We start from the raw sequence: 54,135 nt of genomic DNA on the forward strand, positions 1-54,135 counted from the left end.
CCGCTTCGCTCTGCCTCCGGCAGCCGAATGCGAGCTGCGCTCGCTTCGCGCGTCCCCGCGCGAATTGCCCGCCTCCGGCGGGGCGTTATGGAATTGGCCTCCGGCCATTTCCATAACGTGCGTGCCTCCGGCACGCTGTGGCCTCCGGCTAAACCTCATAGCAGCGCGCTCCCGCGCGCTCGTTTCCGGAACTCCGTTCCGGAAATATTCTGGTATTGCGGCCAACTCCGTTGGCCGGGACTTGACTTCAATTCGAATTGAAGTCGATCGGAATTTACTCCGTAAATTCCTTGGCTAGTTGTTGAAGTAGCGACTTCAACAACCTTTTTTTCTTTGAGAGTTGACCCTCAAACAGGGGGCCAGCCCGTCTTTCCTCTCGCCATTGCCGGCCCACCGTCTCGCACCCCAAACAGCCACACACCTAACCGGTTAAGACCTATACCCGCAGCCGGAACACCCCCGTGTTCCCGGACCAGTTGAGGTAGGTCCGGGCGCGCCTCGTGCGATGTGCGTATGTGTCGAAATCCTCGGAAGTCACCGTCCAGTAGAGACACTGGGATGTATCGAGGGGTACTGGTGCTTACTGGTGGGGGGCGGGCCAAGTCGCCACAAGGGCTCGCGAATCTGGGAAGCGGGGGCCGGAGACCATCTCCTGGGTTGTCTCGCCGTTGAGCCAGCACACTTGCTCAGGGCCGCCATCGCCGGTGTCGAACAAACAGCACACTCCGCCGCTGGCGGCGGCGAGGCTGGTGAACACCTCCCTGACGCGGGCCGACCGCGCGAACAAGCGGCTCATGCCCGACGTCGCTGCCCAGAACTCCATTGCCGCGTAACGAGGGTGCAGGAACGACTCGAACCGGATCGTCAGGTAGACGTACCCGATCTGGATTCGCCCGTCCTCACCGATCTCAGGGCCGTATGCCTCCGCGTACTCGCGCAGCACATCATCGGCGCCGAACATGATGGACGTGTCGAGGTCGAGCGTCCTGCTTGTGGAGCAGTCGACCGGCTCGCTCTTGAAGTGCGACGTGAACGGGAGGATGAGCCGGTCGCCCCCGGGCAGTGTGAGCTCAAGCGGCGGCCGCAACGCGGCTTCGGCCGGTGGCGCCAGTTCGGCCAGCTTGGCCAGCGCCCTGGCGACGTTTTGCGGAGGCAGGTAGATGTGCTGTCTCATGAACCGCCCCAGGAAGCCTGCCGGTTTCCGAGGGGCGCTACCCCGGTGCCGTCCACCCCCTCCCTACCAGACGGTACAGCGGTTGACGCCGAGCCTCTGATCTCCGACAAGTTCAGCGGAAGTCGTCGGCGTGGTCGACGGCCCATTGGGCGTATGTGTGCGCCGGCGTGCCGGTGATCTTTTCGGCGATGACGGAGGTCGGGGCCTGGACGCCGTCGGCAGCGGCCCACTGGCTCACGATTGCCTCGGCCACGACCGGGTGCATTGTTCTGCCCACGTCCGCGCGAGCCTGCTCGTCGAAGACGTGTTCGACCCGGATGCGGCGGCCGAGGGCCTCGCTGATGTACTCGACCTGCCGTTGCAGGGTCAGGGACTCGGCTCCGTAGACGGTGTAGGCCTGGTGCGAGTGACCTGGTTCGGTCAGGGCGGTCACCGCAAGCGCCGCGATGTCCTTCTCGTGCACCGGTGCCGACTGTGCGAGCGGATAGGGAAGACGGACGACGTTGTCCGTGCGGATCGATTCGGCCCACCAGGTGCGGGTGTTGACCGCGAATGTCCCTGGCCTGACGAACGTCCAGTCCATGCCGGACTGTTGGACGGCCTGCTCGATCGTGCGGTTCAGGCGGGGTACCGGGTGGTCGGCGTCGTGGTTCACGACCGACACGGATGAGAGCAGGACCATCTGCCGGATCCCTGCGGCTGTGGCCGCCGCAGCGACCTTCTCGATGTCGTAGGGCCTGTGGGGGTCGAGCATTCCGTACAGGAACATCTTGTCGGCGCCGTCGAGCGCTGCGGGCAGCGTTTCGGGACGGTCCAGGTCGGCGGTGACGGCTTCCCACCCGGGCGTCGAGCCCGAGGCCGGGGTCCTGCTGACTGCTCTGACCTGCTCACCGGCGGCCAGCAGGCCATCGGCCACGTGACGAGCGACGTTACCGCGAGCGCCGAAGACAACTGCCACCATGATGGGGGCCTCCTGTTGTGGACATGTGGGTTGTGGACGTGAACGGCCGCACAGCGGCTATGCCGAGTGGGCGAGGGCGAGGGTTCGCCGTTGCCGGCGCGAGTGCCGTAAGCGGGCCCTTTGGTCGCCTTTCAGGGCTGGATGTTCTCCAGGTCCTCCAGGAGGCTGAGATGCTTCGGCTCCCAGCCGAGGGTCTGCCGGGTGCGGGCGCTGGAGGAGGGCTGGTCGCTGGCGAAGATCGCGCCGAGAGGACCGTACGTCTGCGGCGGCACCGGCTCGGCCGGCAGGCCCAGCCGCCGGCCGATGACCGCGGCGATGTCACGCACCTGGTCTCCCTCGTCGGCCACGGCGTGCCAGGAGGTGCCGGCTTGTGCCTGTTCCAGCGCGAGCCGGAACAGGACTGCCGCGTCGAGCGCGTGCACGGCCGGCCAGCGCTGTGTGCCCTCGCCCGGGTAGCCGGACACTCCGGTCCGGCGTGCGATGCCGGTCAGCAAGCCGGCGAACCCGCCCGTGCCCTGGTTGTGGACCGTGCGCGGCAGGCGTACGGCCGTGCTCCGGACTCCGCGCGAGGCCAGGCCCAAGACCGCCGTGACGGCGCGGCCACGGCCACCGACCGGCCCGTCGGCCGGCAGCGGGTCGGCCTCGGTGGAGGCGCGGCCCGGCACCTGGGGCGTGCCTGAGCAGGTGACCAAGGGCCGGTCGCTGCCGAGGAGTTCGGCGCCGAGGGCCGCGAGGGCGGCGCTCTCCTCGGCGACCGCCCTGGCGACGGCGTCGGGGCTGCTGAAGTCGTTGGCGAATGCCAGGTGGATCACCCCGTCGGCCTGAGCGGCGCCGGAGCGGAGGACGTCCAGATCGGCGAGAGCTCCGCGGAGAGGCTGGGCGCCGGCCGTCTCGGCGGCCAGCGCGGAGGCGTCGGAACGGGCGAGCGCGAGGACGCTGTGGCCGTTGCTGAGCAGTTCGGCGATGACGGCGGAACCGATCAGGCCGGTGCCACCCGTGACAAAGACGTGCATGGAGCTCTCCCCCGGAGTGATGGGACTCTTGTCCCGTCACTCTAGCAAGGTGATGGGACAAGAGTCCCATCACGTATGATGGGGCCATGGCACGATGGGAACCAGGCGCACGCGAACGCCTTGTCGTGGCCGCAGTCGACCTGTTCACCGAGCAGGGGTACGACGCCACAACGGTCACGCAGATCGCCGAGCGCGCCGGGGTCACCAAAAGCACCTTCTTCCGGCACTTCCCTGACAAGCGAGAGCTGCTGGTGGCCGGACAGGAGACGCTGAGCCGGCTGCTGACCGACGGGATCACCGAGGCACCCGACGACGCCAGTCCGCTCGAGGCGGTCGCTGCCGGACTTGAGCGCGCGTCGAGCACGATGGGTCCCGTGAACCGCGAGCTCGCCCCGCGCCTGAAGGCTGCCGTCGCCGCCAGTGCCGAGCTCCAGGAGCGTGACGCCCTCAAGACCGTCAGCCTCGCGGCCGCGATGACGGCCGCCCTGGTCGCCCGCGGCCTGTCCGACCCGGCCGCGGCCCTCGCGAGCGAGCTGGGCGTCCTCGCCTTCAAGCGCGGGTTCGCCGAATGGTCCGAGGACAGCCGTGACGGCAAGGACGAGCTCGCCGGGTACGTCCTGGCGGCCCTGGACGAGTTGCGTACGGTGAGTGCATCGCTGGGCTGAGCGGACAGACCGTCCCGCTCAGCGGCTGGTCGCGCATCGGCCTCTCGCTCGTCAGGCCCGCAGACGCACACGGCTCCCTCTCGGCGCAGCCGCTCGGCCCTTCCGGCGATGATGCCCTCTCAGCCACGGACGGCAGAGAGCTGGAAGCCACACCCGCGCCCCCTGGGTGAGCCGACCCTACGCGTGGCCCGCTCATCCCGATCAACAGCGCAGGCAGGACTGATCACTTGGTTCTGCCGTTGCCCGGTGCGGCCTCGAACCCGGGCGGCGAAGCGTGTCCTCGGCGCCCGGAAGCCGAGCAGGCGCACGCCTACACTGAGTGGACGCGCAGTTGACGGCTGCGCAGCGGGCGGACGGGAGAGAGCTGTGACGGGGAACGTCGGTGGCTTCGAGGATCCGTCCGCGGAGGTTCTCGCCGAGGCAGCCGCCATGTTCGGGCTGCTCGCCTCCTCGGCCCGGCTCCACCTGATGTGGGCGCTGTCGCAAGGCGAGAGTGACGTCACGCATCTCGCCGACCTCCTGGGCGGCACGCTGCCCGCGGTCAGCCAGCACCTGGCCAAGCTGAAGGTCGCCGGACTCGTGCGTTCCCGCCGCGAGGGCCGGCGGCAGATCTATTACGTCGACGACCCCGACACCGTCATGGTCGTACGGCTGATGGTCGGACAGCTGACCGTACGTTCGCGGCGCACCCTCGCGCCGGTGCACGGGCTGAGCGGCGCCGGCGGCTGAGGCCACCGCAGCCCCGTCGCAAGGCACGAAGGAACCTCCTTGGCCGGCCCCTGCCCGAGCCCGGCGAGAGCGATCGTCCTGCCACGCGTTGCCGGCCGAAGGCCGGGTGCGAGGGAGGGGTGGCACGTCTCAGGTGGCGTCGGGGTCGAACGCGGGGCGGCCGGCCGGGTCGGGCTGTTCCGTCTTCGCCACGCTCACGCGCCCCGCTTGCGCGCTGCCGGTCCGGGCCTTGCCGGCCGATTCGCGCACCGCGTCGGCGGCCTGCGCGAACTCCTCCCCCGGGTCGAGAGCGTTGCGGATCTCATCGAGCCCGAGACCGTCGGCGTCGAGCATGTGCTTGCGTACAAGCGTCTTCGGGTGCAGGTCCTCGAACTCGAAATCTTTGAATTCCGGGCCCAGTTCGGAGCGGATGTCCTGTTTGGCGCTCTCGGAGACGGCGCGCACCTTGCGGAGGAACCCCCATACGTCCTGGATGATTTGGGGCACCTTGTCCGGGCCGAAGACGAGTGCGGCCAAGACCACCAGCGTGATGAGCTTCAACGGGCCCATATCGAAGAACACCCGGGACTCCTCGCTCCGCCGTCCACCCCGTCCGTACCCCGGACATCCCGGCTATCATAGTTTAGAGATTGCGCAAGTATAGGAATCGGGGGGGCTTCTTGTCCACGTGCGGCGAGCGACGGCGGGCGGGCGGTACCAGGACCGTGCCGTGCTGCTGCAGAGTCGCAGCCGTCCGCCTGCCCCCCGCGTGCGGTTGCGGCCCGGGTCCGGTGACAGATTGCACAGTTGCGCAGTAGTTAAAGTGTTTGCATTGCCGCCTTGGAACACCAGGAGGTTCCTTTGCTCTCCTCTTCCGCACGGACTTGCCGACTGGTCCGGCTGCCGGCCGCGCTGGCCGTGACAGCGACGGTGACGCTCACCCTGCCGGTCGCCAGTGCATCGGCCGCCGGAACCGGACCCGCCGCCGTGGCGGACGCGTTCCGCAAAGGCCCGGTGTACGTCGACCCCCGGGCCGAGGGCGAGTTGCCGCGGGCGCAGGCCGACCAGCTCGCCGAGAAGATCAAGAAGGCGGACAAGCCGGTCTTCGTCGCCGTACTGCCCGAGGCGTCCGAGTACCCGAAGGCCACGGTGCTGCGTGACCTGCGCTCCCTGACGGGTGTCACAGGTGTGTACGCGGTCCGGCTCGGCACGGGGTTCAACGCGGGCGCCGACCGGCAGGTGATGTCCAAGGACGCGGTCGACAACCTCAAGGGCGCGGTGAGGCGTTCCTACTCCTTCGACGCCTCCGCCGAGGTGAACGCCTTCGTGGACCAGGCGCTCCAGCAGGCCAAGGGCCACGCGCCCGACTCCTGGGACGATTCCGGGGACGGAAGTCCGGCCACCGGCATGCTGGTCGGCGGACTGGCCGTGGCCGGTGCGGCCGGGGGCGGCTATGCGCTGTACCGGCGGGCACGCAAGAAGCGGGAAGAGCGCGAACGGGCCGAACTGGAAGCACTGCGCGTGGTGGTGGACGAGGACATCACCGCCTTCGGCGAGGAACTGGACCGCCTCGACTTCTCACCGTCCGAGCCGGGCGCCACGGACGCGATGCGCGAGGACTACACCCGCGCCCTGGACGCCTACGACCGCGCCAAGCAGCAGATGGCTGCGGCAACACACCCACAGGACGTGCAGCCGGTCACCGGGACACTTGCCGAGGGCCGTTTCGCGCTGGCCTCTCTCGCCGCCCGGCGCACCGGTGCGCCGCTGCCCGAGCGGCGTCTCCCGTGCTTCTTCGACCCCCGCCACGGCCCGTCGGCCAGCGATGTGAACTGGTGCCCGCCGGGCGGAGCGCCGCGCATGGTGCCGGCCTGCGCCGAGGACGCGCTGGCGGTCAGTCAGGGCGGACAGCCACTGATGCGCATGGTCCCCACCGACCAGGGCGCCCAGCCGTACTGGAACGCGGGCCCGGCCTACGCCCCCTGGGCGGGCGGCTACTTCGGCGGCGCAGGCGGCGTGATCGGCGGCCTGCTCGCCGGCACCCTGCTCGGCAGCCTGCTCAGCGCGCCATCGGCCTTCGCCGACGACGGCGGCGGCTTCCCGGGGGCCGCCGACCTGCCGGAGGGCGGCGAGTTCTCCGGTGCGGACTTCAACGCCCCGGACTTCGGGGGCAGCTTCGGGGACTCCGGCTCCGGCGCAGGGGGCGACTTCGGCGGCGACTGGTGACCCGACGCCGGCCGACGGGCCTTCTGTGACCGCAGAAGCCAGGGCGCCGGCAGTCGAGGGGCGGATCCGGCTCATCCCGCCGCACGCCGGCCGACTGCGGGCGGCACCGCGGGCGGACCGTCCTGCCGACGGCCAGAACACCGATCGTACGACGCGGACGCCACCGGCGACCGGTGACGCCCCGACACCGAGCGCCGACGGCCCGTCCGTCCGCGGACACGGAGCCGCCGTGCGCGTCCACAACGGCACACCGGCCGCCGGCCTCACCTCCCGGACAGCCCGGACCCTGAACGGACACGGCATCACGGTCACCGGGATCGGCAGCGTAGACAGGGACACCGGGATCGGCACCGCGGGCATGGACCACACCGTGACACTCATCCTCCACGGCCCGGGCCGCACCACCGAGGCCGAGACGGTCGCCCGCCTCTCCCCCGGCGCCCGGATCCAGGCCCGCCTACCGGCCCGGACATCACTGTGGTCCCCGGCCCGGCGAACACCGCACCAGTCACACGGCCGGTGGTGGCCGCACCCGCTCCCACCACCGGCAACACCCGCTTCGCCGACGACTCCCCCGGCTCCGGCCACTTCTGCGGCCGACCCCCCGCAAGCGCAGCGTCGTCACAGGCAGCGCACAGAACAAACCCTGAACGAAACAGCATCAGTTGCGCAATAATGAAATCATTGCAGACCGCGCCGAGGGGAGGGCCTGACCATGCGAGGCGAGTCCGCGGCGATACGCCTGCTGGAAGAACTGGCGACGGGATGCCCCTCGCCCGACCCGGACGACCGGATCCAGCACGCCTACCGGCCCGTTGCCGTGTCCCACCACGCCGGATGGCCGTGGCCGGGCACCGTCACCGCCTGGTGGACCGGCCCCAGCGGCACCACCCTGTGCCGCCTGCGCCTGTCCGGCACCCCGGCGCCGCGCTGGGTGGTCCATGACCCCGACCGGATCGCCCTGCTGGTCCAGGAGGGCATCTAGCGCTCTGACCGGCGAGAGAGCTGCCGTAGCACGGCAGTCGAAGTCAGCCTGGGGCAGCACGCCCCGGAGAGGGAAAGCACCCATGCCGCACGGCGACGTTCAACGACGCGACGCGAATCTCCGGCTGGGAGCCGCCGTGGCCGAGATCGAAGGGCTCTACACAGCCCTGCTGCGGACCAGGTCCCCCGAACGGCACGAACGACTGCGGGCCGATCTGGCGCGCGCCGGTGAACGCCTTGCCGCGCTCGCGGTCGTTCCGGGCCAGGGGCAGAGCACTTCGCACGTGCCGCGGAGACGGTCCCGCCGGGAACGGCGCAGCGCACTGGCCGAACGGGGCGCAGCGTGGATCATCGGGCGCTACGACCACAATGCACACTGACGTCTGAAGCGACCACACGGCCCGCCCTCACCCGAAGCTACCGACCGGCAGACTCGGTGCCGGGGCCCGTGCCCACGCCGCCGCGCGGGAACCGCGGCCCGTGCAGCAACGCACCCGGTACGCTGCACCCGCCCCGGCGGCGCGCGGTCCGCAGGGGCCGGGCTCCGGACCACGTCGCGGTCCGGCTGCCGGGGGGCACCGCGAAGAACTCCGGGCATGCCGAGCGGGGCCTCGCAACGCGCTCCAAACGCACCCTCACCTCCTAGACGTCCCACAGCCCGTCACCTGCCTGGCCGACGGGCAGCACCCTGGCTCTTCTCCCCACGCTGCGCACCTCACATCTGTACGGCACAAGAGTCATCGTCATTCACCCACACCAGCGTCCGGGCCCGCAGTACGTCCCAAGGACTTGGTCCGACCGGCATGCCCGACGTTCACGAAGGGGTCGCACCCGACAACGGCATTTCAGGCGGCGGGACTTCGTAGCAGACACTCACAGGCCCCGCAGAACACCGCTGGGCCGAATCCGGGCATTCAGCGGGCGCCGGTCTCCTCCAACGCCTCGGCCAGGGCGGAGACGGACCGCTGCTCGACGGGGCACTTCGAGAGGCAGAACCTGTCCTCGGCGCACACCGGCCCGCAGACCGGGGCGACACCGAGGCCCTCACGGCCGCGCCCCACCGTCGAAGCTCTTCTGCGGCCTTCTTCACCGCGAGGCCTGAACGAGGGGGGTACCCCTTCGAAGGTGTTGAGCCGCCCGCCGACCCACTGAGTCCGGTTCGGCGGGGCGCCGTGCGGCCGGTTCCCGGCGCAGCACGAGCAGGTCACCACCGGCGCCCTGCCAGCCACGGCGCCGGAGATGACCACCAACCCGCAGACCGCGGCCGACGCCTAGCACCCCAACTGCGGCACTTGCCTCGGCGAGCTGTTGTGTCTGGGGCCGGCCACGGTGCCGGACGGGCGTCTTGGAGTGTCACTTGTTCGGCAGATCGTGGGTCGCCTCGTGCGGAGGGCCTTCCTACGTTCGAAAGGACAGGCACGGCCTCGATGGATACGCGCCCGGCCACGCCGGAAGGGAGTACTCCATGTGTTCGGTCCGCTCTTCAGCTGTCGCACTGGCGGCGAGTGCTCTGCTGGGTCTCGTGGAGCCCGCTGCCCTCGCCGACGACGGCGCCGGTGGGCTTGTCGCCACGGTGAGCCCGAAGGTCGTCCACCTGGGTCAGACGGTCACCCTGACCTTGCGCAACTGCGGGAACCCGGGCGGGGGCGGACGGGCCGAAGGATCTCTCGTCGGCGGCCGGATGACCGCTCGAACCCCTGTCGAGATCACCGGACTCAGGCCCACCGCCGCAGGCGCGCTGGTCGGCAGGACCACTGTCGTCAACACCCGGCCCGGCACCACGGCCGCGGTCTACTTCGCCTGCAACTCGGATGTGGACACAGTGGTGTCGGCGGACGTCATGGTCCGGTGAGCCGCCCTCGCGGGGCCTGCGCCCTGCTGACGAGCTCGTGCCTGGTTGGCTGTGGTGTGTCGAGTCCTTGATCGTCGGTCATGGTCTGTGTGGTGGGGAACCGTGCGCGCGCAGCGATCATTCGCAGTCGGCGGATCACCGGGCCGGGGCCTGAGGCGATCGTCGAACTCGTCGCAGAGACCGGTCCGTTGTGCGCACCGCCGCCGACCATGCACGACCTCGTCAGGCTCTCTGCCTGTTCTCCTCCCGAGGGGCTCCAGGGCGCCACTCCGCCTGGTTCTCCTCACATCGCGCCCAGGGCCGCTTGCTTGTCATCGTTGCCTGCCAGGAAGCCGGTGATCAGGCGGTTCGTCTGCGCAGGCGCGGCGGTGGGCATAGCGAAGTGGGTGAGATCGGCGAGGATTTCGATCCTGGCATCCGGTACGGCCTTACGGGCGCGGACTGCGACTTTCGCCGCGTCGTGGGCGTCGCTGCGGGCGGCGAGAAGGACCAGGAGCGGGACACTCAGCGCCGTGGGGTCCGGGCGGCGGCCGACGACCAGTTTCCGGTCCGCGAAGCCCGAGACAGCCAAGGCATAGAGATGCTTCCAGCCCAGGTCGGTGTCCGTGCCCGCCGTCTCACGGTCCAGGTATGCGCGTGCGCGGGCTTGCGTCGGCCGGAGCAGTACCGGCAGCGAGCGCAACAGGAAACCCGGGCGGTGGCTGGCGAAGCACTGGGTCGGGTCGAGCAGCACCAGCCGGTCGACCCGCCGTGCGGCATGCAGGGCGTAGTTCAGGGCCATCCAGGCGCCGTAGGAATGACCCAGCAGGTGCACGCGGGACACGTCGAGGCCGTCGAGCAGCGCGTCCAGCCAGGCCATCAGGTCTGTGGTCGCACGCAGCGGGCGCCCGCCGGGGATGCTGTGTCCGGCGTCGCCGAGGATGTCGACGGCCAGCACGCGGTGGTCTGTGCCCAGTGCCGGGGCGTTGGCGAACCAGACCGCGCCGGTGGAACCGCCGCCGTGCAGAAGGAGAACGGGGGCGGCTTCAGTTCGGCCGTAGGCGTGGACGCGGGTGGTGCCGTACGGAGTGGGAACATCGATCTCGGTGGTACCGGCAGGCCAGCGGGCGAGCAGTGCGTCGTAGGCGGCGAAGAACTCTTGGGATGAGGACACTGCGAACCCTCCAGGGATTCATCTCGTTGACCTAGTATCTCGCTCAGCGAGATACTAGACCAGTGAATGATGACAACAACCCCGCGATGCGGCTGGTCCATCTACTGCGCGCAGTGACCGTCGAATTCGATCTGCGCGGCGCCGAGTTCGCCGCGCGAAACGGCCTGCACCCCACCGATCTGCGGGCCCTCATCCACCTGCTCGACGCAGACCGGACGGGCACCGGCGTCACCCCGGGACACCTCGGTTCGGCGCTGCGGATCAACTCGGCGGGCACCACTGCCCTGCTCGACCGGCTGGAGCGCCTGGGGCTCGTCCGCCGCGAGCGCGATGAACACGACCGGCGACGCGTCATGCTGACGGTGGAGCAGAAGGCCGTGGAACTGGGCTGGTCCTTCTTCGGCCCGCTCATCACCGGCCTCGTCGATGCGGCCGAGGACTTCACCCCTGGCGAACTGGACACCGTTCACCGCTACCTGACCTCCGCCCTTCGCGCAGCCGCTCCCGCCTGTGACGCGCAGACGCCCGCAGCCGCTCCGTAGCGCGTGAGCCGTCAGGCGCTGCGCGGCTCGAGTGTGCTGCGCGGCTCGAGTGTGCTGCCCTGGCCGCGCAGCCCGCAGGAGGAAGCGGTCCCGGCCCCGGTGTGACCCCACCGTCCGGCAGCCGTCGCTTCCTCCCGGGCCTGTCCGGGATCACTCGGCCCGGAAAGGGCTGTGGCGCCCCAGGGGACAAGCCCCCAGGGCGCCACCGGAGCGGTCAGACGCCGAACGCTGCGGGGTACTGGATGGTGCCCGCCGGGACCGGGCGAGTGCCGTCCAGAGCCATGGCCATCATGGCCTCGTCAGGTACGTCGAAGAGGGCTCGGATGCCGAAGCGGGAGGCCGGCGTGAAGCCGAACCGAGGGTAGTAGCCGGCGTGTCCGAGAACGACAACGAGGTTCTCTCCCATGGCCCTGGCGGCGGCCAAAGCGGCGCGGATGGCCGCGGAGCCGGCACCGGCGCGCTGGGCTGAGGGCAGTACCGCGCACGGGGCCAGGGCGAGGGCAGGCTGACCGCCGACGTGGCAGCGGGTGAGCAGCGCATACCCGGCCGGGGTGCTGCCGGGGGCCGCGGCGACCATCGACAGGCCGTCGATCCACGCCTTCGGGTCGGCGCGCAGGGCGTCGACGATGCCGGCCTCGGCGGCGGTGGGGAAGGCCGCGAGGAGGATGTCCCGGACGGCGGGGATGTCGGCGGCGGTTTCGGGGCGGGCGGTCCAGGTGGTCATGGTTCCGTTCTCGGCGGTGTCGTGGGGGCGGAGGAGACAGACGACGTAGTTGTAGTCGATGTAAGTCGCTGCCGTGTTCGCACCGCATGAAGAACGCCTCCGTCACCAGGTCGGCGCCAGGAGCATGGCCGGGTGTGCCGGTGTTGTTCACAACCGGCGCTCCCGGAACTGGCAGGTGGCACGCAGATGCCGCGGTGATGCCCTTTGGGCGGCCTCGCGGTCGGTGCGCAGCCGAGCGTCGGTGCGGGAGGCCGCGCAGGCGTTCTCCCTCGGCAGTTGGCGGTAACTGTCCAGACGGCGCTGGGGAATCTCGCCCGCCTCGACGGCGGCCGGCACCGCACCGCCGGGTTCGCTCGCATGTGCGTGGTCCGTGAACCGGCAGTCCCGGACAAGGTGTTCGATCTCGGCGAAGGTCTGCTCCAGCCCGTTCCGGGCACCGAGCACGCCGATCACGCGCAGACCGGAGGTGTCCAGCAAGACCCCGCCACCGGGCAGCGAAGTCAACTCCCGCCACGCGGTGGCGCGCCGCCCCTCGCCGTCCACATCGCGCACGACGACGGTCGCCAGCCGGTCCTCGCCCAGCAGCTGGTTACCCGGAGTGGACTTACCTGCACCAGAAGGGCCCAGCAACACGATGATGCCGTTCAGAACGGCCGTCAAGGCGTCCCGGCCCAACCCGGCCACGGCACTGGTGACCAGTACATCTGTGCCCGGTGCCACCTCGGACAGCCCGGCTACGGCCAGCTGCACGGCAGCACACCGATCGGTCTCGGCGAACACCACGACCGGCCGGACGCCGCACTCCCAGGCCAGCGCGAGCACGCGCTCGGCCCTACCCTGCTCCAGCACGGCACCCAGCGACACCGTCACCACGACCGTGCCGACGCCGGCGGCCAGGACCTGGCCACGGGAGGTACGCGAAGCAGTGGATCGCACCAGAGTGATGCGCCGCTCCAGTACCGCGTGCGGCACTGGTCCGTGACTGGTGGTGGCAGGACGCAGGGCAGCCCAGTCACCCGTGCACGGCGGCGACAGCGGATTCTTCTGACCCGCGGCACCCGGAATCCCCGATTCCCTTAAAACCGAGGGGAATTGAATTGTATTCCGTGAGGAAAAATAAATCGCGGAATGCGAAGGAAGGGTAAGAGGGGCCCCTCCGGGGCCCAATCGCCCGTTCAGGTGGGGGGTTGGGCTGCCTCCGGCAGAACAGCCCGGGCCCGTCTCCCTAAAGGTGGGGTAGAGGAGAGAGACGGACAGAGAGGGCAGGGCAGGGAGCTGGAGGGGGAAAGGACGGGAGAGGAGCCCTCCGGGCCCCCGCTCCCCCCTCCCCCACCCCCTGCCCGTCCACCGGGCCCGCAGCACGGCGCGGCGGCGCCAGCCGACGCGCAACCAACACAAGGCCGCCCCCAATCCCCGAAGCCCGCCACCCCACCCACCCCCGCACCCATACCTCACTCATCCTTCAACCGGCGCGGGAAAAGTGGCAGCAGAGGGGATGTCAGACTCCCAACCACGCGCGGAACCCTTGGTTGACCTGCGGATACGTCGCCCTCCCCAGAGAGGCTCGCGCAAGAGATGTCGCAAGAGAAGGCGCAGGGGTAGCCGCAAGAAATGTTGCAAGAGATGTCGCAAGGTTCGGCGATTCGGGTACTTCCCGCAGACCAGAGAGTGTATTATTGATTTTGAGTCAGGCGGCAACCTGACTCAGTCTCAATCACCAACACAAGGAGCCCCCTTGAACACGGAAGCGAAAACTGTTGACGCGGTAAGCCGACTCACGATCCACCTTGCTGGAGAACACGAGGCCGACGCATCCATCGGTCTGACGCTCATTCCCCTTCTGAAGATCCCCACGGCAATCATCGAATTCCGGCACCCTACCGGCGCGCGCGTTTGGTGGGAAGGCTGGTGCGAGGCCGCCGCAATGCTCGACAGGATCTTTTCCGAGCAGGTCGACGCGGGAGAATTGCGCGAGCCCGAATTGACCATTAATTCGTTTGTGATCCTGGACGACGCGCCCCGTCGCGCCAAAGTCCGGGCGCGCAGCGCGGCTGTAAGCCCCGACGGAATTGGCGCATTGTCCGTCACCGTCGGAGGTCTGACGATCGCGTGCGCGTCCCGCGCGGCAGTCGAGTGCCAGGTGCGCGGGTGGCGCGAGGCGTATGACATGTTCGCCAGCGACGGAGGGTTCGGACTGCCGTCCGCCGACGACGTGGCCGCGCGCGTACGGGCCGACCACGCCCGCCACGGAGTCAACGAGCTGTTGACGGCCGCCGAGGAGCAGCGGGCAGCCCGGACGCAGTGACCCGCCCAGGGTGGAGCAGCCACCGGTCGCCCCACCCTCCCGGAGCCACAGCCGCCAGAGAGGGGACAGCATGACCACCACAGGACCGATCAGCCGGGGGCAGCGGGTACGCATCGAGCGCAACCCCACCCAGAGTCTGGCCGCCCACGCCCGCCCGAGGACCGCGAACCGGCCCGCCCCGTGGCCCGAGGTCTGGGAAGGCACCGTGTTGCAAGTGACGTACGACGAAGGGGAGTTGACTGACGTCGAGGTCTACGGCAAGCGGGAGAGCACCGGCGAGACCAAGCGCGTCACGTTCAGCCTCACCGCGAACCGGTTCTTCCGTACGACTGTGACGCCGGTCGAGTCGCCGCAACTGCGCACGTCCGGGGGGTAATTGAGGGTTGACGATCACCGCCGAGAGTGTATTATTGATTCTGTTGGTGAGCGGCAACTCACCCACCACCAACTCGACAACCCAAGGCAGGGGAACGATGAGCGAGTACCAAGACCACGTACGGCAAAGCCTCGAAGGGCAGAACGTTGACCCGGGCGAGGATCTCGGCATTGACGCGATGAGGTGGACGCCCGACCCCGTCATCGGGGACGGGACGGACGAGGCGACGCGCACCGCCGCCGACACAGCGCACGCGTTGCTCGATCGCTCCGCCGACGCGTACCTGTTGCTCCTGAGCGCCGTTCTTGGCGACGGGACGCACCACATGGTGGCCAGCGCCAGCACGCCGCACGGTGACCTCACCGAAGGCCAGGAGCTCACGGTGATCGGTGATGCCCTGATCATCAACGAGGCCGCATCCATGCGCGTCTGCGCAGTGATCGCGGCAGCCATGGTTGGCTGCGGCACCGGTGGACTGGTTGTGCGCACCTTCGGCCCCGACGGGTCGGAGTTCGTACGCGGCTGGAGGGTCCGGAACTTCTGGCTTCGGCCGCTTACCGCTCAGGAGATCCAGGAGGCGTACACCGTCGACACCGAGACCGGTGCGCCGGTGGCCCCGGAACCGGGCGTTGAGTACCGGCAGGCCGAGCGGGTGCCCCGCCCGGACCAGGCCCCGACGCACGGCGAGAGCGCCAGCCACACGGCGCCGAGGGACAACCGGCCCCCGAACCGCCGCAACTGAGCACCGCCCCGCCGGGGCCGGTCGCCCGACCGGCCCCGGCGGGAACGCCCCTGCCTCCCCCTTGCCCTGCCTCCCGGTGTGAGCGGCAACTCACCCGGCACCAACCCGATCAGGAGTGACCCGACATGACCGCGACCACGCGCCCCGTCAGCAGCTCGCGCACCCGAGCCCAGGAGCTGGCCCCGAGCCCCGCCGAAGCGCCGACACCCACCGCCCCGGCCGCCGACCGCCCCCGCAACCTGGCCCGCCTCACCGCCCAGGCGGAAGCGGCCGGATGGACCGCCACGGTCCAGACGCAAGCCGGACACTGCGCCCTGGTGCTCACCGCCCGCCAGGAGGCCGGTGAAACCGTCCTGCGGTGCGTGTGGCGGCTCACCGCCCGGGGCTACCGCTGGGACGGCGCCACCCTGACCCGCTACGGCCAGCAGGCCGCCGAGGGCATCGCATGGCGCGCCGTCGGCGACCTGGTGGCCGCCGAGGCCCCCATCGCCCGCCAGCCGACCCGCCCGAACCGGTCCATGCCGGTCTCTGACAAGCCGGGCCCCCAGCCCGTGCCCGCGGACGCTCCGGCCCCCGTTCCGGCCGAGACCACGGCGGAGACTTCAGCCACCCGGAAGCGTGCACGGAAGGCGCCGTCCATGGCGGAAATCGAGCGTGCGCGCAGGGCGGCGGCGGAGTGGCCGGAAGCAATGCAAGCGCGGTCGCTGGGCGACCGCTACGAGGGTGAGTTCCGGCGCTCCGACCTGCTCTCGGAACTGTCCGTGTGCGGTGAGCGGTTCCGGTTCCGCTTCCATTTCCAGTCGGGCGGCGGCCACACCGTGACTCTTCCAACAGGGGACGTGCGCGGTACGTGGGGTGAGGTCACGGGGGCCGCTATCGCGTACGTGATCGCCGAGCGTCCCGCGTCGGTGCTGCGGGCGACGGCCGAGACGGCGCGCGTGTACGACATCCATGCGGAGCGGGCGGCGGAGAGGGCGGAGGAAAACGCGCAAACGGCCGTGTCGGTCGGCATGGCGCGCACTGCCCTGGACACGGTCCGTGCGTTCGCTCAGCGCATCGATTGGGACAGGCTGACGGATGAACAGTACGACAGCGCCCGGGGTGCGGTCCGTGAGGTCGAAGAGTGCGCAGAGGGCGCAGAGTCCGCGTACGGGCGGGGCGACGTCGACACGGCCCGTTGGGAAGCGCGTGACTCTCTCGCCGTCGTGCGCTGGTTCGGGCTTGACGTGCCGTCGGCCCAGGCGTGCGCGGAGCGTGCGCCGGAACCGCGCACGGTTGCTGGGCGGGTGCGGCCGGAAGCGTCGGCGTTCCTGCTGCGGATCACCCGCCCGGGATGGGAGCGACCGGCGGAGGAGGCCGAGGTTCCAGCCGGTGACGCCGCCCCCGCGGCTGACCAGGGGGTTGAGGAACATCGGAACGGAAACCGGCGCTAAGGGCTCGTCGCTCCTGGTGGGCGGCTGACGGGGCGTCGGCGGCGGGGCGGTCGTGAGGTCTTCCTACAGATAACGCCCTATTATCTGCGGCATCGCCGATCATGACCTGCGGCGACGTCGCCGGGGCCGTGCGCGAAGCGACCCTGTTATCTGTGGCAAGGGAGAACCGGTGCCGACCGTCGTCCAACTTCCGGCCGGGAAGGCGCTGACCGTCCGGGCCGCGGCCGACGTCTTCCTCGGCTCGCTCGGCAACCCGAACACCGCGCGGAACTACGGCATCGCCGTCGGGAAGACGACCGGCCGCCTCGGCGAGGACCGCCCGCTGGCCGCCGTGACGGACGACGAAGTCGGCGAGGCCCTGGAGGTGCTGTGGGGCACGGCGGCGGCGAACACCTGGAACGCGCGCCGCGGCGCGGTGCTGTCGTGGACGAGCTGGTGCACCGAGCGCGGCTACGACGGGCCGACGGTGCCGGCCTGGACGAAGCGGATGCCACCGCCGGACTCCGACACCCCGGCCCGCTCCAAGCTGGCGATCGACCGGCTCATCGCCCGCCGCGACGTCCACCTACGGGAGAAGACCCTGTGGCGGATGCTCTACGAGACCTGAGCCCGCTCCGAGGAGATCCTGGACGTCAACATTGAGGAGCTGGACCTGGCCGGGCGCCGGGCCCCGGTGAAGACGAAGGGCGCCCCCGCGCGGCGTCGAGGCGGCCGCGCCCGCGAGGACTTCGCGCTGGAGACCGTGTACTGGGACGCGGGCACCGCCCGGCTGCTGCCCCGGCTGATCAAGGGCCGCAGCCGCGGGCCGGTGTTCGTTACCCACCGCCGCCCCGGCCCCGGCAAGGTTCTCAGCGCCCGCGACGTCTGCCCGGACACCGGGCTGGCCCGGCTGTCGTACGGGCAGGCCCGCGCACTGCTGGACGATCACACCGCCGTGCACGGCCCGGGAACGGGCTGGGACCTGCACGAATACCGGCACTCCGGCCTCTCCCACCTCGGGGAACAGGGCGCCTCGTTGCTGATGCTGATGGCCAAGTCCCGGCACAAGAAACCCGAGAACGTCCGCCGCTACTTCAAGCCAACTCCGGAGGCAATCTCCGAGCTCACCGGCCTCCTCGCCCTAGGCGACAGCCGCCGCTGAGCATCGGTACGGAGGGGGAGAATTGGGCTTCCGTCTGTGCCACTGCGAGAGGCGATCATGAGCGAGCTTTCCGGCTATGGACCCACCCCTTTCGATGCTCTGCGGAGGGGGCGGAGAGCGGTGGACCGCCTGATGGCGAGCATGGTGGATAACGGCGGGATGTGGCGTGAGGTGGCTGCGACTCAGGTTCTGCTGTCTGAGGCCAGCCCGCCCATCTACTTCCAGGAGTTCACGTCGGCAGAGGAGGCGGCGGCCGGGGCGGACTGGATGTGGTGGTGGGTGGACCGGGACGGTGTCTGTTTCGGCCTCCTTGCCCAGGCGAAAATCCTCAAGGTGAATGGCCGTCAGTGGACCATCGACTTCGGGTACAGGACCAAGGGTGACCCTCGATCCCAGATCACCAAGCTGATCAAGGCAGCCGAGCCCTACCAGGTGCCGGCGGCCTACATCCTGTACTGCGGCGACCGGAAGTACCGGGCGACTCTGGAGTGCGACCGTACCCACGGCAGCGTCCTCTGCCGCGACCGTGAGCGGGTGGGTGTGTCGGTGGTATGCGCCCTTGTGGCGCAGAGGCATGTGTCCTTCTACGGGAAAGGTGCTGGCTTGGAGGCGTTCCACGACGCCGTACCGGTGGAGGACATCGCGAGCCCTGCCGGGGTTGACAATCCAGTCCACTCCTTGGTGCGGGAGCTGGACGAGGAGCTGGCACAGTTCCTCGTCCAACCGCAGAGCGGAGCCCGGCGCGTGGCCAAAGAGCTGCTCCGCCCGCTGGAGCGGATCTGGCGCGGCCAGTTCTCCCGTGCGGGCACCCTGGAGCGGGCGGCGCCGGTGGCCGATGCCCTCTTCCGGGACGTTCCCACTGACCGTGGTCACTTCTCGGTGCCCTACCTCGCCCACGTGCTGCGCGGTCTGCGCACTTGGGTTCCCGACTATGTGCGCGACGTCATGGAAGGACGCACTCCTCCGGCGTGGGTGACCGACAGGTTCGGGGGGATTGTGGTGATCCCCGAAGCGGACACATTCGGGTAGCGGGCGACGATCGGCCTTACTCGTCGGCGGCAGCGTTCTTGTCGCGGAGGGGCCGCAGACCGCCGGGCAGGTCGGGGAGCTGAAAGGAGTACCGGCCGAGCATGTTGACGTGGTGGCGGACGAACGGGGAGAGGCGGGCGACGTCCTCGTCGCGGACCTCGAAGCCGTCCGCGCGCAGCTGCGTGACGGCGGCATCCATGTACCTCGTGTTGAAAGTGGACGCCCCCGACACGGACGGCGACCCGACCGAGGAGCTGCCGCAGGCGGCGGGTGCGGCCAAGCCGTCGGAGCCGTTGCGCAAGTACGTCAAGGAGGGCAACAAGGCCTACCGCGCCGCCGAGAAGGCCCGGCAGGCGTGGCTGAAGGACCTCATCGGTCGCAAGACCGCACCGAAGCCGCTCGCCGCGTTCATCACCGAGCAGCTCCTTTCCTGCCCCAAGCCGGTGGCTCAGTGGGTGGGCGACACGGGCCGCAGAAACCTGGTCAAGGAACTGACCGGCCACGACCAGCCCGCCGAGCGCGCCAAGTCGGCGACCCCCGCCAAGCTCACCCTTCTCAACTTCGCGGTGCTGGCCGCGACGTTCGAGAAGCGCATGGGTGAGGCCCGCACCTGGCGCACCGACAGCACCGCCCGTTCTGCCGTCTACGAGCTGCGGGAGATCCGCGGGGACGCCCGCACGTGGCTGTCCTTCCTCGCCGAGATCGGCTACCCGCTCTCCAGCGTCGAACAGGCCATCGTCGACGACGAGCCTTACCAGGAGGGCAAGCCAGGCACGGCCGACACCGACGGCCAGGCCGACGAGGACACCCCGACGACCCGGACCCCGTGAGCGCCGAGAACTCCGAGAACGCGTCCTGACGTGCTGCCCGAGCCGGACCCGACAGGTCTGGCCCGGGCCCCCTCCCCCTTCCCTCTCTGCGCGCCGCCCGCCCGGAAGGCCTCGCCATGCTCCGCTCCGAACTCCGCCTCAACACCTCTCTGTTCGTCACCCAGGCCGCCGTCAGCAACCACACAGGCCTGATCGCCCGGGTCGGTCTCGCCATGCCGGCCGCGCCGTTCGGCTCCCCCGCCTGGCAGCTGCCCGCCCTGGTCTCCTACCTTCACCGCCTCCACCAGGACGAGGAGGACCCCTCCCCCGAGCTGTGGCGCGCGCACACCGAACGCCAGACCGGCCCCGTGCCCCGGCCGCATATCCGCTACCACGGTGACGGCCTGCACGATGCGGACGCGGTGTGCGTTCTCGACATCCAGCTCGGCCCGCGCGACGAGGACACCGGCTGGCCCGCCGCCGACCTCGCCGTCATCGAGCAGGAGGAAGGCACCTGCCCGTTCGGACGCGTCACGCGCCGCCACGGGGTCGGGGCGATCGCCGCGTACACCGCCGAGGAGCTGACCGCCGAGCACGCCCGGCTGATGGACCGCGCCCGCCAGCACCAGGACGCCTCCCTCGTACGCCTCGCTGGCCTGGCCCAGCGTGCCGCCGCCTGGGCCGACAAAGTCCGTGCCGCTGCGCACGCCGATGCCGCGCCTGTCCAAGCTGCCCTCGCCCAGGCCTGAATCGCCCGCCGACCGCCCCGCTCACCGCCTCACTGAGTGCTGCCTGTGGAGGCCTGCGCCATGTACGAGTTCGAGCCCGCCCCTCCGTCTACACGATCTCCGACACCATCGTCGAACACCACCTGCAGGGCTGGAACCACACCCGCACCGACCTGCCCGGCGGCTACCGGCTGACCCTGCGCACCCGCGAACTGCACGGCCCCCTTGAAGCCGCCCTGGCCGCGCCGTCGCCCACCGGCCCCGCCCGGATCTACACCGCCCCCATCGGCGCGCACACCCCGACGCCTGTCACCTCGCGCATTCTCGACACGGTCACCCGCTACGCCCCGGCCCTGCCCAACGCCCACGACGCCCGCCCACCCTTGGAGGCCGTTGCCCGCCTGATTCCCACCGGCGCCCCTTACCAACGGCCCGGCGAGCCGGGGCTGTTCGTCCGGTACGGGCATGCGGAAGCCTGGCTGGAGGGCAGGCGGCTCAGCGTCACCCTGGGCAGCTCTGGCAGCGGACTCAGCCTGGTCCTGGGCGGCCCGTGGGACGCGCCGTCCTGCGCGAGCTGACCGAGGCCGCACAGCTCGCTGGCCAGGTCGCCTCGCTGCTGCAGCCCGGACCGTGGCAGGTCCTGTCCGACCACTGGCACCCGGACGCCGTTCTCGTCCTGCCCGCAACCCGCCGCCCCGACCCGGAAGACCCGCTCGGACGCCGCGCCTCCTGGGCGCTGCGCGAGGTCCAGGGCGCCTTCTCCAAACTCGACAACCACAGCGGCTGGGCGATCGGCCCGCACGCCTACGTCCGCGAGTTGCACCAGTTCCGCGACGGGATCGGCCGCCTGGTCTGGGCCAGTCCGCAGGACTGGATGTGCGCCGCCGTTGTGCGGTCTTTCAACCTGTTCCAGCGCGGGAGTGTCTCAAGGCGTCACCCCCGCCTGGCCGCGTGACGAGGAGTCGTGGCCAGGCAGTAGCGGGCGGCTGGTCAGGGGCGGGTGGCGATGATGGCTTCGGTTCGTACGACTTCGTCGAAGACGCCGTCGGGGTTGAACTCGCTGAGCGCCTGGCGCAGATCGCGTTCGAAGGCGTCCCTGTGGTCACCGAGTTGGGCGGGGCTGGAGTAACTGTAGGAGAACTGCAGGCCGATGACTTCGTCGAGGGTGCGGGCGACGGTGCGGTCCCAGCGGGCGGTTTCGACGTTGGAGAACGGGGAGCGGGCAAGCACGTCCTGGTGGCGTTCCTTGGGGTGGGAATAGGTGCCCGACCCGGCTCGGCGCTCAGGCCCGAGGTAGCGGGTGCGGACATCGACGATGACCTGGAGCCAGGGGGCGGGCTCAAGGTCGCCGGGGGCACCGCCGGAGGCGAGGACGACGGCCCCGTTCGGTGTGATGAGCTGGTCGAGGTCGCGCAGAGTCTGATCGCGATCCATCCAGTGGAAGGCCGCGCCCATCACAGTCAGCAGCACCGGTTCGAGGCCCATGCTGAGCAGGGCGGTGGAGTCGCCTTGGCGCCAGTCGATGTTGGTGATGTCCTGCTCGGCGGCGAGCTTGCGGCCCTCGTCGAGCATGCCGGGCTCGGGGTCGACGGCGGTGACGTGGCCGACGAGCCTGGCAAGGGGGAGCGCGAGCACGCCGGTGCCGGTGCCCAGGTCCAGAACGCGCTGAGTGCCGTCCAGGCCGAAGCGCGCGGCCAGCATGTCGTAGAAGGCTTGGTCGTAGCCGGGCCGGAAACGGGCGTAGTAGGGGGCGGTGGAGGTGAACAGTTCGTCAGGCGTGTAGGAGGTCATCTCGTCAGTCTTTCGCGTCCAGTTGGCCGAGTGCGGTGTCATCCCGAAGAACGAGTCGGGTCCGGATTGAGGTGCTGCCACCAGGTGCGCAGGGGCGCGGCTCCGGCGCCTTCGTGTGCGACGGAGCCGTCCGAGTGTCGGTCCGGCCGACCGAGCAGCTGCCTCTCGATGTCAGTCAGGTCCCCGCGGTCCAGCAGGTGGGGGGCGGGGTCGTCGACCGCGGCAAGCCAGCGGTAGCCGTACTGCATCATCACTGCGAGGCGGGGGTGGCCGGAGGTGTTCAGGCCGCCCGCGTGCCAGGTGCGGTTCTCGAACAGCAGCGCGTCGCAAGGGCCGACGTCGGGGGTGATCGCGCCGGGCGGGTCGATGGCTCCGGCCGGGACAGCGACGGGCCCGGTGTCGGTGTGGCTGCCGGGGAGGATCATGGTGACGCCCGCGTCGGGGGTGAGGTCGCTGAGGAAGTAGGCGGCCTTGATCGACAGGCGCGGGACAACCTCGGTGCCGAGGTCGCGGTTGGTGGAACTCATGTCGCGGTGCCAGCCGTGCCGCTCGGGGACGCGGATGGTGCGCGTGCCTCCGGGCGGGATGGACGGCATGTGGATCAGGTTGCTGGACATCAGGTGAAGGTTCGAGCTCAGCAGCGCGACGAGGGTGGGCAGCACCTTCGGGTTGATAACCAGCGGCAGGAAGGTGTCGTCCATGGCGACGATGCCGCGGAAGCCGTCCTTGCCGTCGACGCTGCGGTCCCTCCCAAGTGCGCGGCCGCTGGCGAGCAGCCGCATCGCAGAGGCCGCGGCCTGATCGCGCCACTCGGGCGTGATCACGTCGCGCAGGACGACGAAGCCTTCGCGTTCGAAGGAGCTCAGGACCTTCGGGTCCGGCGGGCATGCCATATCGAGGGTCGTCATCCGCTGTGCTCCTTGATCATGAGGGCGGCTCGGGCGGAGAGGGCGGCGGCCGAGAGGCCGCAGTGCTCCAGCAGACCCTCGGGGGTGGTGGGGCGGCTGGGCTCCCGGTAGCCGACGACGTGGAACCGGCTGGTCTCGCCGCGGGCGGCCAGCAACGCGCGGACGGGAGCGGGATGAGTGGGGACGGCCATCAGGACGGGGATGTCGGTGCCGAACAGGCGAGTGAAGGTCCTCTCATCAAAAGCGTAGGGCCAGTGCGGGGCCGGACCGAGGACCGCGAGGTCGTTGACGTGCAGATAGCGGATCTTGATCTCGGGATGCGACCGACGTAGCAGCGTGGCGGCGGCGGTCAGCTCGCGGGCCGGGATGTCCCCGGCAGAGGCGAGGACAAGGTCTGGGCGGCCGTGGTGGCTCAGGTGGGGCCAGATTGCGGCGCCGTCGGTGAGCTCGTCGCGGAAGGGGTCTGACGGGAAGGCGGGGCCGGGGTGTTTGTCGGCGATCAGGAAGTTGACGCGGTCGTGCCCGGCGAGCATCACCGCAAGGACCGCGGCGGCCCGCGTAGCGTCCGCGGGGGTGTAGACGTGTACGAAGCCGTCCTCGGTCTCCAGCATCGAGGAGACCAGGCCGGGGTTCTGGTGGGTGTAGGTGTTGCGCCAGCCCAGCGAGGTGATCAGGTAGTTGACCGACGGCAGTCCGCCCTGCCCGGTGAGGTAACGCAGCCGCCGGTGCTTGAGATGCTGGACCAACAGGCTGGTGTTGACCGGGGCAAAGGCTTCGTAGGTGGCCAGCAGCGCGTCCCGGCCGGTCTCGGTGTAGCCCTGCAGCCAGCCGTGACAGATCTCCTCATTCAGGATCTCGGTCGCCCAGGGCGGCAGCGCATCGTCCGTCGTCACAGCCAGGCGGTTGGAGGCGATCTCGTCCGGGCTGAACAGGCGAAACGCCCCGATCGCCGCTCGTTCGCGGACGACCGCGGACACATCGGGCCAGGGCTGGAGCCGCCGGGAGGCGAGCGGGGCCGACGGCCGTGTCATCCGCGGTTCGGCGGTGGGACCGCGCAGGGCCTGGCGGACCAGGTCGGTCGGCCGCCCTTGGGTGGTGAACAGCTCGGCGGGCCGGTAGGAGGCGAGCCAGGCCGCCAGCGCGGCGAACTCCGCGTCGTTGTGGCGGGGACTTTTCAGCGGGGTCTTGTGGACGGCCGGGGTGCCCGCGATCTGCCGGTCGGCCACCCGTTCGGGCCCAGTGTGGCCCTTGGGCATGGTCAGCACGATCATCGGCTGCCGGGCGGGCTCGCCGAGCGGCCGCTGTCGAGTGAGGGCGTCGGCCAGCATCTGGCGGAAGCCGGGCAGGTCGGCGCCGTCGTGGATCAGCGGCTCGTAACCGAGGCCGGTGAAATACGCGCGTACCTCGTCCTGGTTCATGCCGGCCAGCAGGGAGGGGCCGCCCATCTTCAGCCCGTTGGCCAGCACCACCGGCAACACCGCCCCGTGCTCTCCGCTGCCGCGCAGGGCTCGGCGGGCGAGCCAGGCCGCCGCGGTCGCCCCGGTCTCCAGCTCGCCGTCCCCGATCAGCGGGACGACCAGACGGTGCGGGGCGTCCAGCACCATGCCCTGGGCGATGGCGAGGGCGGGGCCGAGCTGTCCGCCGGTGTGCCGGACGCCGGGGATGAGCGGGGTGATCTCCCCGCCGAACCGCTCTGGGTGCGGGAAGCCGGTGAGCAGGGCCCGCAGTTCGGGCATCGAACAGCCCGGCCCGTTCCCGGTCAGGTGCAGGCTGCCATTGAGGTAGGCGTGGGCGAGCGCCGAGGGTCCAGCGTGCCCGGCGCCGTGCAGCACCAACAGTTCGGACCCGGCGGGCCGCCAGGCGGTCAGCGGCCCGAGGTGGGCGAGCATGTAGTTGACCGGCGGGCAGACGCCCCAGTGCCCGCGAGGAGTCTCCTTGACATCCGCGGGCCGCAGCGGACGAGCGAGGCGAGCGTTGTCGGTGAGGTAGAGCTGGGCGGCGGACAGGTGGTTCAACGCCCGCCAGCAGGCGTCGATGGCCTGGTCAGGCACGACCTCGGCAGCCTGCCGTGCCGCGTAGCTCCAATCGGGGAAGCCAGGCGGGGCCGGGTCTGCGACGCGTTTGGTGGTCAGGGCCATAGGTCAGCTCCGGGTGCGGGGGGCGACCGCGTCGATGACGGCGGTGATGCGGGCGGTGCGGATGTCGGCGGTGGCGGATTCGGTGATCAGGTGGAGCATCTGGGCCTGCTCGTGGGCAGGCAGTACCGACCAGTCCAGTCGTTCCTTCTCCAGGACGGCTGCCAAGTCGTCGGGGACGCCACGGGTGGACTTCTCGCGGACGGGCTGAAGCGTGAGCGGGACGCCCGGCCCTTCGATTGCGTCGGTCGCGGCGGTTTCGTGGGGGACGGCGGCCTGGCCATGCACGGAGACGGCGACCGCGGTGCGGGCCGCGCCGTCGGGGAAGGTCACCCGCAGCCGTTTGCCGCGCAGCCCGGCCGGTCCGGCGCAGGGCAGAAGCAGCATGCCGCGTGTCCTGGTGCCGGCCGGGCGGGCGAGCACGTGCAGCGTCTCGGTCCCGGTGGGCAGCGGCAGCAGGGTGCGATCATCCCGGGCGGTGTGGGCGGTCAGCGGGGGCTGGGTGATGGCGACGATGCCGCCTTCGCCGCCGGTGGCTCGGCGAGTGGCCTTGTGCGTGAACAGGCAGCGGTCCACCACGGCAAGCAACTGGTCGGTGAAGTGGTGCTTCCAGCCAGCGCCGCGGTCGGCCGGGAGGTGCTCGGCGGAGGCGAAGGCCAGTGCGAACGAGACACGCACCGGCAGCTTGTCGGCGAGCCGGTCCCGTAGTTGGGTGACGGCCCGGTGGAAGGCGTTCGCGTCGTCCAGGGCGGCGGCGATGATGACCTCATCTCCGCCGAAGGTGGCCGCGCATCCGAACTCCCAGGGCTGGGTGTGGAACCAGGTGCGGGTGACCGCGCCGAGGCGGGCCATCACCTTGTTTCCGGCCAGGTGCCCGTAGCAGCCGGGGTCGGTGGCATTGGCCTGCTCAACGTGGCCCTTGAGCCCGTCGACGTCGCCGATCGCCAGTCCCACCAGTCCCCCACTGGTCAGGGCGGACGCCAGCGCGCGGGGGATGTGGCTGTGGAAGTCGGGGAAGGCGACCAGGCCGGTCACCGCGTCCTCGCGGCTGCCGACGCACCACTCGCGCAGCGGCAGCTGCGCGGGGTCGAACAGCGGCACCGAGCTGACGAGCGGGTCGCGGGCGGGCACCTTCGGGCAGTGCTTGCCGTTCGGGTCCATCAGCGGGAAGCCTCCGAGGTCGTCGCCGGGGACGGTGCGGGCCCGGCAGGCAGCAGCAGGGGAAGGGGGATGAGTGTGTGGAGGCGAACGGTGCGGGCAGTCGGCAGCGGGATACCAGCCATGCGGCGGTCCAGCCAGGCGGTGTGCCAGCCTGCCGCGGCGGCTCCGGCGACATCCGCCCGGGGCGAGTCCCCGACGTGCAGGAGACTGTCCGGGCTGAGCCCGGCGGCGTGTTCGACGGCGGCGAAGGCTTCGCGTTCGGGCTTGACCGCGCCGGTCTCGGCCGAATAGATCACCTGATCCAGCAGGTTGCGGAATGCCTGCCGGGGCTCGGCCGGGATGGAGGATCCGAGGCTGTTGGTCAGGGCGAACAGCGCGAAGCCCCGCTCGCGCAGCGCAGTCAGTGCCGGCTGGGCATCCGGGAACAGCTCCGGCTCGGCGGCCCGTTGCCGGGCCCGTTCCAGCACGTGGGTGAGCGGGCCGATCAGGGCAGGGCGGCGGAAGGCGACTGCCAGGTCGCGGGCGAGGTCCTCGGGGGTGATCCGGCGGCGCTTCGCCCCCTGTTCCATCACCGCGCGGGCCTCTTCCAACGAGATGCCCAGCAGCTGGGCGACCTGTCCGGTCGTCGGCTCGGCCTCGGGACGCACCAGGGTGCCGCCCAGGTCGAAGCAGATGCCACGTACTCCCTCCCAAAGGGTGCGGCGCAACCGGCGCTGGGTGGTCACGAGCCCGTCACCTCCAGCACCGCCGCTTTCTCAGGAAGTGTCGGGGCCTCAGCGAGCGCCGGGACGGTGCGGACGGGCAGCATCCCGTGCTCGACGTGGACGGGGTCGGGGTAGATCTGCTGCCGCAGCGGCTCCAGGGTCAGATGCCACTCGACGGCCGGGATCTTGTCGCGGCAGCAGGCGCCGGCCAGAGCGAGGGCGGCAGGCAGCCGGTCACCGTGCGGGAAGGTCGCCATGCCCAGGTCCGCGGCGAGCTCGGTGGTGTGAAGCGAGCGGGCCAGCCCGCCCGACCAGCCCGGATCGACCTGCCAGACATCCACCGCCGCGCCGGTCAGCAGCCGGGTCTGCTCGGACTCGTCGACGGCGTGTTCGCCCGCCGCCAGGGGAACTCCGGTTCCGGCCGCCCGCAGCCGGTGCCAGCCGAAGGAGCCGGGCGGCAGGAGTTCCTCGGCGAAGGTCACCTGAAGATCGGCCAGGACGGGCAGCAACTGCATCGCCTCGTCCAGGCGGCAGCGGCCCAGGGCGTCGACCATGAACCGGCCATCGCCCGCCGCTTCCCGTAACCGCCCGAGCGTCTTCGCGACCGCCTTCGGTCCGGCGAGGATCAGCGGTTTGGGCAGCGGCCACTTCTGCCCCCAGAACCCCGCCGCGGTAATCCAGGCCGCCGCCTCCGGAGCCGACGGGTGGGCCGGGTCGAGGCCGAGTGCCGAGGCGTAGGCGGGGACCTTGGACCGGATGGTGCCGCCCAGCAGGCCGGTCACGCTCAGCCCGGTGGCATGAGAGGCCAGGTCCCAGCAGGCCAGTTCGACCGCGGAGGCGGCCTGCCGGGCGTGTGCGCCGTGGCGCTGCCGCCCGGTCTTCTTGCGGTATGCCAGGCGGCGGGGTGCGGCGGCATCGTGCCCGATCAGTCCGGCGGCCAGATCGTCGGCGATGATCTGCGCGACCGTCTCGGCAACCGGGGCATGCCAGCCGGAGGCTCCATCGCCGACCAGCTCGATGGCGAACCGGGTGCGGTGCTCGGCCCAGGCCGGGCCCGCTGGCGGCTCACCTGCCGCGGCGGCAACCGGCTCGGGCAGTTCGGACGGCAGCCCGGCGGGCTGCGGGGGCAGCTGCCAGGCGCGGACGGCGTGGACCACGGTCTTCGTGGCCACCCCGGCTTGGGCGGGTGCGCGAACCGTGAGGGCCGTCATCAGATCTTCGCCCCCGTCAGTTCCTCCCCGGCGAAGGTGAAGCACCACGGACTGCGGTAGTTCTGCCACCACTGCGGACGCAAGCCCGTGGGGGCGAAGAGCTCCTCCAGATGCCGGCGCATGGTCAGGTGCCATTCGATCGTGTCCGAGCCCGGCGTGCGGTAGACGTCCATGAACGCGTTGTGGGCCTGGTAGGTCTGGAACCGGGGGAAGGCGGTGGTGACCGGCAAGAAGTCCTTCAGGTGCTCGAGCGCGTCCTCGATCGGGTCCAGGCCGACGATGTAGGTGAAATCGGTGGTGATGCCGCGCTGCTTCGCCCGGCCCAGAGCCGCGGTCATCTCGGCAGGAGTGAGTTTGGCCTTGGACTCCTTGAGGATCTGCCGCCGCTCGGTGAAGCACTCGGCGGTCAGCGTCAGATGGAACGGGCCCAGACCGGCGGCTGCGTCCATGCCCTCGTCGCTGCTCAGCACAGAGGACAGGAAGTGCAGGGTGCCGCCGCAGCCGTTCGCACCCATCGCCGCGCGGACCTCGGCGAGATGATCCAGCGCGAGGTGCTCGTAGAGGAAGCAGCCGGTGCACACCGTCACCGTCTCCACCGCCGACAGGTCCTCCATGCCGGAGTTCGCCGCGAGAGCGCCGAGGTAGCCGGGCAGGTCCAGGGCCTTGATCTTCGGGTCGGAGGCGTCTTCGAGGGTGTTGGGGCAGAACACGCAACCGGTGCACTGGCTGCGGGCGTTGGAGTTGAGGGTGAGCATCTTCGTGCCGTTGCGCCAGTAGCCCAGCACCGCGTCGTCGTCCTCGATGCCGTCGACCTCGCCGACCTTCTCGCCGTTCAGCCGCAGCTCGTACTCGTCCAGCTCGAACGGGGAGTCCTCACGGCCAAGGGAGAGGATCAGGAACAGCGGGGTGTCGGGGCGGGAGTCCAGCCGCAGACGGAAGCGCATGCGCGGCTTGGCCAGCGGGGACCGGGCGCCGGAGGCGTTCAGCGCGATCAGCAGCACGTCCTCGGGGTTGATGTTCCACTCGCGGGCCACCTGGTCAAGGTGGCGGACCGATTCGAGCATCAGCTGTCCTCTTTCTCGTGGTGGGAGGCACAGGCCGTCGACGGCGCTGTAGCCACCGTCTGACGCGGGTGCCGTAAGGGGTGGATCAGGCCGCAACGGGAGCCAGGGGAAGACGGATGACGATCCGCTTGCCGCCCGTGGCGGTCTCCGGGAGGACCTCCGCTCTGCCGTGAACTTCGTTCACCAGGGCATCGACCAGGAACAGGCCGCGGCCACCGAGGTCGTGGGCGGCGGGCAGCGGCTTCGGCTTGAGCGGATGGGCATCCGCGACGGCCGGCACCAGCGCGGCCTGCTCCTCGACCGCGAGGGTGATCGCAGCGGTGGGCGAGAGTACGGCCGCGTGCCGCACCACGTTCGTCACCAGCTCACTGATGATCAGGCAGGCAGTGCCCACGACCTCCTCGGACATGCCCCAGTCGGCAAGGACCTTGGCCGCCTCGCGGCGGGCCAGCGGGACGTACTCGGCCTCGGAGACCACCTGGAAGTCATGGCGGATCACAGTGCTGGACATCGCGGGACTCACCCTCTCTCCGAGCGGCATCCGCCCGGACCGTGACCGAAGGTAAGGGCCCCAGCACGCAGAGGTGTTCACGACGGTGAACCCGCGCTCCCCGAGCCCGGATCAGGGTCGTTCGGTGAATGCCTGCTCGGGTGCGGGGAGTTGCGTACAGACCAACGTGCTCAACCGCGTACGGAGCCTGCACAGAAGTCCCGTACCGGTGAACGTCCAGCCACGTACGGGCCTATGTGCTCAGCCGGGGCGGGGAGACGTTGCCGGTCAGAGCGGCAGGCCGATGCGGTGGGCCAGACCGCGCAGGTCCCGCGCGGCGTGGGTGGACAGCTGCCGGTCGGTGAGGAACTCGACAGTGTTCCTCACCGGTGCGTTGGCGTGGATGCGCTGCGGGGCGATCTCCTCCGCGGTCAGCAGGGCGGCGACTGCCTGAGCCTCCCGGCCTCGCAGATGGGCCAGCGACCGGCCCAGGTCGGCGTGGAAGGCGGCCTGCCGTCCCGGAGCCTCCGCCAGCGTCTCGGGATGGACCCCGCCCCCTGCGGTGACGGCCACTCCGTGCAGACCGAGGTCGGTGTTCAGGCTCACCTTGTGAATGCCGACGTTGGTGGGGCCGAAGTTCAGGTGCCATGCCCGCGTCTCCCCAGTGCGGCCGGCCAGCTTGGCGGCCTCCGCCAGATGGCCGCGGACATCCTCGGCGCGAGTGTTCCCGGGCCGCTGCCGGTCCTGGGCCAGCGAGGTGGCGGAGATCAGGTGGAGTTCACCGAGCAGCGCATGAGCATCAGGGCTCGTCAGGTGCGCCTCGAGGGTATTGGCGGCGGCGGTGGCCTGAGCCAGGGCTTGAGTGGGGCTGCCGGCTGCCATCAGCACGTGGGTGTGGAAGAAGCCGGACAGGGCGGAGTAGACCGGGTCGTCCAACTCCGCGATCGCCTCGGCGGCACGGGTCACCGCGATGAACGCCAAGTCGGCGTAGCCGAGGTTCTTCAGCAACAGGGTGCAGGCCGGATGGTAGGCGTCCGCCAGCAGTTTCAGCAGCTCGTGGCGGGCGGCGCCGTCGGCGGCCTCGGCGGCTGCGTGCAGGTCGGCCAGCAGCGTCGGCAGCCCGGCGGCGAGGGTGCCGTATGCGGCCGCGTGGTAGAGCCGGTTGGCCTCCGCCACCCGTTCGGTCAGCACCGCCTCCGGAACCTCCGGTGGGCGGCGGTCCGGCGGGGTGGCCATGGTCAGGCCCATGAGCGTCAGCCGCAGGGCGGGAATCGCCTCGTGAGCCGCGCTGGTGTGCGGGTCCACCGGGGCGAAGGGCTGGCCGGTCAGCTCGGACGGGGCGATCTGCAACGCCTCGGCGAAGGCGGTGATGAGGCTGGAGCGGTCCAGCAACCGCTGACCGTTCTCCACCATCGACAGATAGCCGACCGACACCCCGGCCAGACCCGCGAGATTGCGCAGACTCATCCCGCGCTGGCGGCGGGCCGACCGCAGACACTCGCCGATCCTGACGGCCTGCTCTTCGTTCATCGCCCCCGCCTCAACTCCCTTGCCTCAGCCGTAGCGTAGGGCGAGCCTGCCGCCCCCCGGGGGTCTTTCCCGCCAGACGGGCGGCATCACCGCAGCCCGGCACGCTCGGCCAGATCCCGCACCGCCGCGGTGTGAACGGTGGTGCGGTCGGTGAGCGCGGCGACCAGGTCCCGGGCGAAGGGGTCCAGCCGCAGCCGCAGCGGTGCCGCCGCGTCGGCCTCGACCAGCCGGGCGGCAGCCTCGTCGGCACGGTCCTGGCGGGCCTCGGCCGCCGCGGCGACCACCAGCAGACTGGAGCGGTGGGCGCCGTCGAGTGCGGCCTGATCCGCCGCGCGTACGTGGTCGGCGGCCTCGGCCGCGTCGCCCACCTCGGCAGCGACGGCGGCGCGGGCCGCGATCACCCAAGCCGACTCCCGTGCGCCGGTGGCCCGTCCGACGGCCGTGGCAAGGAGCCGTTCGGCCTCCCGGCGGCGTCCGGCCATGGCCTGCGCGACGGCGGCCAGCGCCGGTACTTCCCAGTCGGCTCCGGCGTCCTCGGCGCGGTCGGCGCGGGCCAGCGCGTACTCCGGCAGGCCGAGGTCGATCAGCAGCCGCACCTCCTCGACCAGCACCGGCAGCGGTTCGCGCGTGCCAGGACGGGCCCGGTGCAGCAGCATCCACGCAAGATCTCTGTAGCCCAGGCGCCGAAGCAGGCCTGCGGCCAGCACATGCGCGTTCACACGCAGCCGCACCGCCTCTACCCGGCCGGGCCCCGCAGCGGCGGCCAGCGCGCGGTCAGCCGCCTCGATCAACTCCGGCAGCGCGAGCGCGAGATGGTGCTCGTCGCCCGCGGCATCGGCCCGTGCGGCGGCCCGGGTCCGTTCCGCCAGCTCCTCCAGCGGCACGCCGGGGGCCCTGTCCGGTTGTCGGCGGACCAGGCTGCGCCGCAGGTGGAAGGCGACCGCCCGCACCGCCGCGTGCTCCTCCCCGCGCGGCGGGTAGGGCTGCCCGGTCAGGTCCGCGACATCCAGCCGCAAGGCGGCGGCCAGTGCCGCCAGTCGGCCGCGGCGGTCCACCCACTCCCGGCCCGTCTCCAGCCCGGCGAGGTAATCGAGCTCCAAGCCGGTACGGGAGGCAAGGTCATCCCGGGTCAGTTCCCGGCGGCGACGCCAGACGGCCAGGCGGGCCCCCATCGGGCCGCCCGCGGCCGTCTCGTCCAGCTCGCGCATCACCAGATAGCTCGCATACCCACTCGCCCGGACGGTGCTCCGCCAGGACAAAGGTCCATGCAACCCGTTCAGGTGAGGGTTGAGCCCCCCATGGCAGGTCGCATATGCCTGGCGCACGACACATTAGTCACACCGCTGAAGGCCGCGCGAACTGGCAGGTAGATCCCCACGGTCAGGGCGAAGGAACGCTCGGGGCCGGAAGGACCGCGACCGACGTTGTCCCCGGACTGCCGCAGCCGTTCGAGGAGGCGGGCGTTCTGGGTCTCCAGCTCGGCATGGCGCAAGGTCAGGACCTGGATCTCGTTGGCGTAGGCGGCCAGGGTGTCCTTCAGCTCGCGGACCGCGGAGGCATGTTCTCGGCGAAGCTCGCGCTCCGCCTTCTTCAGCCGGGATACCTCCGCCTGCAGTTCCTCCGGTTCCGGGCGCTGGGTCTGCGGCGCCTTCAGAATCTCCTTCACCGCCTGCGCCACCGGCGAGCGGTAGAAGGAAGCGCGGGAGACCTCGGCTTCGGCGCACGCATTGACGATCGTGATCTTGCCGTCGGTGGTCTCGGACAGGCCGTGCATCAGCCGTTCGAAGGCGCCCATCAGCGCCTGGTCAATGTCCGTCAGCGACGACCCCCGTGGCGCAGGCGGTCGAAGGCCTGCCGGATCCTCAGGTCCGCTTCCTCGTGCACGCGGTGTGCCGGCCTTCCTCGGGTTGTTCTGCCTGCAGACCTGCGAGCAGGTCGTCGAGTTCCGCGGTGTAGTCCGTCGATGACCTGAAGCCGGGGTAGTGCCTCACGGTCCTTCTTCTGCATGTCCAGGGCGGACAGAGCCTGATCCCGTGCTGTCCGCAGCCAGGGGACGTGGATCGTGGATCGCCGGGCGTTGAGGCAGATCAGGCACATGTTGTACAGCGGCAAGGGCCACCCGGCCGCCTTGGCCCGCTTGCGGCAGACCGCCGTCGACGCCTGGTAGAAGCAGTCGTTGAGGACGCCGGGGTGCAAGGTCTTGGCCAAGTGCTCCAGCATGGTGCGGAGCCGGGCCGGAGAGGCAACGACGCCTGGCAGGTCGCCCAGCTCGCGGCGGATACGCTCGAATTCGGCGGAGATACGCTCGGCAGCCCCTCCGATGGACGCGCCACCGTCGTTCCAGTCCCGGTAGATGTCTTCGAGGTAGTCCATGCGCGCCACCGCTTCGTTCGCCGCGACCTCCTCGGCGAAGCCGGACTCTGAAGTCCCCGCATATCCTTCGGACATGACCGTTCGGGCATGTTGGTACTGGCGCGCGCCGACAACCACGCCGAACGGCTGATGGGCGATGTGCCAGGCCAGGGTCCGGCGGAACCGCCGGGTGTCGAAGGCCCGCGGGACTTCTGCGGCGTCGGCGTCATCAGCGTCACAGCCGTCGGCGTCCGTCGGAACGAACTCCCCGGTCTCGCGACCTGCATCATCAGGATCTTCGGAGGCTTCGTAGGCACTGGTGTCGTTGGGGATGAACAGGCTCTCGCTCGTACTGAAGAGCTCGTTGAGGTGATCACGGAACCGCCTCAACCGGTGAGGGACGGAGTCGAACAGCCGCATCGACGTGAACCTCGCAGCCAAGCCGGTCTGCCAGTTCCTGCGTGCCCAGGATCTGCTGGTGGATGACCCCGAGCTGCATCGGGACGCGGATGAGATGTAGGTCGAGTCGGTCCTCACCGCGCTTTCGGATCCGGTCGCGACCGAGGTACGCACGTGGGTGGAGGTCCTGCGCGAGCAGGGCCGACGCGAAGGAGAGCCACACGGGTACGACGGCATCCGCCGCTACCTCGCCCGTCTTCAGCCGGCCCTCACCCATTGGACCGCGACGGTCGGAGTGAGCTCTCTCTGCGCCAGGTCACGAAGACCACGTCGACGACGCCGTGGCGGAGTTGTCCGGTATGGCCTGCCGAAGTCTTGCCACTGTCCTGCGCAGTCTGTTTCGCGCGCTCAAGAGCCGACGGGTGATCTTCCAGAACCCGGCTCGGGACCTCCCCGTCGGCGACCTCACTGGCCTTCCCAGATCCATCCCCTCCGACCGCCTGATGGGTCTGCTCGACCAGACAGAGACGCCGCCGTAGCCCTGGCTGCCATCCACGCCCTGCCCGGCAGCGAGATCCGGAGTCTGCAATCCAGTCGCCTCGATCTGCCCCGCGGCGCCCTGGAAGTGCGGAGGGGCCTGCTGCGGCACACCCTCTACCTAGAGAAGCTCACCCACCAGATCGCCGCGGACTGAATCACCTACCGCCATCGCCGGTGGCTGGCCTCGGCCAATCCCCGCCTCTTGGTCGGCCAGAAGACCGCGGTTGACCCGGACCACCCGGCGGTCACCATCGGGCTTCTCCGCGGAGTCCTCCCCCGCGGGCTGACGCTGAGCGGTCTGCGCCAGGACCGCATCCTCAATCAGGCGGCAGATTGCGCCGCCCCGCTCCGGCTGATGCGCCTGTTCGGCATCACTGAGCAGACCGCCATGCGCTACGTCAGCACCGCCTGCCCGGAGCCCACCGCGAAACTGCCCAGGTAGCGGGCCCGCTCCGAGCCCAATGCCGCTGCTGAAAGCCCGTGGCGACGAAGCAGTGAGTCCGGCATCATCCCCATGTGATTGTGATGCAGCCCGTTCTGGAGATATCCACTGCCGACGGCTTCGCGCTCTGGCCGGTGGGCGAACGCGAGTCATGTGGCTACCTCGTGTTGAACGGGGAGCTGACTCAGGCGGAGGTCGGCACGGCCGTTATGCGGATCGCCGACTGCAACGACTTCGAGCCGGAGGAGGAGCACGGGCCGTGCCCGACCGACCCACTCGGCACCTTCCTGCACGGGCTGCTCACCACGCCTGACCTGTTCGCCGCCGGCGGCTTCCGGGTGGCCGACAACGCCACCGACACCGTCTTCGTCGAGCCTGGCTGCTGCATCGGCCTGGAGGCCTGGCGGGACTGGCTGGAGGTGCTCGACGGTACCGGCTGCGCCTACTTCGGCCACGATCCATCCTCGGTGGCCGAACGCGTCAACGACATTGTCCGGCTCACGCTCGATGCCCACGGGACGGACGACAGCCCGGTGATCGAGCTGTCGGTAGACCAGGTACGCAGGCTCGTCGCCGACGCCCAGCAGGATTTGCAGGACTTCCTCAGCCTTGCCGGGATCTGGGCTGAACAACACCTGCCGGCCCACGCTGCCGCCGTCACCGCCGCCCTGGCACGGGCACTGGACCTGGCGCCCACACCATGACCAGCTTCCTGACCCACCGAACGCGCGTGCACGACGGCCGCCTCCCCCTCCACCGGCGGCACAGCGCGCTGCGCACCTGCCTCGCCGTTTTTGCTCCCTACGGTCTGCGGGCGACGTACCACCACCTCACGCTCAGCGCCGCGATCCCCCGGCATCTGGAGGCGGACCCGGACGCGCTGGCGCGGGCGGTGGAGGAACTGCACGAGGCGCGGGTGCTGTGGCTCGCGCGAGCGGAGGAGTACGCCGCGCAACGCCGGGCAGAGAAGCGGGCCGGGCGGCGGGCCGTACCGGATCCGCGACCGTGGTGGCTGCGGAGCTGGTGGGAAAGCCCGAACCGTGCCTGGTTCGAAGACCCGTTTCGCCACCCGTCGCTGCGGCTGCCCGAGTACGTCCGGCGGCAGAACGCGATTCTGGACGGTGCCGAGCCGCCCGGCTGCCCGGCTTGTGGGGATGAGGGACTGCGAGTGCTGAGCTCGACCGGGCACGGTTGGGCCGAGCTGTGCCGTGGGTGCGCGTGGGTGCTGACGCCATGTCCGTGCGGGCAGCGGCACCGGTGCGTGCCGGAAACCCCGTTCAACTGGAACGGGATCTGGCAGCGGGCGCACATGGGCGATGACGGAAGGCCGAACTCACATTGGCCTGCGGGCTAGCCAGTTGGATCGGCGCGGCGAACGCTCGGAAAGCGGATCCCGCCAGCTTCACCGGAACTGCGCGCGGGACCGCTACAGCCATTAACCGGCACGCGGGTTCAGGCTTCCCCACGTTCAGGAATTTCGGAACCCGCGCGCTTCCGACCGCGCGATGTCCAAGGTCCGCAACGGCGAGCGCGGCCGCGGCGGTGTCGAACGGCGCCTGGTCGCCCCCGTGGCGAGGGTGAACCCGGCCGAGGGTGGATGGAGGAGGCCCTGCAGGCCGTCGGCGCGCGGGGGTCGTAGCCCACGGGGGCAACCACAGGTACGCGGCCCTACATCGGGCCGTGTACCGGCTGCCGGCTCACCGCCACCTCTGCCCATACCCGAAGGCCGACCAGGGGGGAGCGGCCGCATGACCGCCGCATCCCGCACCGACGGCGCCGGTGTCGAGCTGGCGGGTCGACGTGGGCCGGACACCCGCTCTCGGCCGGAGGCTGCAGAGCGTCTCGGAGCGGCGCGGTGTCCCGGTCGAGGTCTACGAGCGCTACGGGAGGGCACGGGCGTGGGTCCAACGGCACGGGTCGGCACTTCCGACCGTGGGGGAACTGATGGTCACCGCCCCGTTCCACGTCCAGGACAAGAAGGTGCAGCACTTCGAGCGGAAGTGGGCCGCGCATCGCCGCAGCCGGTCGTGACGTGCTCTGGGTGCCAACGAGATTGACAGCCACCCATTAAGAGCGTCATATTGATTACGCGAAACAAGCGGCAAAAGCGGTGGGCGGCGGAAGGCACCCTCTGACAGGGTGTCGACCCAGAGCGGCAACCCCGGCCGAACGTCCCGCCGACCACCATCACCAACTCGACTCGCCGCCGGCGCGTGAGCACCGGAGGAACAAGAGGAGCAAGCCCTCAGTATAGGGCCGCGATCCGAACCGGAGAGTGCAATGTCCAAGGCCCTGAACCCGCAGCGTCGCGTCGTCGGCGACCGTGCCGTGGTCAACCGCGACTGGATCCGCGAGTTCGCCGGCGCCAGCGTCGGCACCGCGGCCCGCTGGTACAAGATCCGGCTTGAACAGCCGGAGGAGCACCGCCACCCGGAGAAGGAGCGCATCGACGGGACCGACTTCTACGACGAGCAGCAGTTCCGCGGCTTCTACACCTGGTTCCAGCAGGAGAAGGCGAGCAAGATCCTCAAGGCCGACCCTGAGCTATACCAGGCCGACCCGGAGGACATCGTCTCCATCAACACGGCCGCCAAGTGGCTGGGCTTCAGCGGAGCCTCGGCGATCCGTAAGTACCTGAAGGACAACCCCGACTACTTCCCGAAGCCCCTCGCGGAGCCGGTCGAAGGCCCGACCGGCCGCATGATCCCCGGCTTCCGCGTCGGCGACCTACAGGACTTCGACCGCAAGCGCACCGGGGACAAGCTCGGCAAGGCCGGCCGCCGTCCTGGGCCTCAGGCCGACGCAGCCGTCGGTCGCCCCTCCGCCCTCGAGGAGGCTCTCGCGGCCGAACTGAGCGCCCGCGCCGGCGATGAGCCGCTCACGGCCACGCAGCTCGCCGAGCAGTACGCCACCGAGGCGATCGACCGCGACGGCCACCACCCAGGGTTGGCCGCGGAGCTCAGCATGCAGTACGGCGGGCCGCGAAGGTCCTGGGAGTACGTCGTACGCAACGCCCTCGAGCACCGACCCGCGGCCGCGCCGGCCCGCTCGGAAGCCGACCGGCGGGCGGCCATCGCCCTGGATGCCCTGCGCGAGCGCGGCGACATCCGGGGACTTGCTGCTTCCCTCGCCCGCGCGCACGGCGGTAGCCCCGACGTCTGGTCGCGCGCCGTGAACGCGGCACGTGCGATCACCGACCCCACCACCTGATCGCCCAACGCCGAGGGGGAGCCCCGATGCCCAGCTACCAGGTCCGCGACACCACCACCCGCCGACTCCTCGCCCGTGACCTGGCCGACTACGCCGCGGCCGAGGCCGCCCTGGACCGCCTCGACGACGAACTGGAACACGACCTTGCCGCCAACGGCGAGGGAGTTGGCCGCATCCGGCTGCGCTTGGACGTCGAGAGGGTCACCGAGGGCGTGGCCAAGCCCGTCGGCCACCACGTCTTGCTCCTCGGGGTAGCCGACGTCCCCGACCTGCCGCCCGCAGTGTGATGTCCGCGCGAGAGAACGCACGTTCCGGCGGAAGTACTGCTGAATCTTGAGGACAGCCTTTACTGGATCGTTTCAGATTGACTTGAGCTGTGGGCTGTGCTCGGCATCCTTGGTCGGCAGGGTGTCCGGGTGCCAGTTGATCTTGTTCCTGACGACCCGTGGGAGCGGTTGGCTCCGCTGTTGCCCCCTGCTCCCGAACGGCGCCGTAACCATCCGGGGCGGTTGCATGTTCCCGACCGAACGGCGCTTGCGGGCGTTATGTACATACTGCGGACCGGTGTCGCCTGGCGTGACGTACCTGCGGAGAGTGTGGGCTGCTCCGGTGTGACGGCCTGGCGCCGGCTGCGGGACTGGACTGAGGCGGGCGTCTGGCCCCGCCTGCACGCCACCCTGTCGGGCGAACTGCGCCGCGCCGACCTGCTGGAGCTCGACGCAAGCCCCTGATCGCATGGCGCGGTGTCGTCCATGGCTCTGGACTGGGCAAAGTCCGCTGGGTGGTCGAGCGCGCCTTCTCCTGGCTTCACCAGTTCAAACGACTCCGCATCCGCTACGAAAGACGAGCTGACCTCCATCAGGGACTGCTCGAACTGGCCTGCAGCCTCATGTGCCTACGCCGCCTGCGGACATCTTCGTGAAAGATCGGTCAGTCGCCGAGGATCCGCTCCCACAGCAGCCCGTCCCGCCAGCTCCCATCGAGAAAGATCGAGGAGTGCGCGACACCGTACGGGCTGAACCCGTTGCGCCGCAGCACCCGCTGCGAAGGAAGATTGTCCAGATTGGTGGACGCCTCGGCGCGGTGCAACCCGAGTTCGTCCGTCATCACCTGGAGCGCAAGCCCGACTGCGCGCCCGGCGTGCCCTTGATTCTGGGCCACGGTGGCGATCCAGTATCCGAGGGAGCCTCGGCGCAGGTGCGGCTGCCGTAGGACGCCTCCGATGGTGACCTGCCCGATCACCTGATCGTCGGCGAGCACCACACCCGGCCAGACCGTACCGGCCCGGTATCCCGCCAGTAGTTTGCCGATCCGCTCCGCCTGGCCCTCCGATGTGAAGAAGTTGGCTGGCTGGACCGGTTCCCACGGCCGGAAAGCCTCGACGTCCCGCACACGATGCGCGGCGATCGGGGCCGCGTCGGTGGGCTCGATCAGGCGGATCCTGGTGCTGCTGCGCATGGTCTGACCCTCGTCGCGGTGTCTGTGGGATGAGCCAGCCAGTCTATGCAAGCTGCAACTGCGCCATCGGGCGCCCGTCCCCCACTGCCCAGCCAGGATCGCATCTTCGCAGCACGCAACCGCCTGGCCAGGCACTCCAATCTGAAACGATCAGTTAGTCGATTGTCACCGCGCACCCGGCTCCGGGCGCGGAGCGGGGATCTCGGACAACTCGTCCGAAGGTCGCACACCAGGAACGTCGCGCTGCGGAATGGCGGGCTGGTTGTCGTCAGCACTCCAGTCGTAGCCCAACTCACCCGCAGTCTGGGCAACCTGCACCGAGAACTCCTCACGAGTCACGCCCGCGGGGATGTCACCCACCGCACGCAATGCCACGCGCGACACTGTCTGTCCACCACCGTGGCAGCTCCGCCCCGCCTGCCCGTACGCGCGGGACCCTACGAGGGCCGCGAAGCGGAACGGGTCCACCAGGCCGGTCGGATCCTCGATCGCGAGGGTCCGTGCGACATCCGCGAGCAGCCGCGCCGCCTTGGACCTGTGTTCATCCGTGACGTCCCGGGCCAAGCTTGGGGAGCGATCAGTACTCTGTTCCATGCGTCAGCTCCATCTGACGTGGCCCCCGGTCGGAAGCTTCGAAGGCCCCGACCGGGGGCCGACTTGTAGGTATGAGACCTGGGGCATGAACGGCACGAGGAGCTTCACCTTCCGGCATCAGCTTGTGTGGCCCCAACTGGTCTGTATTCGAATCGACTTGGCATGCACGGCCCGGCCCACCAGCGTTCTGACAATGCGGACCGGGCTGTGCACTTGTTCCTACTGCCCTCGATGACAGCAGGTCCCCTCAGGGCTGGGGGGAATCGCCCTGCGGGAGGACTTCAGAGGGTTCGGCCTGTCACTCCTGGGTGGGGCGTTCATCGACGAGCGCCGCTCCAGGCCCATCCCCATCAATCCAGAATCTGCAGATCTTCCCGTCTTCGACAGGGATTACCTCGAATCGCGAGGAGAGGGAAGAGACCAGAAGCAGCCCCCGGCCGTGCTCGTCGTCGTCACTCAAAGCCCCCCGTATGTCCGGCTCCTTTGACGAGCCATCTCTCACGTCGATATGGAGCGGAGAAGGCCACACCGTGACCTCAACCCGCTCACCGGCGGCGTGCTCAACCGCGTTCGTGACGAGTTCGCTGACCAATAGCTCGCAGGTCTCGACCTGAGCCGGTGTGCCGCCCGCCATGCGGCACACCTCTCTGACCCAGTCACGGGCTGACGCCACAGCGTCCGGCCTGCGTGCAAAGGCAACTCTCGCTACGAACGCGTCTTGCGTGTAGTGCTGTTCTGTGCGCATGGCAGCCTCCAGCACGCGGCCTTCGGGCAGCCGCGCAAGACGATCACGCACCGCCACGAGATCCATTCGGTGCGTGACGCCCAGTGTTGTGCGTATGCAACTGCGTACGCAACCTTGAAGCCTGAATTCCCCCCGGAAGAGCCACGGTCGAGTGCCATCGCGCTACGCTGCGCAGAGCCACCGACCCTCGGAAGGGAGGGATGACCATGGCGGTCAACACCGCGACCGTCGCCGCACGCCAGCGCTTCGGCCAAGAACTGAAGCGTGTCCGCGAGAGCACGCTCAGAGACGGCAAGCGGGTCCAACAGATTGATGTGGCCAAGGAGTTGGGGCGCAGCACATACCACCGCTACTCGCAGATCGAACGCGGTCAGTCGTGGCCGAAAGACGACGAGTGGCAGACGATCTGCAAGTTCCTCCGCATGGACGCCGTCACCAAGGCAACGCTGTCGACGATGCGGTCCGAGGGCATGTCCATCGCGAGCGCTTGGTGGACCGAGTTCCAGGATGACTTCCCCGAAAGTCTGATCGAGTTCATCGCTTTCGAAGACGCTGCGGCACGCATCACGACGTCGGCCGTCGGGACCATCCCCGCCCTGCTGCAAACCGCCAAGTATGCCCTCGCATGGTCCCAGTCTGTCGCCAGCTCAGTGTTGACGGTTGACCAGTTGGAGCGATCCGTTTCGCTGCGACGCAACCGCCGGACTGTACTGGAGAGGCCACGGCCGGCAACTCTTGAAGTCATCATCAGCGAGGCCGCGTTGACTCAGGAAGTGGGTGGCAGGAGCATCATGGTCGAACAGCTCGACTCGCTGATTCAGGATGCACAGAGCCATAAAGTGACCTACCGGATCATCCCGCGCTCGGCTCCTGCCACGGTGGTGTACCCCATGCATCTTCTTGAGTTTGCCGGCGAGGGGGAAACACCTATCGCGGTGCTGGACTCCATGACGCACATGCTCCTCCGCAAGTCACCCAAGGACGTTCGGGAAGCGCGCTACTACCTCGACGCCATGCGGGCCCTGTCCGTAGACCCAATGGAGTCGATGGACATGATCAGAACCGTCAGGAAAGAGATGTCCCGTGCGTGACAAGTCCATCCTCGCGGATCAGCAGGTCTTCGAGGACGCCTACTCCAAGTCGTCTTACTCGGGCAGCGGCACCGGCTCCGACTGCCTGGAGATCGCAGAGCTCGCCGGTGGCGTCCGGGTGCGAGACTCCAAGAACCCCACCGGTCCAGCACTGAACCTCTTCACCGCCGACTTCCAGGTATTCATCGCGGCAGCGAAGGCCGGCCAGCTCGCCCCACAGGCATAACCCCACACTCGGCCAAGGCCCACCTTCACTTTTGTGTGGGCCTTCGTCATGACTGCAGCCTTTCGGATCAGTAACAACGAATCCGCATTGGCGAGTCGGCGGTAGCAGACGAGGGGTGGAGGAGCCAGCAGCCGGGCGGGGCAGACTACTGAACTTGAACTCGTGATGTCGGCTCGGGAGCTTGTTGCGCCGCGGGACGGCTGCTTTGCAATCCCGTGCTTGGCAGCCGTGAGACTACGGTCGCCACGAAGTGCTGCAGGACGGCAAACGGCAGCGTCTGCGTCCCGTCGAAGAAGGCCTCTGCTGGCTTCTCCTCCTCGAGGGCGTAGCCAAGCCCCGTCACGGCTGCTGGTCCGGGAGTTGGTGAAGCAGGCATGGAAAGGGCACAGCCTGGAACCATGCGGGCCTCGCTGAGCTCTCGCCCCGCTTCCGCGATTTGGCCGACCAGCGGTTCTGGCGGGCGGAGATGCCGGGCGTGGACACCGGCGGGTACGGGCCGCTGGAGCCGTTGGCCTGCAACAAGGTGAACCTGAACAAGGTGAACACGCACTGGCCGGACATGTTGCGGGTGGTCGGCTCCCTGGTCACCGGGCAAGTACGGGCATACGACCTGCTGCGGATGTTCAGCCGCGAGGGACGCCCCAACCCGCTGGGCACCGCGTTCGCCGAGTACGGGCGGATCGCCAAGACCCTGCACCTGCTGCGCGTGGTCGATCCAGTCGACGACACCTACCGCCGGCAGATGAACCGGCATCTCACCGTGCAGGAGTCCCGCCACAAGCTCGCCCGGGACATCTGCCACGGCAAGCGCGGGCAGAGCATGCAGCCGTACCGGACGGGGCAGGAGGACCAGCTCGGCACGCTCCGCCTGATGCTGAAAGCCGCAGTGCTGTGGACGACCCGCTGTCTGGGCGCCGCAGTCGAGGAGTTGCGGGCACTGCCCGCCGAGGAGCGCGAGCACGACGTCCTGGACGAGGACGTCGCCCGCATCTCCCCGCTCAAGCACGCCAACGTCAACGTGCTCGGCCGCTACAGCTTTCGCGCCTCCATCCCGGTCGATGGCGACCTGCGCCCGCTGCGCGACCCGGGTGCGTGCAGTCTCGACGAGGACGAAGAGGAATGAGAGCAGCCAAGGGTTCAGCAGGCGGCCCGGTCAGCCGTACATCGCCACGCGGTACAGAGTCGCAAGCGCGTCGTCGATGGGATGGGGCTGCGGCTTGCCGGAGGAGTCGAGCCTGTTCCACCTCTGCAGGTTCACCGCGAGGGACATCTGCCGCTTGCCGTCGGCGCGGGTCATGGCTAGCGCTCCACCACCCCAGACCGTGCCGCCATGGCCCCAGAAGGTGCCCTGACCGGGACCATCCATCGGGTGCAGGCCGAGGCTGGCTTCGTTCACTTCGGGGCAGCGTTGTCCGCCGGTTTGGGCAACGTTTGCGGCTCTTGGGGCCCGTGAATGTTCATGAGAGATAGCAGCGCGAGCGACGTGCGGTGCGTCTGTCACTGACCGGCGGGTGCTCGGGTCAGTTCGGTTCCGACCTTGGTCAGCATCTGGCCAAGGAGGTGGAGGGCTCGTGCCCGTGTCGGCACTCCGCGCGCTGTTCCCGTCCAGTAGGCGTCAGTGAGCTTCTCTGTCGCCGCGAGGATCCGGTCGTCGCCCCGGGCGGCCAGCACGAGGACGAACCGCACGTAGTCGCCGATGTCGGTTCCCCGGGGGTGCTGATGCATGAAGGTCCGCAGCCGCGGTGTCAGGGCGGGCAGGGTACGGTCCGTCGGGAAGACGACGGCGAGGCCGGCGAGGGCGAGGCGAACCGCAGGGCATTCGGCCGACCAGCGGGCCAGCAGATGGGGAACGTGAGCCTGGACCGCGCTGCGGGCCCGGGCGTCGCTGCCGGGATCGGCATGTTGTGGGGTGGCCGGCCAAGTCTCGGCGAGGTGGCGCTCAGCGACGGTGGCCGCGCTGAACAGCAGGCCGACGGCTTGGAACCGTTGTGGGGCGGGAATCCGCTCGTCGAGGGCGAGGGCCGCGATCAGGGCGAGGCCGTCGGCGGTGGCGGGCTGGCATGTGTCCTGGTGCAGGATCTCGTTGTAGAAGTCGACGAGGAAGCTCCGGTCGTCCCAGCAAGGGTCGATCTCGGAGCCGAACAGCATCACCGCCTGGGGCGGCCCGCAGCCCGGCATGCGGTCGGCGATGACGTCCCGGAAGAGCTGCCGGATCGGCGGTCCGGAAACAGTCGTACCGTGCCGCGTCTGCGTCGTGCCGTGCCGCGTCTGCTCGGGTTCGGCGTGCGTGTCCATGACCGATGCAGCCTACTCTCGACCCCAACCACCTGAATAACTGCTGTCGCTACCCGTGAACAAAGCCACCGAGGCCGTAGTCGATCGTATTTCCCTCTTGGGAGACGACCGGGACAGTGTGTTGCATCTGCGCCAGCGACGACGGACTGACGATCTCCCCGGCCAGCAGCATGCCGAAGAAGCGGTTGAGGTCCGTGGCGGTCGATATCAGCGAGGCCGCCGGACCCACCCATGGCATGTCGTAGACGCTGTAGTCGCGCGGTGGGTCGATCATGCCGAACCACGCCTCGTAGAGCTGCGAGTGCGGCCCGTTGACGTACGGTCCGGCGGGGAGTTCGGTGTCCCGGAGTCCGGCGCGCTCGACGGCAGGTGCAGTGACTCCCGTCTCGATGAGTTCAGTGGGGTCGAACTGCGTGAGCCGGTGGTCGTCCGGGCTCTCGGGCCCGGCGTCGGCCGCCTTGAGGGAGGGGTAGACGTACGGGAGGTACTCGGCGAGGCCGCTGGTGTGGTTGATCAGCATCCGGACCGTGATCGCGTCACCGCGTTCTCCGGGAACCAGCTTCGGAAGGTACCGACCGATTGGTGTGTCGAGACCGATCTGACCGCTCTCGACCTGCTGCAGAACCGCGGCTGCAGTGAAGGTCTTGGTGATGCTGCCCCGCCGGAGGCTTGCGACCCCCGACGGGCGGGTGCCCCCTTCACCGGCGTCTCGTTGGACACGGCGAGGCGGGGGTCTTGAGACACGCCTCAGCGGTACTGGCGCGTGGGCTTCTGCTCGGATGGGACGTTCTGGAGCTGGCCCCGCCTGCACGGCCTGACATACCAGAGAACGGTGATCCCTCCAGCGGACGCCGAGTGGACGTCGTGCGTCGTGTACTCCTCGCCAGGCCTGATCTGCTCGTCGCAGCGACCGCAGAACTTCATCCCCGTCCTTCCAGTGCAAGGCGGCGCAGGGTCCGGCGGGTGTCGCAGAGGGCGGGGGCGTCGACGCACTGCTCGCACGTACGCGGGTGCTGGTTGTACTCGGTGAGGGCGGCCTTGCGGATGCATCCCGCGCAGCCGCGGGGGTACCAGAGGGCGACAACTCCCGCGAGGGTTCCGGAGCGGGAGCCGAAGTCGATCGCGGTCTCGGCGTTGAGGGAGGCGCCGCACCATACGCAGGTAGCGCCGCGGACCTGCTCTGCCGTCAGAAGGCCTGTGGCGAGGTCGGGAAGCGCGAGGATTTCCAGCGCTTGGGGCGGGATCTCATGGATGATGCTGCTCATCGGACTGCCCACTCGGGCGTCCTGTCTGTACCGTTCCTCATGTTGGCGCTCCCTCGTAGCGTCGGCCGTGCCCCGGGGCCGTTCTCGCGGTCGCCGGGGTCTGTCAGGTGCTCCGATGGCGTTCACGCGGCGGCCGTCCTGCTGCCGCATCCGCACATGGCGACCTGCCACACGCGGCTGTTGCCACGGACGACGACGTGTCCCGCCGCGCGCAGGGTCTTGCCGACGGTTCCACAGTCGAAGCACGCTTCGCCGTGCAGCCGGGCAATGCTCACGGGCCCGTCGATGACCATCGGGGTGAGCCGAAGCGCGTTGGCCATCTCGGTTCCCATCTGCTGGTTCCTACGCGTGCAACAGATGGTGGGGGCATGCAGAGGCCACAAGTACCCCGGCGAGGGGTAGCTGGGGTGGCTCGCTCAGATGGCGGCGCACCACTCTGTGAAGTTCGTGAGGCTCTCGGCGTCGGCGCGCTTCAGCCGCCGCAACGTGGCGGCATCTTCACGCACCCAGGGGTGCTCGCGCGTGTGCTGAGGAGCGATGTGGCGGGCGACCTTCAGCGACTCGAAGGCGTCGTCCGCGAGTCCGGACCACAGTTGAGCGCGGGCAAGTTCGATGTAGAAGCCGCTGCGGCGTTCAGCCGGAAGGTCCTTGGGCGGCTTCCACTCGCCAGCGACGTTCAGGGCTCGGCCGACATGCTCGTCTCCGAGGCTGACAGCCACGGACACTTCGTGAATGCGCACGGAGTCGGGCCCGAACTCGGTGCCGCAGTACACGTTCTCTGTCACCCGATCGGCCAGCGCTCGCGCCTCGTCAAGGTGGGCGGCTGCGGCAGCAACGTCGCGCGCCCGGCCCGCGATGACAGCGACCCGCATATGGAGGGCGCCTCGTGCCGCGACCTTGGGGGCCGCGCTGGGGGCGGGTGCGACGTCCAGGGCCTGCTCCAGCGCTCGCAATCCGGAAGCGTGGGCGTGCGCGGCGAAGAACGTCTCGGTCCGTACGTAGGCGACAGAGGCGATCAGGAGAGGGTCACCGATCTCGGGGACCGCCCAGCGCATGAGTTCGATCAGGCGTGCAGACAGGTCACGGGCACCGAACTTGTAGGCGACGGCATCGGCCGAACGGTAGGCCCTGACAAGGAGTCCGGCCAGCTCGGCTCGCCCTCCGGTCGCAGCCTGGTGATAGGCGCGGGCAAGTTCGACGAGCAGGTCGGGCAGCTTGCGCACGATGCGCGTGTACTGGGCGGCCAGCCGCCAGCGCTCAGCCTCGGCGACGGCCGCACGTAGTTCTCGGAGGCACCGGACCGGGCCGTCCTCAGGGAGGTCATAAGCAGCGATCGCGGCGGACAGCGCCGGCAGCGCATCGCGGACACGGGTCTGCCCTGGGCCACGGTCAGTTCGAAGGCGGATGGGATCGACACCAAGCGCGTCCGCAATCGCTTCAAGGGTGGAATCACTGATGCCACGCTCGCCGCGTTCGATCTTACGGATCGTACCGAGCGCGACATTGGCCGCATCGGCAAGCTGCTGCTGCGTCATCTTCGGGCGCATGACGCTGCGGTAGTAGGCGATCCGACCGCCGACTCCGCCCTTGGTGTGTACGGGCATACTGGCTCCAGTTCGGTGCATCCGGTCCGAACCGTACCCGCGCGGAAACGCTGCGCGTACGTGAAGGCCTGCCCGGATCTGCTGGCTAGGCCTTCCGCGTATCTCGGTCAGGCCCGGACGATGTCGACAAGCTGCGTGAGGCTGTCGATTCGCCAGTCTGCAGCCGCGACTACCTCCGGGGCGTCGGCCCATAGATGTCCCCATGGCCCTCGGCGGATGTGCGCCGCGCGCAACCCGGCCGCCTTCGCAGGGAAGATGTCGTTCGCCGGGTGGTCGCCCACGTACAGAGTCTCATCCGGAGCCGCCTGGGCTACCTCCAGCACCCGGTGGAAGAATTCCGGCTGCGGCTTCGCCACACCCCATTCCGCAGAGGTCACGATCACATCTGCAGGAAGGTCCAACCCGCGCAGTAGCTCCCCCACGCGGCCAGTCTGGTTGCCCGCGATGACGACCCGCACGCCGAGCTGCCGGAGCGCCGAGAGCCCCGGGTGCACGTCGTCGTAGAGGTCACTCTCGTCGAGGCACTCACCCTTACCGGCGGCTTCGCGAGCGTGGTACTCGGCGGCAAGGTCGATCCCGGGGCGTACCAGCCGGAGGGCTTCGGCATTGTCCAGTCCCTGGGCGACGACCGCGCCGACGAGCGCAGACAGGGTGTGGCGAGGAATGCCAAGCCAGTCAGCCCACAAGTTCCAATAGCAGTCGTCACGGGTGAGGGTTTCCCCGACGTCGAAGACGATGGTCTTTATCACCCCGACGAGCCTACGGCTTCCTCGCCGCGGCCCAGCTCATCAATCGACAGGCGGACCACCCCGGCCTGCTCCGGCTACCGCTTCGCGTACGTCGTCTTACCCGACCCGGTAAGGCCGACCAGCTGAAACGCCACCGCCCGCGGCCTGACTCAGTCGATGTCCGGTTCGCTGGCCTCATGGGACCATCCCCGCGCGTGCGGGGAGCAGCCGCCCTGGCCAGGCACGCGGGCCCCGGCCTCGGGACCATCCCCGCGCGTGCGGGGAGCAGGACCAGGTTCGACATCAGCCGGTCCACGACGAGGGACCATCCCCGCGCGTGCGGGGAGCAGTGCGCCTTGCGGGTTTCCTCGATCTGTCCGGGGGGACCATCCCCGCGCGTGCGGGGAGCAGTTCCAGGGTCTCAGCGGTGGGCTTGCCACCCAGGGACCATCCCCGCGCGTGCGGGGAGCAGACTGCGTGACCTGCGCGTTTATCGGGCAGCAGGCGGGATATCCGGTACTTTCAAGTATTCCGACATACTACTCATAACGCATATTTCAACCGGCCGAGTTGAGTTGACAGTGCATCTTAGGATGCTCTCGGATCACGGCTGAGCGGCCTGATCCCGTACGGGGAGCCCTGCGGGCACAGAGAGCAGCTGGACGACGAGTTCAACCAGTGGTTTCCCTGCAGTCATCGACCACAGCGCGCCCGCAGAGACGGGGCCATCCCCGCGGGCGCGGCATACTGCAGGGAGATGCCAGCTAAAGAGCGTGTCCTACGTGGCGCGTGATCTACGTGTGACGTTGCGGTTGTCCCGTCCCGCTAGATGTTCTCCCTGTCACGCTTGATCTTGGTGATTTGGCTGCCCTGGCACTTCACTACCAGGGGCGGCCGCTTGTTACTCTTTCCGATCATGCGAGCCCTCTTCCCAGGATCCTTCGACCCGGTCACTCAAGGGCACCAGGACGTACTCCGGCGCGCTGCCCTCCTGTTCGACGAGGTCGTCGTGTGCGTGATGTTCAATTCGAACAAGACCGGCCGCTTCCCCATCACGGAACGGCTGGACCGGCTCCGCGCGGCAGCAACTGACTTGAGCAACGTCACGGTCGACTCCCACACCGGCGGCCTGCTGGTCGACTACTGCCGCCGAGCCAGAATCGACGTCGTCATCCGCGGAGTCCGCGGTGTTTCCGACCTGGACTACGAAATGCCGATGGCCCGCATGAACCACGAGCTGGCGGGAGTCGAAACGTTCTTCATCGCCGCCGACCCCGCCCTGGCCCACATCTCCTCCACCCTCGTCACCGCGATGAGTCAACAGGACCGTGTCCCGAATGATGATTTGAGCGAGCCTCTTCCAGCAGGTGGGGGCGGCAGCGAGGGTTCCTAAGACGTGTCTTGCGTGGTGAGGCGGACGAGCCGTTTGTAGCAGCAGAGGGCTGCAGCGAGGCCAAGGAAGGCCAGGTAGTTGCGAGGATTTCGTTCGTAGCGTGGGCTGAGTCGACGGTAGCCGGACAGCCACGACATCGTGCGCTCGATCACCCACCTGCGACGGCCCAACCGCCTGCTGGACTCGATGCCTTTGCGGGCGATGCGCACGCCAATGCGCTTGCCACGCAGCCATTTACGCAGGTGCTGCAGCAGGCGGGCCTGCTTGCGGGCGACGCTGTCGAGCGGGCGATGGCACATCGGCATCCACGTCTGCCGCCACGCCCAGCGCCGCACACCCAGCAAGCGCCGCACCACCGAACCGGCACCGATCACCGCGACCCTCACCGCCATGCGCCCCACCGGCGGAAAGGACGCCCCCTGGCAGATCTGGGCCTACAGCCCCCAGGCCGGGCAGTGGCAGCCCCACAGCCCGGCCACCACCGCGCTGCACGCCGCCGACCTCGCCTGGGACGTCAGCGGATACCGCGCCGCCGCGGACGAGACACTCCAGGCCCGCGCCGCCGCGGACATCGTCGAGCAGGCCCTCATCGCCACCCGCACCCAACTCCCCGCACCAGCCCCCGCGGTGCTCTACGTCGACGGCGACGCCGCCGAGTACATCTGGGCGGGCCTCACCGACGAAGCCCTAGGCCAGGACCCGCCGCCCGGCATGCCCCGGCTGGCGTCCTGGCTGCCCGGCCACAGCCTCCCCCGCGCCCAACGCCCCCTGGCCACCGTCCGCGTCATCGGCGACCTGGAACGCATCGGCCGCCCCACCGGGGCCCACATGCGCACCAGCGACGGCACCTGGCGCGCCACCGACACCACCAACAGCCTCTTCCAACTCACCACCGACGACGGCGCAGTCACCTACCCCGACCTCCTGCTCGTCAACGTCCCCCGTACCTGGGCCGCCGGCCCCTCCGGCCGCTTCGGCAAGGACGAGACACGCTTCGACAGTGGCAGCCAGAGCAAGAACGGCTACGCCCACACCGCCACCCGGTTCACCGTCATCGCCCAGAGCCCCGACGCCGACTGCGACCTCATCGGAGCCGTCGCCGCCGTCCTGACCAACCGGGGCATCACCTCCGACGTCCGCCAAAGCACCCCCACCTCCCTCCACCTCGCCCGCAGGATGGACTCCACCCACCCCTACTACCGCCGCACTGCGGAGAGCTCCGATGCCGCCGAAGACGGGAACACCGCGCAGGAGGAGACACCAGCCTGTGACCCGAGGCACGGTGGCACGGTGGCACCGACTAGGAGACCTCCGACGGAAGGGGCGGCCTCGACAAGGACCCGAAGCGCGCGGCGGAGCGTGCGGGGCACGCGCTCGGTGGCGACCACCGACACCTCCTCCAGCGTCCCGGCGAGGTCGGCCCACTAGGAGTCCGGCATTTGGAGGTCGTGCCGGAGGATCGGGGCGTCTGACAGGACCGGCTGGTCGACGCGGGCCGACAGCTCCGCCCGGTAGGCGGTGGTGTCGTCGTAGGCGTCGTGCACGCCCAAGAGCGCGGGCCGGTGCCCGTCGAGGTTGCCGAGGGCGTGCTGTGCGTCCAAGGCGCCGTCCCACAACTTCCCCGACGCCTTGTCCTGCGGGGCCGACACCAGCCGGAGCCACGCCGGGGCACCGGCGGCGGTGCGGGCCGGGGTGCCCAGGGTGCGCCCGGCCCACCCCCAGAACTCCCCCCGGGCTCGGTCTGACCGTCGGCAGCACGCGGCTGATCTGCTCGGGGCTCCACCGCCGGCTCAGGTGAAGCTGAACGAACTCCTTCAGCTCCGGATCCCGCTTGAGCTTGCCCTCCTTGGACCGCGCTCGCCGGGCGACGGCCCTGCGTTGCGCCTGGAAGGGCTGATAGGCGCCGGTGGTGGGGTTGCTGTTGCGGTGCAGTTCACGGCTGATCGTGGAGGCGTTCCGGCCCAGCTGGCGGGCTATCGAGCGCATGGAGTGGCCTGCGGAGAGCAGGTCAGCTATCTGTATGCGCTCTTCCTCGGACAGGAACCGGTCGGAGCTGGTGCCCGGCTTCTTGTAGGAGATCGGCGCGTAGACGTAGTCCTGGCCGGTCCGGTTCTTCACCGTCCGTCCGTAGGTCCACCGGTTGCCCGTCTTGCGGTTGACACCGACCTCTCGACACGCGGCCGAGTTGCTCATCCCTTGCGCCATGAGACGAAGGTAACGATCACGCTTGTCGACCTGGGGCTCGCCTCCCGGCCCTCTAACTCCTCGACGGTTCTTCGTCATTGCAACACCTTCGGGGTCTTGCGTTGCGACGAGGTCTAGAACTCACCCTCGGCGCAGTGGGGCCACAACTACCCGGCGAAAACATACCTGCTCTCCGCGCTGGGCATCACCGCGATCCGCGGCCGAGAGGAAGCGCCGAGGACGACCGACAAGAGCCCCGTCCGGGCGAGCGCATTGCTCGACGGCTGGCGACACATCATGGGCCACCCCGGTCTGCGGGCGCTCTACCTCAACAACATGCTCGTCGGCGCGCTGATCATGGCCACCGAGCCGCTGCTGGCGGTGCTCCTGCTTCGCCAGCTCGGGTTCCCGCCCTGGCAGTACGGCCTGGCTTTCGCCGCCCCCTGCCTCGGCGGGCTCATCGGCTCGCGGCTGGCCCGCCGTGTCGTGGCCCGCTTCGGCCGGCACTGGGTCTTCCGGACCGTCGGGACCCTGCGCGCCATCTGGCTGATCGGCCTGGCCTTCGTCCGTCCCGGCGTCGTCGGCCTCGTGACTGTGATGGCTGTCGAGCTGGCCATCATCATCAACATGAGCCTGTACAGCCCGGTGCTCGCCACCTACCGGCTCGAACACACCCCCAAGCATCTCGTCGCCCGCACCCTGTCGGCCTGGTCGATCGGCCAGCAGGCGTCCATCGCCGTCCTCACCGCACTCGCCGGGCTGCTCGCCGACGTCACCAGCCCACGTACCGCTCTCACGGTCGCAGGACTGCTCATCTTGACCACACCGCTCCTGCTTCCCCGACAGGACCAGACGCCGCAGCACGAGCCGGAACTGTCCCGCAGCCACTCATGAGGCACCACAACTTGTCACCCGCAGGCCGCATCCGGTCCGCCGGTGCGCGTCCGCGTCGACCTGGCACACCAAAAGGAGAACTCGCGTGAACACTGCCCCCGCGCTTGACCCCACCCACACCGCTCTTCTCGTCATGGATTACCAGCCCGCGATCCTGGCCTCTGTGCCCGAAGGCGAGGACCGAAACGCGCTGCTCGCTCGTGTGGAAGGGGCCATCGCCGACGTTCGCGCAAATGGCGGCACCATCGCCTACGTACGCGTCGGCTTCACCGATACCGACTGGGACGCGATCCCGGCCTCCAACAAGTCCTTCGCCCCGCTGGCCCAACACCGCGTCATGCACCACAAGGACCCTGCCACTGCCATCCACGAGCGCCTGGCTCCCCAGGACAGCGACATCGTCGTGCGCAAGATCCGCTACGGCGGCATGTCCACCACCGACCTCGACCAGCAGCTACGCGAGCGCGGCATCACCACCCTGGTCGTCTCCGGCATCAGCACCAGTGGCACCGTCCTGTCCACCGTCATCGACGCCGCCGACCGCGACTACCAGCTCTACATCCTCTCTGACGGCGTCGCCGACCCAGACACCGAAGTCCACAACACCCTGCTCCACCACGTCTTCCCCTCACGGGCCCACATCATCGACACCACCGAGCTGCGCGCCCTGCTCCGGGCTGACTGACTCGAACCACGAGCCGACCCCACCCACAGCCGCCGCACCCACCCGGTGCGGCGACCGCCCACACCTCAGTGCCGGCCGGCTGGCTGCGGTGTGCGCCGGGACGCGCGTTCCACCGTGGGGGTGAACTCGGGCGGGGGAGCCCGGCTGATGTCGCGGCCCTGCGGGATGGTAGATCCGCGCCCTACGACCAGCCTGTGGGGATGGTGGCGGGAGTCGTGCGGACGATGACGCGAACGCGATCGGCGCGGCCAAGTGGCCCGCCCAGGCACCCCGCGGGCTTGACGACCACGCGGAAGGACACCACACATGGGCTACACGCCCGACAGCTACGGCCAGATCAGTGTCGGCATCTACAACTGTCTCCAGCCCGACCGCCAGGTCGGCTACAACGCACCCGAAGAGATCTACCTCAAGCGGTGCCCCAAGGTCGAGTACTTCAGGAAGGGCCCCGCGTTCCGGGCGAGCTGGGAC

The 54,135-nt window shown here is 69.5% G+C and carries 57 protein-coding genes, 9 pseudogenes and 1 CRISPR repeat array (1 of these 67 only partly in view); of the genes and pseudogenes, 32 read left to right on the plus strand and 34 right to left on the minus strand.

The genetic code is table 11. From position 1 onward, the window contains the following. Positions 1 to 580 precede the first annotated feature (580 nt). The 3 genes from ACZ60T_RS31130 to ACZ60T_RS31140 all read right to left on the minus strand — a co-directional run bounded on the left by ACZ60T_RS31130 (position 581) and on the right by ACZ60T_RS31140 (position 3,148). Complete coding sequence (locus tag ACZ60T_RS31130; RefSeq protein ID WP_469668968.1) at positions 581 to 1,174, minus strand: hypothetical protein; 594 nt, start codon at positions 1,172 to 1,174, stop codon at positions 581 to 583. A 112-nt stretch (positions 1,175 to 1,286) separates the two neighbouring features. Next, the gene (locus ACZ60T_RS31135) at positions 1,287 to 2,135 is read right to left on the minus strand and encodes an NAD(P)H-binding protein (RefSeq protein ID WP_469668970.1); all 849 of its coding nucleotides are present in this window, start codon (positions 2,133 to 2,135) and stop codon (positions 1,287 to 1,289) included. Between the two features lie 131 nt (positions 2,136 to 2,266). Next, positions 2,267 to 3,148, minus strand: a complete 882-nt coding sequence (locus ACZ60T_RS31140; protein WP_469668971.1) for an SDR family oxidoreductase — start codon at positions 3,146 to 3,148, stop codon at positions 2,267 to 2,269. Positions 3,149 to 3,234: 86 nt separating this feature from the next. Between ACZ60T_RS31140 and ACZ60T_RS31145 the strand changes: the two genes are divergently transcribed. Further along, positions 3,235 to 3,813 carry a TetR/AcrR family transcriptional regulator gene (locus ACZ60T_RS31145; RefSeq protein ID WP_365633911.1) on the plus strand — a complete coding sequence of 193 codons (579 nt, stop codon included), beginning with the start codon at positions 3,235 to 3,237 and terminating at the stop codon, positions 3,811 to 3,813. A gap of 366 nt (positions 3,814 to 4,179) precedes the next feature. Next, positions 4,180 to 4,542, plus strand: a complete 363-nt coding sequence (locus tag ACZ60T_RS31150; protein ID WP_469668972.1) for an ArsR/SmtB family transcription factor — start codon at positions 4,180 to 4,182, stop codon at positions 4,540 to 4,542. Positions 4,543 to 4,671: 129 nt separating this feature from the next. Here the strand turns inward: ACZ60T_RS31150 and ACZ60T_RS31155 are convergent, their stop codons facing one another. Continuing rightward, positions 4,672 to 5,103: a sec-independent translocase gene (locus tag ACZ60T_RS31155; RefSeq protein ID WP_469668973.1), complete on the minus strand. Its 432-nt coding sequence runs from the start codon at positions 5,101 to 5,103 to the stop codon at positions 4,672 to 4,674. Positions 5,104 to 5,382: 279 nt separating this feature from the next. Between ACZ60T_RS31155 and ACZ60T_RS31160 the strand changes: the two genes are divergently transcribed. From ACZ60T_RS31160 to ACZ60T_RS31175, 4 genes are all read left to right on the plus strand, one after another. Beyond that, entirely contained in the window at positions 5,383 to 6,747 is a 1,365-nt protein-coding gene (locus ACZ60T_RS31160; protein WP_469668974.1) for a hypothetical protein, read from the plus strand. A gap of 229 nt (positions 6,748 to 6,976) precedes the next feature. Next, positions 6,977 to 7,423, plus strand: a complete 447-nt coding sequence (locus ACZ60T_RS31165) for a LytR C-terminal domain-containing protein (RefSeq protein ID WP_469669080.1) — start codon at positions 6,977 to 6,979, stop codon at positions 7,421 to 7,423. Between the two features lie 39 nt (positions 7,424 to 7,462). Then, entirely contained in the window at positions 7,463 to 7,732 is a 270-nt protein-coding gene (locus ACZ60T_RS31170) for a hypothetical protein (protein ID WP_469668976.1), read from the plus strand. 136 nt (positions 7,733 to 7,868) lie between these two features. Continuing rightward, complete coding sequence (locus tag ACZ60T_RS31175) at positions 7,869 to 8,111, plus strand: hypothetical protein (protein ID WP_469668978.1); 243 nt, start codon at positions 7,869 to 7,871, stop codon at positions 8,109 to 8,111. A 534-nt stretch (positions 8,112 to 8,645) separates the two neighbouring features. Here the strand turns inward: ACZ60T_RS31175 and ACZ60T_RS31180 are convergent. Then, positions 8,646 to 8,792 carry a hypothetical protein gene (locus ACZ60T_RS31180; protein ID WP_469668979.1) on the minus strand — a complete coding sequence of 49 codons (147 nt, stop codon included), beginning with the start codon at positions 8,790 to 8,792 and terminating at the stop codon, positions 8,646 to 8,648. 461 nt (positions 8,793 to 9,253) lie between these two features. On the opposite strand from ACZ60T_RS31180, the gene ACZ60T_RS31185 reads away from it, so the two are divergent. Beyond that, complete coding sequence (locus ACZ60T_RS31185) at positions 9,254 to 9,583, plus strand: hypothetical protein (protein WP_469668980.1); 330 nt, start codon at positions 9,254 to 9,256, stop codon at positions 9,581 to 9,583. Between the two features lie 283 nt (positions 9,584 to 9,866). On the opposite strand, the gene ACZ60T_RS31190 is transcribed toward ACZ60T_RS31185, so the two are convergent. Beyond that, on the minus strand, positions 9,867 to 10,736 hold the full coding sequence (locus ACZ60T_RS31190) for an alpha/beta fold hydrolase (RefSeq protein ID WP_469668981.1): 870 nt from the start codon (positions 10,734 to 10,736) through the stop codon (positions 9,867 to 9,869). Positions 10,737 to 10,822: 86 nt separating this feature from the next. On the opposite strand from ACZ60T_RS31190, the gene ACZ60T_RS31195 reads away from it, so the two are divergent. Continuing rightward, positions 10,823 to 11,278 carry a MarR family transcriptional regulator gene (locus tag ACZ60T_RS31195; RefSeq protein WP_469669081.1) on the plus strand — a complete coding sequence of 152 codons (456 nt, stop codon included), beginning with the start codon at positions 10,823 to 10,825 and terminating at the stop codon, positions 11,276 to 11,278. A gap of 214 nt (positions 11,279 to 11,492) precedes the next feature. Here the strand turns inward: ACZ60T_RS31195 and ACZ60T_RS31200 are convergent, their stop codons facing one another. Both ACZ60T_RS31200 and rsgA read right to left on the minus strand, forming a co-directional pair. Beyond that, entirely contained in the window at positions 11,493 to 12,002 is a 510-nt protein-coding gene (locus ACZ60T_RS31200) for a GNAT family N-acetyltransferase (protein WP_469668983.1), read from the minus strand. A 147-nt stretch (positions 12,003 to 12,149) separates the two neighbouring features. Continuing rightward, entirely contained in the window at positions 12,150 to 13,124 is a 975-nt protein-coding gene (rsgA, locus tag ACZ60T_RS31205; protein ID WP_469669082.1) for a GTPase RsgA, read from the minus strand. Between the two features lie 613 nt (positions 13,125 to 13,737). On the opposite strand from rsgA, the gene ACZ60T_RS31210 reads away from it, so the two are divergent. From ACZ60T_RS31210 to ACZ60T_RS31235, 6 genes and pseudogenes are all read left to right on the plus strand, one after another. Next, a complete protein-coding gene (locus ACZ60T_RS31210; protein WP_469668984.1) occupies positions 13,738 to 14,307 on the plus strand; it encodes a hypothetical protein in 570 nt (189 codons plus the stop codon). Positions 14,308 to 14,377: 70 nt separating this feature from the next. Beyond that, entirely contained in the window at positions 14,378 to 14,683 is a 306-nt protein-coding gene (locus ACZ60T_RS31215) for a hypothetical protein (RefSeq protein ID WP_469668986.1), read from the plus strand. A gap of 7 nt (positions 14,684 to 14,690) precedes the next feature. Then, on the plus strand, positions 14,691 to 15,425 hold the full coding sequence (locus ACZ60T_RS31220) for a hypothetical protein (protein WP_469668987.1): 735 nt from the start codon (positions 14,691 to 14,693) through the stop codon (positions 15,423 to 15,425). Positions 15,426 to 15,550: 125 nt separating this feature from the next. Continuing rightward, positions 15,551 to 16,858, plus strand: coding sequence for a hypothetical protein (locus ACZ60T_RS31225; RefSeq protein WP_469668988.1), 1,308 nt, complete (start codon positions 15,551 to 15,553; stop codon positions 16,856 to 16,858). A 169-nt stretch (positions 16,859 to 17,027) separates the two neighbouring features. Beyond that, positions 17,028 to 17,999: pseudogene (locus ACZ60T_RS31230) on the plus strand (site-specific integrase). Positions 18,000 to 18,119: 120 nt separating this feature from the next. Next, positions 18,120 to 19,028 (plus strand): hypothetical protein, encoded by a 909-nt coding sequence (locus ACZ60T_RS31235; RefSeq protein ID WP_469668990.1) that lies wholly within the window; start codon positions 18,120 to 18,122, stop codon positions 19,026 to 19,028. Between the two features lie 16 nt (positions 19,029 to 19,044). On the opposite strand, the pseudogene ACZ60T_RS31240 reads toward ACZ60T_RS31235, so the two are convergent. Continuing rightward, positions 19,045 to 19,242, minus strand: a pseudogene (locus ACZ60T_RS31240) (Tn3 family transposase); the annotation flags it as partial. Between ACZ60T_RS31240 and ACZ60T_RS31245 the strand changes: the two are divergent. The 3 genes from ACZ60T_RS31245 (at position 19,226) to ACZ60T_RS31255 (ending at position 21,520) form a co-directional block, all read left to right on the plus strand. Next, a complete protein-coding gene (locus tag ACZ60T_RS31245; protein ID WP_469669092.1) occupies positions 19,226 to 19,858 on the plus strand; it encodes a hypothetical protein in 633 nt (210 codons plus the stop codon). The pseudogene ACZ60T_RS31240 and the gene ACZ60T_RS31245 overlap by 17 nt on opposite strands. A gap of 116 nt (positions 19,859 to 19,974) precedes the next feature. After that, a complete protein-coding gene (locus tag ACZ60T_RS31250; protein ID WP_469668991.1) occupies positions 19,975 to 20,586 on the plus strand; it encodes a hypothetical protein in 612 nt (203 codons plus the stop codon). 529 nt (positions 20,587 to 21,115) lie between these two features. Continuing rightward, a complete protein-coding gene (locus tag ACZ60T_RS31255; RefSeq protein ID WP_469668992.1) occupies positions 21,116 to 21,520 on the plus strand; it encodes a deazapurine DNA modification protein DpdA family protein in 405 nt (134 codons plus the stop codon). 35 nt (positions 21,521 to 21,555) lie between these two features. Here ACZ60T_RS31255 and ACZ60T_RS31260 read toward each other — a convergent pair whose 3' ends face one another. From ACZ60T_RS31260 to ACZ60T_RS31315, 12 genes are all read right to left on the minus strand, one after another. After that, positions 21,556 to 22,356, minus strand: coding sequence for a class I SAM-dependent methyltransferase (locus ACZ60T_RS31260; protein WP_469668993.1), 801 nt, complete (start codon positions 22,354 to 22,356; stop codon positions 21,556 to 21,558). A gap of 38 nt (positions 22,357 to 22,394) precedes the next feature. After that, complete coding sequence (locus ACZ60T_RS31265) at positions 22,395 to 23,264, minus strand: phytanoyl-CoA dioxygenase family protein (RefSeq protein ID WP_469668994.1); 870 nt, start codon at positions 23,262 to 23,264, stop codon at positions 22,395 to 22,397. Beyond that, a complete protein-coding gene (locus ACZ60T_RS31270) occupies positions 23,261 to 25,402 on the minus strand; it encodes a phosphoketolase family protein (protein WP_469668995.1) in 2,142 nt (713 codons plus the stop codon). Before ACZ60T_RS31270 ends, ACZ60T_RS31265 begins: the two co-directional genes overlap by 4 nt. A gap of 3 nt (positions 25,403 to 25,405) precedes the next feature. Continuing rightward, positions 25,406 to 26,560, minus strand: a complete 1,155-nt coding sequence (locus ACZ60T_RS31275; RefSeq protein ID WP_469668997.1) for a GGDEF domain-containing protein — start codon at positions 26,558 to 26,560, stop codon at positions 25,406 to 25,408. Continuing rightward, positions 26,560 to 27,285, minus strand: a complete 726-nt coding sequence (locus ACZ60T_RS31280) for an HAD family hydrolase (RefSeq protein WP_469668999.1) — start codon at positions 27,283 to 27,285, stop codon at positions 26,560 to 26,562. The genes ACZ60T_RS31275 and ACZ60T_RS31280 overlap by 1 nt, the downstream gene beginning before the upstream one ends. Beyond that, positions 27,282 to 28,475, minus strand: a complete 1,194-nt coding sequence (locus tag ACZ60T_RS31285) for an enolase C-terminal domain-like protein (RefSeq protein WP_365634703.1) — start codon at positions 28,473 to 28,475, stop codon at positions 27,282 to 27,284. The genes ACZ60T_RS31280 and ACZ60T_RS31285 overlap by 4 nt, the downstream gene beginning before the upstream one ends. Continuing rightward, on the minus strand, positions 28,475 to 29,539 hold the full coding sequence (locus ACZ60T_RS31290) for a radical SAM protein (RefSeq protein WP_469669000.1): 1,065 nt from the start codon (positions 29,537 to 29,539) through the stop codon (positions 28,475 to 28,477). The genes ACZ60T_RS31285 and ACZ60T_RS31290 overlap by 1 nt, the downstream gene beginning before the upstream one ends. A gap of 85 nt (positions 29,540 to 29,624) precedes the next feature. Continuing rightward, entirely contained in the window at positions 29,625 to 30,050 is a 426-nt protein-coding gene (locus ACZ60T_RS31295) for an ATP-binding protein (RefSeq protein ID WP_365634708.1), read from the minus strand. 267 nt (positions 30,051 to 30,317) lie between these two features. Beyond that, the gene (locus tag ACZ60T_RS31300; protein WP_469669002.1) at positions 30,318 to 31,559 is read right to left on the minus strand and encodes a helix-turn-helix domain-containing protein; all 1,242 of its coding nucleotides are present in this window, start codon (positions 31,557 to 31,559) and stop codon (positions 30,318 to 30,320) included. Positions 31,560 to 31,645: 86 nt separating this feature from the next. Then, the gene (locus ACZ60T_RS31305; protein ID WP_469669003.1) at positions 31,646 to 32,818 is read right to left on the minus strand and encodes a helix-turn-helix domain-containing protein; all 1,173 of its coding nucleotides are present in this window, start codon (positions 32,816 to 32,818) and stop codon (positions 31,646 to 31,648) included. A 17-nt stretch (positions 32,819 to 32,835) separates the two neighbouring features. After that, a complete protein-coding gene (locus tag ACZ60T_RS31310; protein ID WP_469669004.1) occupies positions 32,836 to 33,354 on the minus strand; it encodes a hypothetical protein in 519 nt (172 codons plus the stop codon). Positions 33,355 to 33,374: 20 nt separating this feature from the next. Further along, positions 33,375 to 34,331, minus strand: coding sequence for a hypothetical protein (locus ACZ60T_RS31315; protein WP_469669006.1), 957 nt, complete (start codon positions 34,329 to 34,331; stop codon positions 33,375 to 33,377). Positions 34,332 to 35,052: 721 nt separating this feature from the next. Between ACZ60T_RS31315 and ACZ60T_RS31320 the strand changes: the two genes are divergently transcribed. The 7 genes and pseudogenes from ACZ60T_RS31320 (at position 35,053) to ACZ60T_RS31350 (ending at position 39,424) form a co-directional block, all read left to right on the plus strand. Further along, positions 35,053 to 35,292: a hypothetical protein gene (locus tag ACZ60T_RS31320; RefSeq protein WP_469669007.1), complete on the plus strand. Its 240-nt coding sequence runs from the start codon at positions 35,053 to 35,055 to the stop codon at positions 35,290 to 35,292. Between the two features lie 83 nt (positions 35,293 to 35,375). After that, positions 35,376 to 35,996 (plus strand): hypothetical protein, encoded by a 621-nt coding sequence (locus tag ACZ60T_RS31325; protein WP_469669084.1) that lies wholly within the window; start codon positions 35,376 to 35,378, stop codon positions 35,994 to 35,996. Then, positions 35,993 to 36,646: a hypothetical protein gene (locus ACZ60T_RS31330; protein ID WP_469669008.1), complete on the plus strand. Its 654-nt coding sequence runs from the start codon at positions 35,993 to 35,995 to the stop codon at positions 36,644 to 36,646. Before ACZ60T_RS31325 ends, ACZ60T_RS31330 begins: the two co-directional genes overlap by 4 nt. Positions 36,647 to 37,071: 425 nt before the next feature. After that, positions 37,072 to 37,323 (plus strand): hypothetical protein, encoded by a 252-nt coding sequence (locus ACZ60T_RS31335; protein WP_469669009.1) that lies wholly within the window; start codon positions 37,072 to 37,074, stop codon positions 37,321 to 37,323. Positions 37,324 to 37,572: 249 nt separating this feature from the next. After that, entirely contained in the window at positions 37,573 to 38,502 is a 930-nt protein-coding gene (locus ACZ60T_RS31340; protein ID WP_469669010.1) for a hypothetical protein, read from the plus strand. Between the two features lie 26 nt (positions 38,503 to 38,528). Then, complete coding sequence (locus tag ACZ60T_RS31345; protein ID WP_469669011.1) at positions 38,529 to 38,789, plus strand: hypothetical protein; 261 nt, start codon at positions 38,529 to 38,531, stop codon at positions 38,787 to 38,789. A gap of 129 nt (positions 38,790 to 38,918) precedes the next feature. Next, positions 38,919 to 39,424, plus strand: a pseudogene (locus ACZ60T_RS31350) (transposase). Positions 39,425 to 39,432: 8 nt separating this feature from the next. Here the strand turns inward: ACZ60T_RS31350 and ACZ60T_RS31355 are convergent. The 3 genes from ACZ60T_RS31355 to ACZ60T_RS31365 form a co-directional block, all read right to left on the minus strand. Further along, positions 39,433 to 39,960 (minus strand): GNAT family N-acetyltransferase, encoded by a 528-nt coding sequence (locus ACZ60T_RS31355; protein ID WP_365634736.1) that lies wholly within the window; start codon positions 39,958 to 39,960, stop codon positions 39,433 to 39,435. 165 nt (positions 39,961 to 40,125) lie between these two features. Then, complete coding sequence (locus tag ACZ60T_RS31360) at positions 40,126 to 40,554, minus strand: hypothetical protein (RefSeq protein WP_469669012.1); 429 nt, start codon at positions 40,552 to 40,554, stop codon at positions 40,126 to 40,128. Positions 40,555 to 40,852: 298 nt separating this feature from the next. Continuing rightward, complete coding sequence (locus tag ACZ60T_RS31365; protein ID WP_469669013.1) at positions 40,853 to 41,299, minus strand: ATP-binding protein; 447 nt, start codon at positions 41,297 to 41,299, stop codon at positions 40,853 to 40,855. A 206-nt stretch (positions 41,300 to 41,505) separates the two neighbouring features. Here ACZ60T_RS31365 and ACZ60T_RS31370 point away from each other — a divergent pair, with 206 nt between their 5' ends. The 3 genes and pseudogenes from ACZ60T_RS31370 to ACZ60T_RS31380 form a co-directional block, all read left to right on the plus strand. Then, positions 41,506 to 42,390, plus strand: a complete 885-nt coding sequence (locus ACZ60T_RS31370; RefSeq protein WP_469669014.1) for a helix-turn-helix domain-containing protein — start codon at positions 41,506 to 41,508, stop codon at positions 42,388 to 42,390. Then, on the plus strand, positions 42,383 to 42,616 hold the full coding sequence (locus ACZ60T_RS31375; RefSeq protein ID WP_365634747.1) for a DUF397 domain-containing protein: 234 nt from the start codon (positions 42,383 to 42,385) through the stop codon (positions 42,614 to 42,616). Before ACZ60T_RS31370 ends, ACZ60T_RS31375 begins: the two co-directional genes overlap by 8 nt. Positions 42,617 to 43,034: 418 nt before the next feature. Next, a pseudogene (locus ACZ60T_RS31380) lies at positions 43,035 to 43,739 on the plus strand (Tn3 family transposase); the annotation flags it as partial. A 30-nt stretch (positions 43,740 to 43,769) separates the two neighbouring features. Here ACZ60T_RS31380 and ACZ60T_RS31385 read toward each other — a convergent pair. The 7 genes and pseudogenes from ACZ60T_RS31385 to ACZ60T_RS31415 all read right to left on the minus strand — a co-directional run. After that, positions 43,770 to 44,006, minus strand: a pseudogene (locus ACZ60T_RS31385) (hydrolase); the annotation flags it as partial. A 107-nt stretch (positions 44,007 to 44,113) separates the two neighbouring features. Beyond that, positions 44,114 to 44,911, minus strand: a complete 798-nt coding sequence (locus tag ACZ60T_RS31390) for a hypothetical protein (protein ID WP_469669015.1) — start codon at positions 44,909 to 44,911, stop codon at positions 44,114 to 44,116. A gap of 67 nt (positions 44,912 to 44,978) precedes the next feature. Further along, positions 44,979 to 45,575, minus strand: a pseudogene (locus ACZ60T_RS31395) (serine hydrolase domain-containing protein); the annotation flags it as partial. A gap of 256 nt (positions 45,576 to 45,831) precedes the next feature. Next, positions 45,832 to 46,176 carry a hypothetical protein gene (locus ACZ60T_RS31400; protein ID WP_469669017.1) on the minus strand — a complete coding sequence of 115 codons (345 nt, stop codon included), beginning with the start codon at positions 46,174 to 46,176 and terminating at the stop codon, positions 45,832 to 45,834. Positions 46,177 to 46,298: 122 nt separating this feature from the next. Continuing rightward, positions 46,299 to 46,508 carry a hypothetical protein gene (locus tag ACZ60T_RS31405; protein WP_365634756.1) on the minus strand — a complete coding sequence of 70 codons (210 nt, stop codon included), beginning with the start codon at positions 46,506 to 46,508 and terminating at the stop codon, positions 46,299 to 46,301. A gap of 84 nt (positions 46,509 to 46,592) precedes the next feature. Then, on the minus strand, positions 46,593 to 47,780 hold the full coding sequence (locus ACZ60T_RS31410; protein WP_469669018.1) for a helix-turn-helix domain-containing protein: 1,188 nt from the start codon (positions 47,778 to 47,780) through the stop codon (positions 46,593 to 46,595). Positions 47,781 to 47,887: 107 nt separating this feature from the next. Then, complete coding sequence (locus ACZ60T_RS31415) at positions 47,888 to 48,529, minus strand: HAD family hydrolase (RefSeq protein WP_469669019.1); 642 nt, start codon at positions 48,527 to 48,529, stop codon at positions 47,888 to 47,890. Positions 48,530 to 48,707: 178 nt separating this feature from the next. Further along, positions 48,708 to 48,980: direct repeats of the CRISPR family, unit length 29 nt; unit sequence GGGACCATCCCCGCGCGTGCGGGGAGCAG. A gap of 357 nt (positions 48,981 to 49,337) precedes the next feature. Here ACZ60T_RS31415 and coaD point away from each other — a divergent pair. Continuing rightward, positions 49,338 to 49,901 (plus strand): pantetheine-phosphate adenylyltransferase, encoded by a 564-nt coding sequence (gene coaD, locus ACZ60T_RS31420; protein ID WP_469669020.1) that lies wholly within the window; start codon positions 49,338 to 49,340, stop codon positions 49,899 to 49,901. Here the strand turns inward: coaD and ACZ60T_RS31425 are convergent. After that, a pseudogene (locus ACZ60T_RS31425) lies at positions 49,898 to 50,143 on the minus strand (transposase); the annotation flags it as partial. The gene coaD and the pseudogene ACZ60T_RS31425 overlap by 4 nt on opposite strands. Here ACZ60T_RS31425 and ACZ60T_RS31430 point away from each other — a divergent pair. Beyond that, on the plus strand, positions 50,115 to 51,329 hold the full coding sequence (locus tag ACZ60T_RS31430) for an RNAseH domain-containing protein (RefSeq protein WP_469669021.1): 1,215 nt from the start codon (positions 50,115 to 50,117) through the stop codon (positions 51,327 to 51,329). The pseudogene ACZ60T_RS31425 and the gene ACZ60T_RS31430 overlap by 29 nt on opposite strands. Here ACZ60T_RS31430 and ACZ60T_RS31435 read toward each other — a convergent pair. Both ACZ60T_RS31435 and ACZ60T_RS31440 read right to left on the minus strand, forming a co-directional pair. Beyond that, positions 51,326 to 51,550, minus strand: a complete 225-nt coding sequence (locus ACZ60T_RS31435) for a hypothetical protein (protein ID WP_469669022.1) — start codon at positions 51,548 to 51,550, stop codon at positions 51,326 to 51,328. The two genes, ACZ60T_RS31430 and ACZ60T_RS31435, sit on opposite strands and share 4 nt — an antisense overlap. Positions 51,551 to 51,833: 283 nt before the next feature. Then, positions 51,834 to 52,184: pseudogene (locus ACZ60T_RS31440) on the minus strand (helix-turn-helix domain-containing protein); the annotation flags it as partial. A gap of 75 nt (positions 52,185 to 52,259) precedes the next feature. Here ACZ60T_RS31440 and ACZ60T_RS31445 point away from each other — a divergent pair. From ACZ60T_RS31445 to ACZ60T_RS31455, 3 genes and pseudogenes are all read left to right on the plus strand, one after another. Further along, a pseudogene (locus ACZ60T_RS31445) lies at positions 52,260 to 52,979 on the plus strand (MFS transporter); the annotation flags it as partial. A gap of 85 nt (positions 52,980 to 53,064) precedes the next feature. Continuing rightward, positions 53,065 to 53,664 (plus strand): cysteine hydrolase family protein, encoded by a 600-nt coding sequence (locus tag ACZ60T_RS31450; protein ID WP_469669023.1) that lies wholly within the window; start codon positions 53,065 to 53,067, stop codon positions 53,662 to 53,664. A gap of 306 nt (positions 53,665 to 53,970) precedes the next feature. Beyond that, on the plus strand, positions 53,971 to 54,135 hold the beginning of the coding sequence (locus ACZ60T_RS31455; protein WP_469669024.1) for a hypothetical protein. The gene runs 858 nt beyond the window's last position; only the first 165 of its 1,023 coding nucleotides appear in the window; it begins with the start codon at positions 53,971 to 53,973; its stop codon lies beyond the right edge, outside the window.

It is taken from the genome of Streptomyces sp. NPDC104371 (assembly GCF_055583785.1).

What these genes read in the sequence shown, in the direction of transcription:
- ACZ60T_RS31250 (WP_469668991.1), top strand. Translation starts at nt 19,975, where the DNA reads ATGCTCCGCTCCGAACTCCGCCTCAACACCTCTCTGTTCGTCACCCAG.
- ACZ60T_RS31410 (WP_469669018.1), bottom strand. Translation starts at nt 47,780, where the DNA reads ATGCCCGTACACACCAAGGGCGGAGTCGGCGGTCGGATCGCCTACTAC.
- ACZ60T_RS31200 (WP_469668983.1), bottom strand. Translation starts at nt 12,002, where the DNA reads ATGACCACCTGGACCGCCCGCCCCGAAACCGCCGCCGACATCCCCGCC.
- ACZ60T_RS31285 (WP_365634703.1), bottom strand. Translation starts at nt 28,475, where the DNA reads ATGACGGCCCTCACGGTTCGCGCACCCGCCCAAGCCGGGGTGGCCACG.
- ACZ60T_RS31135 (WP_469668970.1), bottom strand. Translation starts at nt 2,135, where the DNA reads ATGGTGGCAGTTGTCTTCGGCGCTCGCGGTAACGTCGCTCGTCACGTG.
- ACZ60T_RS31295 (WP_365634708.1), bottom strand. Translation starts at nt 30,050, where the DNA reads ATGTCCAGCACTGTGATCCGCCATGACTTCCAGGTGGTCTCCGAGGCC.
- ACZ60T_RS31300 (WP_469669002.1), bottom strand. Translation starts at nt 31,559, where the DNA reads ATGAACGAAGAGCAGGCCGTCAGGATCGGCGAGTGTCTGCGGTCGGCC.
- ACZ60T_RS31325 (WP_469669084.1), top strand. Translation starts at nt 35,376, where the DNA reads ATGCAGCCCGTTCTGGAGATATCCACTGCCGACGGCTTCGCGCTCTGG.
- coaD (WP_469669020.1), top strand. Translation starts at nt 49,338, where the DNA reads ATGTTCTCCCTGTCACGCTTGATCTTGGTGATTTGGCTGCCCTGGCAC.
- ACZ60T_RS31365 (WP_469669013.1), bottom strand. Translation starts at nt 41,299, where the DNA reads ATGCGCACAGAACAGCACTACACGCAAGACGCGTTCGTAGCGAGAGTT.
- ACZ60T_RS31215 (WP_469668986.1), top strand. Translation starts at nt 14,378, where the DNA reads ATGACCACCACAGGACCGATCAGCCGGGGGCAGCGGGTACGCATCGAG.
- ACZ60T_RS31360 (WP_469669012.1), bottom strand. Translation starts at nt 40,554, where the DNA reads ATGGAACAGAGTACTGATCGCTCCCCAAGCTTGGCCCGGGACGTCACG.
- ACZ60T_RS31170 (WP_469668976.1), top strand. Translation starts at nt 7,463, where the DNA reads ATGCGAGGCGAGTCCGCGGCGATACGCCTGCTGGAAGAACTGGCGACG.
- ACZ60T_RS31345 (WP_469669011.1), top strand. Translation starts at nt 38,529, where the DNA reads ATGCCCAGCTACCAGGTCCGCGACACCACCACCCGCCGACTCCTCGCC.
- ACZ60T_RS31405 (WP_365634756.1), bottom strand. Translation starts at nt 46,508, where the DNA reads ATGGGAACCGAGATGGCCAACGCGCTTCGGCTCACCCCGATGGTCATC.
- ACZ60T_RS31270 (WP_469668995.1), bottom strand. Translation starts at nt 25,402, where the DNA reads ATGGCCCTGACCACCAAACGCGTCGCAGACCCGGCCCCGCCTGGCTTC.
- ACZ60T_RS31260 (WP_469668993.1), bottom strand. Translation starts at nt 22,356, where the DNA reads ATGACCTCCTACACGCCTGACGAACTGTTCACCTCCACCGCCCCCTAC.
- ACZ60T_RS31355 (WP_365634736.1), bottom strand. Translation starts at nt 39,960, where the DNA reads ATGCGCAGCAGCACCAGGATCCGCCTGATCGAGCCCACCGACGCGGCC.
- ACZ60T_RS31145 (WP_365633911.1), top strand. Translation starts at nt 3,235, where the DNA reads ATGGCACGATGGGAACCAGGCGCACGCGAACGCCTTGTCGTGGCCGCA.
- ACZ60T_RS31400 (WP_469669017.1), bottom strand. Translation starts at nt 46,176, where the DNA reads ATGAGCAGCATCATCCATGAGATCCCGCCCCAAGCGCTGGAAATCCTC.
- ACZ60T_RS31340 (WP_469669010.1), top strand. Translation starts at nt 37,573, where the DNA reads ATGTCCAAGGCCCTGAACCCGCAGCGTCGCGTCGTCGGCGACCGTGCC.
- ACZ60T_RS31390 (WP_469669015.1), bottom strand. Translation starts at nt 44,911, where the DNA reads ATGGACACGCACGCCGAACCCGAGCAGACGCGGCACGGCACGACGCAG.
- ACZ60T_RS31225 (WP_469668988.1), top strand. Translation starts at nt 15,551, where the DNA reads ATGACCGCGACCACGCGCCCCGTCAGCAGCTCGCGCACCCGAGCCCAG.
- ACZ60T_RS31265 (WP_469668994.1), bottom strand. Translation starts at nt 23,264, where the DNA reads ATGACGACCCTCGATATGGCATGCCCGCCGGACCCGAAGGTCCTGAGC.
- ACZ60T_RS31195 (WP_469669081.1), top strand. Translation starts at nt 10,823, where the DNA reads ATGCGGCTGGTCCATCTACTGCGCGCAGTGACCGTCGAATTCGATCTG.
- ACZ60T_RS31275 (WP_469668997.1), bottom strand. Translation starts at nt 26,560, where the DNA reads ATGGACCCGAACGGCAAGCACTGCCCGAAGGTGCCCGCCCGCGACCCG.
- ACZ60T_RS31330 (WP_469669008.1), top strand. Translation starts at nt 35,993, where the DNA reads ATGACCAGCTTCCTGACCCACCGAACGCGCGTGCACGACGGCCGCCTC.
- ACZ60T_RS31315 (WP_469669006.1), bottom strand. Translation starts at nt 34,331, where the DNA reads ATGCGGCTGTTCGACTCCGTCCCTCACCGGTTGAGGCGGTTCCGTGAT.
- ACZ60T_RS31140 (WP_469668971.1), bottom strand. Translation starts at nt 3,148, where the DNA reads ATGCACGTCTTTGTCACGGGTGGCACCGGCCTGATCGGTTCCGCCGTC.
- ACZ60T_RS31430 (WP_469669021.1), top strand. Translation starts at nt 50,115, where the DNA reads ATGCGCTTGCCACGCAGCCATTTACGCAGGTGCTGCAGCAGGCGGGCC.
- ACZ60T_RS31370 (WP_469669014.1), top strand. Translation starts at nt 41,506, where the DNA reads ATGGCGGTCAACACCGCGACCGTCGCCGCACGCCAGCGCTTCGGCCAA.
- ACZ60T_RS31310 (WP_469669004.1), bottom strand. Translation starts at nt 33,354, where the DNA reads ATGGGCGCCTTCGAACGGCTGATGCACGGCCTGTCCGAGACCACCGAC.
- ACZ60T_RS31245 (WP_469669092.1), top strand. Translation starts at nt 19,226, where the DNA reads ATGTACCTCGTGTTGAAAGTGGACGCCCCCGACACGGACGGCGACCCG.
- ACZ60T_RS31130 (WP_469668968.1), bottom strand. Translation starts at nt 1,174, where the DNA reads ATGAGACAGCACATCTACCTGCCTCCGCAAAACGTCGCCAGGGCGCTG.
- ACZ60T_RS31290 (WP_469669000.1), bottom strand. Translation starts at nt 29,539, where the DNA reads ATGCTCGAATCGGTCCGCCACCTTGACCAGGTGGCCCGCGAGTGGAAC.